This is a genomic window from Blautia sp. HA9023 (assembly GCF_056504095.1).
Map to the genome: position 1 here is coordinate 995,001 of NZ_JBWLUR010000006.1, position 57,671 is coordinate 1,052,671.

Annotated in this window: 53 protein-coding genes, 8 tRNA genes, 1 rRNA gene, 2 pseudogenes and 1 riboswitch (1 of these 65 only partly in view); of the genes and pseudogenes, 60 read left to right on the top strand and 4 right to left on the bottom strand. The window is 44.7% G+C overall.

All coding sequences use genetic code 11. From position 1 onward, the window contains the following. Window positions 1-69 precede the first annotated feature (69 nt). The 13 genes from AC04Q6_RS08620 to AC04Q6_RS08680 all read left to right on the top strand — a co-directional run bounded on the left by AC04Q6_RS08620 (window position 70) and on the right by AC04Q6_RS08680 (window position 8,778). A 23S ribosomal RNA gene (locus AC04Q6_RS08620) occupies window positions 70-2,957 on the top strand. A gap of 84 nt (window positions 2,958-3,041) precedes the next feature. Then, window positions 3,042-3,115, top strand: a tRNA-Asp gene (locus tag AC04Q6_RS08625). Window positions 3,116-3,144: 29 nt separating this feature from the next. Next, window positions 3,145-3,217 (top strand) — tRNA-Val (locus tag AC04Q6_RS08630). A gap of 8 nt (window positions 3,218-3,225) precedes the next feature. Continuing rightward, window positions 3,226-3,307, top strand: a tRNA-Tyr gene (locus AC04Q6_RS08635). Between the two features lie 7 nt (window positions 3,308-3,314). Continuing rightward, window positions 3,315-3,387, top strand: a tRNA-Thr gene (locus AC04Q6_RS08640). Between the two features lie 15 nt (window positions 3,388-3,402). Then, window positions 3,403-3,476: transfer RNA gene (locus AC04Q6_RS08645), tRNA-Met, on the top strand. 5 nt (window positions 3,477-3,481) lie between these two features. Continuing rightward, window positions 3,482-3,554: transfer RNA gene (locus tag AC04Q6_RS08650), tRNA-Phe, on the top strand. Between the two features lie 84 nt (window positions 3,555-3,638). Beyond that, window positions 3,639-3,711, top strand: a tRNA-Lys gene (locus tag AC04Q6_RS08655). Between the two features lie 228 nt (window positions 3,712-3,939). Continuing rightward, on the top strand, window positions 3,940-4,755 hold the full coding sequence (locus tag AC04Q6_RS08660) for a methyltetrahydrofolate cobalamin methyltransferase (protein WP_118063306.1): 816 nt from the start codon (window positions 3,940-3,942) through the stop codon (window positions 4,753-4,755). A 147-nt stretch (window positions 4,756-4,902) separates the two neighbouring features. Continuing rightward, the gene (locus AC04Q6_RS08665) at window positions 4,903-5,535 is read left to right on the top strand and encodes a corrinoid protein (RefSeq protein ID WP_021976028.1); all 633 of its coding nucleotides are present in this window, start codon (window positions 4,903-4,905) and stop codon (window positions 5,533-5,535) included. A gap of 174 nt (window positions 5,536-5,709) precedes the next feature. After that, entirely contained in the window at window positions 5,710-7,461 is a 1,752-nt protein-coding gene (locus AC04Q6_RS08670; protein WP_242997126.1) for an ASKHA domain-containing protein, read from the top strand. Window positions 7,462-7,510: 49 nt separating this feature from the next. Beyond that, complete coding sequence (locus AC04Q6_RS08675; RefSeq protein WP_119248340.1) at window positions 7,511-8,047, top strand: DUF2284 domain-containing protein; 537 nt, start codon at window positions 7,511-7,513, stop codon at window positions 8,045-8,047. 224 nt (window positions 8,048-8,271) lie between these two features. Further along, complete coding sequence (locus tag AC04Q6_RS08680) at window positions 8,272-8,778, top strand: hypothetical protein (RefSeq protein WP_148707925.1); 507 nt, start codon at window positions 8,272-8,274, stop codon at window positions 8,776-8,778. A gap of 16 nt (window positions 8,779-8,794) precedes the next feature. Here the strand turns inward: AC04Q6_RS08680 and AC04Q6_RS08685 are convergent, their stop codons facing one another. Then, on the bottom strand, window positions 8,795-9,982 hold the full coding sequence (locus AC04Q6_RS08685) for a metallophosphoesterase (RefSeq protein ID WP_119248338.1): 1,188 nt from the start codon (window positions 9,980-9,982) through the stop codon (window positions 8,795-8,797). 340 nt (window positions 9,983-10,322) lie between these two features. Between AC04Q6_RS08685 and AC04Q6_RS08690 the strand changes: the two genes are divergently transcribed. The 18 genes and pseudogenes from AC04Q6_RS08690 to AC04Q6_RS08775 all read left to right on the top strand — a co-directional run bounded on the left by AC04Q6_RS08690 (window position 10,323) and on the right by AC04Q6_RS08775 (window position 26,157). Next, complete coding sequence (locus tag AC04Q6_RS08690) at window positions 10,323-11,153, top strand: SpoIID/LytB domain-containing protein (protein WP_119248337.1); 831 nt, start codon at window positions 10,323-10,325, stop codon at window positions 11,151-11,153. A 217-nt stretch (window positions 11,154-11,370) separates the two neighbouring features. Further along, window positions 11,371-12,357: a M23 family metallopeptidase gene (locus AC04Q6_RS08695; RefSeq protein ID WP_021978138.1), complete on the top strand. Its 987-nt coding sequence runs from the start codon at window positions 11,371-11,373 to the stop codon at window positions 12,355-12,357. Between the two features lie 335 nt (window positions 12,358-12,692). Continuing rightward, the gene (locus tag AC04Q6_RS08700) at window positions 12,693-13,673 is read left to right on the top strand and encodes a LacI family DNA-binding transcriptional regulator (protein WP_118071738.1); all 981 of its coding nucleotides are present in this window, start codon (window positions 12,693-12,695) and stop codon (window positions 13,671-13,673) included. Window positions 13,674-14,232: 559 nt separating this feature from the next. Continuing rightward, window positions 14,233-16,167, top strand: a complete 1,935-nt coding sequence (locus AC04Q6_RS08705; protein ID WP_119248335.1) for a PTS sucrose transporter subunit IIABC — start codon at window positions 14,233-14,235, stop codon at window positions 16,165-16,167. Beyond that, window positions 16,168-17,595, top strand: a complete 1,428-nt coding sequence (locus AC04Q6_RS08710; protein ID WP_119248334.1) for a glycoside hydrolase family 32 protein — start codon at window positions 16,168-16,170, stop codon at window positions 17,593-17,595. 216 nt (window positions 17,596-17,811) lie between these two features. Continuing rightward, entirely contained in the window at window positions 17,812-18,417 is a 606-nt protein-coding gene (locus AC04Q6_RS08715) for a recombinase family protein (RefSeq protein ID WP_476389641.1), read from the top strand. A gap of 266 nt (window positions 18,418-18,683) precedes the next feature. Then, entirely contained in the window at window positions 18,684-19,124 is a 441-nt protein-coding gene (locus AC04Q6_RS08720; RefSeq protein WP_118071742.1) for a hypothetical protein, read from the top strand. A gap of 19 nt (window positions 19,125-19,143) precedes the next feature. After that, window positions 19,144-19,431: a hypothetical protein gene (locus AC04Q6_RS08725; protein WP_119248210.1), complete on the top strand. Its 288-nt coding sequence runs from the start codon at window positions 19,144-19,146 to the stop codon at window positions 19,429-19,431. A gap of 147 nt (window positions 19,432-19,578) precedes the next feature. Beyond that, window positions 19,579-19,791 (top strand): hypothetical protein, encoded by a 213-nt coding sequence (locus tag AC04Q6_RS08730; protein ID WP_118071744.1) that lies wholly within the window; start codon window positions 19,579-19,581, stop codon window positions 19,789-19,791. A 173-nt stretch (window positions 19,792-19,964) separates the two neighbouring features. Continuing rightward, complete coding sequence (locus tag AC04Q6_RS08735) at window positions 19,965-20,105, top strand: hypothetical protein (RefSeq protein ID WP_178087524.1); 141 nt, start codon at window positions 19,965-19,967, stop codon at window positions 20,103-20,105. 204 nt (window positions 20,106-20,309) lie between these two features. Then, window positions 20,310-20,552 (top strand): GIY-YIG nuclease family protein, encoded by a 243-nt coding sequence (locus tag AC04Q6_RS08740; RefSeq protein ID WP_118071745.1) that lies wholly within the window; start codon window positions 20,310-20,312, stop codon window positions 20,550-20,552. A 261-nt stretch (window positions 20,553-20,813) separates the two neighbouring features. Further along, the gene (locus AC04Q6_RS08745; protein ID WP_119248209.1) at window positions 20,814-21,701 is read left to right on the top strand and encodes an RpnC/YadD family protein; all 888 of its coding nucleotides are present in this window, start codon (window positions 20,814-20,816) and stop codon (window positions 21,699-21,701) included. Window positions 21,702-21,950: 249 nt separating this feature from the next. Next, window positions 21,951-22,040, top strand: a pseudogene (locus AC04Q6_RS08750) (IS200/IS605 family transposase); the annotation flags it as partial. An 11-nt stretch (window positions 22,041-22,051) separates the two neighbouring features. Continuing rightward, complete coding sequence (gene tnpB / locus AC04Q6_RS08755) at window positions 22,052-23,173, top strand: IS200/IS605 family element RNA-guided endonuclease TnpB (RefSeq protein WP_330384703.1); 1,122 nt, start codon at window positions 22,052-22,054, stop codon at window positions 23,171-23,173. Window positions 23,174-23,358: 185 nt separating this feature from the next. Further along, the gene (locus AC04Q6_RS08760; protein WP_476389642.1) at window positions 23,359-24,336 is read left to right on the top strand and encodes a fibronectin type III domain-containing protein; all 978 of its coding nucleotides are present in this window, start codon (window positions 23,359-23,361) and stop codon (window positions 24,334-24,336) included. A 29-nt stretch (window positions 24,337-24,365) separates the two neighbouring features. Further along, entirely contained in the window at window positions 24,366-25,001 is a 636-nt protein-coding gene (locus AC04Q6_RS08765; RefSeq protein ID WP_119248206.1) for a hypothetical protein, read from the top strand. Between the two features lie 256 nt (window positions 25,002-25,257). Then, the gene (locus tag AC04Q6_RS08770) at window positions 25,258-25,590 is read left to right on the top strand and encodes a zinc-ribbon domain-containing protein (protein WP_118063334.1); all 333 of its coding nucleotides are present in this window, start codon (window positions 25,258-25,260) and stop codon (window positions 25,588-25,590) included. A 210-nt stretch (window positions 25,591-25,800) separates the two neighbouring features. Then, window positions 25,801-26,157 carry a hypothetical protein gene (locus AC04Q6_RS08775; protein WP_118071749.1) on the top strand — a complete coding sequence of 119 codons (357 nt, stop codon included), beginning with the start codon at window positions 25,801-25,803 and terminating at the stop codon, window positions 26,155-26,157. Between the two features lie 60 nt (window positions 26,158-26,217). Here AC04Q6_RS08775 and trhA read toward each other — a convergent pair whose 3' ends face one another. After that, window positions 26,218-26,883, bottom strand: a complete 666-nt coding sequence (gene trhA, locus AC04Q6_RS08780; RefSeq protein ID WP_021975969.1) for a PAQR family membrane homeostasis protein TrhA — start codon at window positions 26,881-26,883, stop codon at window positions 26,218-26,220. A gap of 354 nt (window positions 26,884-27,237) precedes the next feature. On the opposite strand from trhA, the pseudogene ppk1 reads away from it, so the two are divergent. The 7 genes and pseudogenes from ppk1 (at window position 27,238) to AC04Q6_RS08815 (ending at window position 32,492) form a co-directional block, all read left to right on the top strand. Further along, window positions 27,238-29,302, top strand: a pseudogene (gene ppk1, locus AC04Q6_RS08785) (polyphosphate kinase 1). 105 nt (window positions 29,303-29,407) lie between these two features. Beyond that, window positions 29,408-29,851 (top strand): type 2 periplasmic-binding domain-containing protein, encoded by a 444-nt coding sequence (locus tag AC04Q6_RS08790; protein WP_147343516.1) that lies wholly within the window; start codon window positions 29,408-29,410, stop codon window positions 29,849-29,851. Window positions 29,852-29,874: 23 nt separating this feature from the next. Beyond that, entirely contained in the window at window positions 29,875-30,147 is a 273-nt protein-coding gene (locus tag AC04Q6_RS08795) for a hypothetical protein (RefSeq protein ID WP_118071751.1), read from the top strand. 16 nt (window positions 30,148-30,163) lie between these two features. Beyond that, a complete protein-coding gene (locus AC04Q6_RS08800) occupies window positions 30,164-30,571 on the top strand; it encodes a hypothetical protein (RefSeq protein ID WP_118071752.1) in 408 nt (135 codons plus the stop codon). Continuing rightward, window positions 30,538-31,308, top strand: coding sequence for a GGDEF domain-containing protein (locus AC04Q6_RS08805; RefSeq protein ID WP_119248204.1), 771 nt, complete (start codon window positions 30,538-30,540; stop codon window positions 31,306-31,308). Before AC04Q6_RS08800 ends, AC04Q6_RS08805 begins: the two co-directional genes overlap by 34 nt. Before the next feature lie 14 nt (window positions 31,309-31,322). Then, on the top strand, window positions 31,323-31,820 hold the full coding sequence (locus AC04Q6_RS08810; RefSeq protein WP_278278434.1) for an EAL domain-containing protein: 498 nt from the start codon (window positions 31,323-31,325) through the stop codon (window positions 31,818-31,820). A 123-nt stretch (window positions 31,821-31,943) separates the two neighbouring features. Next, window positions 31,944-32,492: a stage V sporulation T C-terminal domain-containing protein gene (locus tag AC04Q6_RS08815; protein WP_021975964.1), complete on the top strand. Its 549-nt coding sequence runs from the start codon at window positions 31,944-31,946 to the stop codon at window positions 32,490-32,492. A 33-nt stretch (window positions 32,493-32,525) separates the two neighbouring features. Here AC04Q6_RS08815 and AC04Q6_RS08820 read toward each other — a convergent pair whose 3' ends face one another. Both AC04Q6_RS08820 and AC04Q6_RS08825 read right to left on the bottom strand, forming a co-directional pair. Then, on the bottom strand, window positions 32,526-33,089 hold the full coding sequence (locus tag AC04Q6_RS08820) for a M15 family metallopeptidase (protein ID WP_021975963.1): 564 nt from the start codon (window positions 33,087-33,089) through the stop codon (window positions 32,526-32,528). A gap of 71 nt (window positions 33,090-33,160) precedes the next feature. Beyond that, window positions 33,161-34,621, bottom strand: a complete 1,461-nt coding sequence (locus AC04Q6_RS08825) for a nicotinate phosphoribosyltransferase (RefSeq protein ID WP_118071755.1) — start codon at window positions 34,619-34,621, stop codon at window positions 33,161-33,163. Window positions 34,622-34,878: 257 nt separating this feature from the next. On the opposite strand from AC04Q6_RS08825, the gene AC04Q6_RS08830 reads away from it, so the two are divergent. From AC04Q6_RS08830 to lysS, 22 genes are all read left to right on the top strand, one after another. Then, window positions 34,879-35,415: a V4R domain-containing protein gene (locus AC04Q6_RS08830; RefSeq protein ID WP_242997075.1), complete on the top strand. Its 537-nt coding sequence runs from the start codon at window positions 34,879-34,881 to the stop codon at window positions 35,413-35,415. Between the two features lie 20 nt (window positions 35,416-35,435). Beyond that, the gene (locus AC04Q6_RS08835; RefSeq protein ID WP_119248202.1) at window positions 35,436-36,686 is read left to right on the top strand and encodes a sensor domain-containing diguanylate cyclase; all 1,251 of its coding nucleotides are present in this window, start codon (window positions 35,436-35,438) and stop codon (window positions 36,684-36,686) included. 183 nt (window positions 36,687-36,869) lie between these two features. Continuing rightward, a tRNA-Gln gene (locus AC04Q6_RS08840) sits at window positions 36,870-36,941 on the top strand. Between the two features lie 120 nt (window positions 36,942-37,061). Then, window positions 37,062-37,769 carry an acyl-[acyl-carrier-protein] thioesterase gene (locus AC04Q6_RS08845; protein WP_021975959.1) on the top strand — a complete coding sequence of 236 codons (708 nt, stop codon included), beginning with the start codon at window positions 37,062-37,064 and terminating at the stop codon, window positions 37,767-37,769. A 75-nt stretch (window positions 37,770-37,844) separates the two neighbouring features. Further along, the gene (locus AC04Q6_RS08850; protein WP_021975958.1) at window positions 37,845-38,540 is read left to right on the top strand and encodes an L-ribulose-5-phosphate 4-epimerase; all 696 of its coding nucleotides are present in this window, start codon (window positions 37,845-37,847) and stop codon (window positions 38,538-38,540) included. A gap of 296 nt (window positions 38,541-38,836) precedes the next feature. Further along, entirely contained in the window at window positions 38,837-39,085 is a 249-nt protein-coding gene (locus tag AC04Q6_RS08855) for a helix-turn-helix domain-containing protein (protein WP_021975957.1), read from the top strand. Window positions 39,086-39,213: 128 nt separating this feature from the next. Then, window positions 39,214-39,384, top strand: a riboswitch (Lysine riboswitch). Window positions 39,385-39,515: 131 nt separating this feature from the next. After that, the gene (locus AC04Q6_RS08860) at window positions 39,516-41,102 is read left to right on the top strand and encodes a Na+/H+ antiporter NhaC family protein (RefSeq protein ID WP_418721285.1); all 1,587 of its coding nucleotides are present in this window, start codon (window positions 39,516-39,518) and stop codon (window positions 41,100-41,102) included. A gap of 192 nt (window positions 41,103-41,294) precedes the next feature. Then, window positions 41,295-42,137, top strand: coding sequence for a CvfB family protein (locus tag AC04Q6_RS08865; RefSeq protein ID WP_118063352.1), 843 nt, complete (start codon window positions 41,295-41,297; stop codon window positions 42,135-42,137). A gap of 105 nt (window positions 42,138-42,242) precedes the next feature. Continuing rightward, window positions 42,243-45,710: a DNA polymerase III subunit alpha gene (locus tag AC04Q6_RS08870; RefSeq protein ID WP_021975954.1), complete on the top strand. Its 3,468-nt coding sequence runs from the start codon at window positions 42,243-42,245 to the stop codon at window positions 45,708-45,710. 68 nt (window positions 45,711-45,778) lie between these two features. Beyond that, window positions 45,779-46,768 carry a 6-phosphofructokinase gene (gene pfkA / locus AC04Q6_RS08875; protein WP_021975953.1) on the top strand — a complete coding sequence of 330 codons (990 nt, stop codon included), beginning with the start codon at window positions 45,779-45,781 and terminating at the stop codon, window positions 46,766-46,768. An 11-nt stretch (window positions 46,769-46,779) separates the two neighbouring features. Then, window positions 46,780-48,168 (top strand): TrkH family potassium uptake protein, encoded by a 1,389-nt coding sequence (locus AC04Q6_RS08880; RefSeq protein ID WP_330384701.1) that lies wholly within the window; start codon window positions 46,780-46,782, stop codon window positions 48,166-48,168. A 13-nt stretch (window positions 48,169-48,181) separates the two neighbouring features. Beyond that, window positions 48,182-48,841 carry a potassium channel family protein gene (locus AC04Q6_RS08885; protein ID WP_021975951.1) on the top strand — a complete coding sequence of 220 codons (660 nt, stop codon included), beginning with the start codon at window positions 48,182-48,184 and terminating at the stop codon, window positions 48,839-48,841. Between the two features lie 51 nt (window positions 48,842-48,892). Further along, window positions 48,893-49,669, top strand: coding sequence for a TrmH family RNA methyltransferase (locus AC04Q6_RS08890; protein ID WP_021975950.1), 777 nt, complete (start codon window positions 48,893-48,895; stop codon window positions 49,667-49,669). Between the two features lie 15 nt (window positions 49,670-49,684). Then, window positions 49,685-50,125: an NfeD family protein gene (locus tag AC04Q6_RS08895; RefSeq protein WP_021975949.1), complete on the top strand. Its 441-nt coding sequence runs from the start codon at window positions 49,685-49,687 to the stop codon at window positions 50,123-50,125. Window positions 50,126-50,129: 4 nt separating this feature from the next. Then, the gene (locus AC04Q6_RS08900) at window positions 50,130-51,071 is read left to right on the top strand and encodes an SPFH domain-containing protein (RefSeq protein ID WP_021975948.1); all 942 of its coding nucleotides are present in this window, start codon (window positions 50,130-50,132) and stop codon (window positions 51,069-51,071) included. 26 nt (window positions 51,072-51,097) lie between these two features. Then, window positions 51,098-52,096, top strand: a complete 999-nt coding sequence (argF, locus tag AC04Q6_RS08905) for an ornithine carbamoyltransferase (protein ID WP_021975947.1) — start codon at window positions 51,098-51,100, stop codon at window positions 52,094-52,096. Beyond that, window positions 52,096-52,902 (top strand): biotin--[acetyl-CoA-carboxylase] ligase, encoded by an 807-nt coding sequence (locus tag AC04Q6_RS08910; RefSeq protein ID WP_021975946.1) that lies wholly within the window; start codon window positions 52,096-52,098, stop codon window positions 52,900-52,902. Before argF ends, AC04Q6_RS08910 begins: the two co-directional genes overlap by 1 nt. Before the next feature lie 91 nt (window positions 52,903-52,993). After that, window positions 52,994-53,362 (top strand): DUF6145 family protein, encoded by a 369-nt coding sequence (locus AC04Q6_RS08915; protein WP_021975945.1) that lies wholly within the window; start codon window positions 52,994-52,996, stop codon window positions 53,360-53,362. A gap of 9 nt (window positions 53,363-53,371) precedes the next feature. Further along, a complete protein-coding gene (gene dusB / locus AC04Q6_RS08920) occupies window positions 53,372-54,340 on the top strand; it encodes a tRNA dihydrouridine synthase DusB (RefSeq protein ID WP_118063435.1) in 969 nt (322 codons plus the stop codon). Between the two features lie 103 nt (window positions 54,341-54,443). After that, complete coding sequence (locus AC04Q6_RS08925; protein WP_021975943.1) at window positions 54,444-55,394, top strand: glycosyltransferase family 2 protein; 951 nt, start codon at window positions 54,444-54,446, stop codon at window positions 55,392-55,394. A 269-nt stretch (window positions 55,395-55,663) separates the two neighbouring features. After that, complete coding sequence (gene greA, locus AC04Q6_RS08930) at window positions 55,664-56,149, top strand: transcription elongation factor GreA (protein ID WP_021975942.1); 486 nt, start codon at window positions 55,664-55,666, stop codon at window positions 56,147-56,149. A gap of 324 nt (window positions 56,150-56,473) precedes the next feature. Then, window positions 56,474-57,671, top strand: partial view of a lysine--tRNA ligase gene (gene lysS, locus AC04Q6_RS08935; RefSeq protein ID WP_242997074.1) — the 5' portion only. 599 nt of this gene lie beyond the right edge of the window; only the first 1,198 of its 1,797 coding nucleotides appear in the window; the start codon lies at window positions 56,474-56,476; its stop codon lies beyond the right edge, outside the window.

Here is a 57,671-nt window from a genome sequence, read left to right on the forward strand (position 1 = left end):
AGATACGTGAGTATCTAAAGACAGAGAATCAAGAGACCGCATCACCTACGCTAGGGTGATGAAGCGAAAGGTCAAGCAATAAGGGCACAGGGCGGATGCCTTGGCACTAAGAGCCGATGAAAGACGTGATAAGCTGCGAAAAGCTTCGGGGAGGAGCAAATATCCCGTGATCCGGAGATGTCTGAATGGGGAAACCCGCATGAGAAGACCTCATGCATCCATACGCCAATCCATAACGTATGGAAGGGAACCCGGGGAACTGAAACATCTAAGTACCCGGAGGAAAAGAAAGAAACATCGATTCCGTAAGTAGCGGCGAGCGAACGCGGAGGAGCCTAAACCGGTGTGCGTGCATGCCGGGGTCATGGACTGCATTTAAGATTCAGTAAGGTTAACAGAACGGTTTTGGGAAAGCCGGCCAGAGAGGGTGAAAGCCCCGTACGTGAAAACCAAGCTGACTGAGCAGGATCCGGAGTACCACGAGACACGAGGAACCTTGTGGGAAGTAAGGGGGACCACCCCCTAAGGCTAAATACTACTTAGTGACCGATAGCGCATAGTACTGTGAAGGAAAGGTGAAAAGGACCCCGGGAGGGGAGTGAAAGAGAACCTGAAACCCTGTGTCTACAAGCTGTGGAAGTGCCATATGAGCACAACCGCGTACTTTTTGTAGAACGGTCCGGCGAGTTACGCTTACTGGCAAGGTTAAGTCCTCAAGGGATGGAGCCGAAGGGAAACCAAGTCTTAACAGGGCCAGAGTCAGTAGGAGTAGACCCGAAACCGGGTGATCTATCCATGTCCAGGTTGAAGCTGCCGTAAGAGGTAGTGGAGGACCGAACCCACATCCGTTGAAAAGGGTGGGGATGAGGTGTGGATAGGGGAGAAATTCCAATCGAACCCGGAGATAGCTGGTTCTCCTCGAAATAGCTTTAGGGCTAGCCTCGGTGTGAGTCTTGCGGAGGTAGAGCACTGAATTTCCTAGGGGGCGTCAAAGCCTACCGAAGAATATCAAACTCCGAATGCCGTGTAGATATCACCGGGAGTCAGACTGCACGAGATAAGTTGGGCGGTCAAAAGGGAAAGAGCCCAGACCTACAGTTAAGGTCCCAAAGTGCGCGTTAAGTGGAAAAGGATGTGGGATTTCGAAGACAACCAGGATGTTGGCTCAGAAGCAGCCATACATTCAAAGAGTGCGTAATAGCTCACTGGTCGAGAGGTCCTGCGCCGAAAATGTCCGGGGCTGAAACGCGCCACCGAAACTAAGGAATCCGTAAGGATTGGTAGAGGAGCATTGCATATGGGAAGAAGCAGTACCGTAAGGAGCTGTGGACTATATGGAAGAGAGAATGCCGGAATGAGTAGCGAGATAGAGGTGGGAATCCTCTAGGCCGAATATCCAAGGTTTCCAGGGTAAAGCTGATCTGCCCTGGGTGAGTCGGGACCTAAGGTGAGGGCGAGAGCCGTAGCCGATGGACAACAGGTTGATATTCCTGTACTGCAGTATAACAGAACTGTGGGGACACGTAAGGAGAGCGGGAGCCGGGAATGGAAAGCCCGGTACAAGCGAGGTACCAGTATGGTAGGAAAAACCGCCATGCAATGGGAAGACGTGATGTGGAGTGAAATATAGTAACGAAGCCCGTGAGCCATGCGTCAAGAAAAGCCGCTATTGTTTATATTGTACCCGTACCGTAAACCGACACAGGTGGATGAGGAGAGAATCCTAAGGCCGGCGGAAGAAGTATTGCCAAGGAACTCGGCAAAATGGCCCCGTAACTTAGGGAGAAGGGGTGCCTGCGAGAGCAGGCCGCAGAGAATAGGCTCAAGCAACTGTTTAGCAAAAACACAGGTCTATGCGAAACCGAAAGGTGAGGTATATGGGCTGACGCCTGCCCGGTGCTGGAAGGTTAAGAGGAGAGGTTAGACATACGTCGAAGCTTTGAATTTAAGCCCCAGTAAACGGCGGCCGTAACTATAACGGTCCTAAGGTAGCGAAATTCCTTGTCGGGTAAGTTCCGACCCGCACGAAAGGCGTAATGATTTGAGCGCTGTCTCGGCAATACATCCGGTGAAATTGAAGTGCCAGTGAAGATGCTGGCTACCCGCGCCAGGACGGAAAGACCCCATGGAGCTTTACTCCAGTTTGGCACTGGGGTCCGGTGTTGCATGTACAGGATAGGTGGGAGGCTGAGAGATAGTGACGTCAGTTGCTATGGAGCCGCTGTTGGGATACCACCCTTGTGATATTGGGCTTCTAACCAGCCGCCGTAATCCGGCGGTGGGACAATGCCAGGCGGGGAGTTTGACTGGGGCGGTCGCCTCCGAAAGGGTATCGGAGGCGCCCAAAGGTTCCCTCAGAATGGACGGAAACCATTCGAAGAGTGCAAAGGCAGAAGGGAGCTTGACTGCGACACCGACGGGTGGAGCAGGTACGAAAGTAGGGCTTAGTGATCCGGTGGTATTAAGTGGGAATGCCATCGCTCAACGGATAAAAGCTACCCTGGGGATAACAGGCTTATCACTCCCAAGAGTTCACATCGACGGAGTGGTTTGGCACCTCGATGTCGGCTCATCGCATCCTGGGGCTGTAGTAGGTCCCAAGGGTTGGGCTGTTCGCCCATTAAAGCGGTACGCGAGCTGGGTTCAGAACGTCGTGAGACAGTTCGGTCCCTATCCGGCGTGGGCGTAGGATATCTGAGAGGAGCTGTCCTTAGTACGAGAGGACCGGGATGGACGGACCGCTGGTGGACCGGTTGGCTTGCCAAAGCCATGGCCGGGTAGCCAAGTCCGGAAGGGATAAACGCTGAAGGCATCTAAGCGTGAAGCCCCCCTCAAGATGAGATATCCCATTCTTTAAGAAGTAAACCCCCTTGAAGACGACGAGGTAGATAGGGCAGAGGTGGAAGTGTGGTAACACATGGAGCTGACTGTTACTAATCGGGTGAGGGCTTGACCAAGAAACGCAGGTTAAGAATTGATTCAAGAAGTTTGATTAACCATCAACAAGCATGTATGTAGTTTTTAAGGTACAAACCTTAAATGGCCCAGTGGCTCAGTTGGTTAGAGCGCCGCCCTGTCACGGCGGAGGTCGAGAGTTCGAGTCTCTTCTGGGTCGTTACAGCTTAGCTGTAATGAATTAAATATGGGATCTTAGCTCAGCTGGGAGAGCATCTGCCTTACAAGCAGAGGGTCATAGGTTCGAGCCCTATAGGTCCCATAGATTATGGATGGATTCCCGAGTGGCCAAAGGGGGCAGACTGTAAATCTGTTGGCACCGCCTTCGAAGGTTCGAATCCTTCTCCATCCACTTAAATGCCGATGTGGCTCAATTGGCAGAGCAGCTGATTTGTAATCAGCAGGTTATCGGTTCGAGTCCGATCATCGGCTTTTAACATTTAATAACGCGGGGTGGAGCAGTCTGGAAGCTCGTCGGGCTCATAACCCGAAGGTCATAGGTTCAAATCCTGTCCCCGCTACTTATGCCCAGATAGCTCAGTTGGTAGAGCAGAGGACTGAAAATCCTCGTGTCGCTGGTTCGATTCCGGCTCTGGGCATGTTTTAATGCTAGGTTCTTCGAACGGTTGGTTCGAAAAAGCCTGGGCATGTTTTAATGCTAAACCAAGCATATAATTTAATATGGGGTATTAGCTCAGTCGGTAGAGCACTTGACTTTTAATCAAGTTGTCCGGGGTTCGAATCCCCGATGCCTCACTACTTTTTAAGAGCACTGTCAAAATGACAGTGCTTTTTTCGTATCAAAAATACATCACGGCTATCCTACACATTGTATGAAAAGAAGCGTGAAAACTCCACGCTATAGAGTATGTAGATTGTAAAAAGTATCTGCTACAATAAAGACAGTTAGAAAACTACAGCATGTTTCGGGGGATTCATGGACTGTACGTTTTGTCGGAAAGAAAACTTCAGGAGGTGTAGCAAATGATTATTATTGGCGAAAAGATCAATGGTTCGATTCCTTCCGTGGCAGAAGCAATCGCCAACAGAGACGCTGAATTTATCAAGGATCGTGCAAGAAAACAGGCAGAAGCGAATGCAACGTTTATTGACTGTTGTGCATCTGTTCCGGAAGAACAGGAAGTTGAAACTCTGAAATGGATGATCGACTGTATCCAGGAAGTAACAGATCTTCCGATTTCTGTAGACAGCCCCAGTGCAGATGTTCTGGCGCAGGCGTATAAATTCTGTAAAAGACCGGGACTTTTTAATTCTGTATCTGGTGAGGGAGATAAGATTGATAAGATCTTTCCAATTATGGCGCAGGAGGAAAATAAGGACTGGCAGGTTATTGCACTGTTAAGTGATGACAGTGGAATTCCGAAGAACGCAGCGGACAGACTTCGTGTATTCGATAAGATCATGGCAAAAGCCAAAGAGTACGGAATTTCTCCATCCAGGATCCACATTGATCCGCTGGTAGAGATGCTTTGTACATCTGAGAATGGAATTGAGACAAATATTGAAGTTATTTCTACTGTTCGTGAAAAATATCCTTCTATTCATATTACAGCAGCGATCAGCAATATTTCATTTAACCTTCCGGTTCGTAAGCTGATCAATCTTGGATTTGTGGTACTGGCTATGAACGCCGGACTGGACAGTGGAATCCTTGATCCTACAAACAGAGATATGCTTGGACTGATTTATGCGACAGAAGCTCTTCTTGGAGAAGATGACTACTGTATGGAATATATCGGGGCATACAGAGAAGGACTGATCGGACCTGTAAAAAAATAAAAAATGGGCTTAAGGCAAGTCTGGCCGATTGCGGAGTCTGTCAGAGAAGACTTAAGGAACATACAAAAAATACAGTCAGGTACGAAAACAGACTGTATTTGGAAAAAAGATAAATGAGTGCAAATTAATTTCAGGAGGTAAAATCTTATGAGTAAAATGGATGAAGTTTTTGATCTGGTAGTGAGAGGAAAATCCAAACTGATCGCAGCAGCAGTACAGGAAGCCCTGGATGAGGGAAATGCAGCACCAGATGTTCTTGATAATATGATCAAGGCAATGGGCGTTGTTGGTGAGAAATTCAAAAATAATGAGATCTTTGTTCCGGAGATGCTGGTAGCAGCGAGAGCTATGAAAAAAGGTGTAGATGTTCTGAAACCACATCTTGCAGGTGGAAGCGCTGGTGTAGCAGGAAAGATGATCATTGGAACTGTAGCAGGAGATCTTCATGATATTGGCAAAAACCTGGTTGCAATGATGATTGAAAGTGCCGGCTTTGAGGTAATTGATCTTGGTGTTGATGTTCCGGTAGAGAAATTTATTGAAGCAGTTCGTGAGAATCCGGATGTTAAAGTAGTAGGTGTTTCCGCACTTCTGACAACAACCATGCCGGCTATGAAAGAAACCGTTGAAGCACTTAATAAAGAAGATTTCCGTAAAGACATCAAGATCATGGTCGGTGGAGCTCCGATCACTCCGGAATTCGCAGAAGAGATCGGTGCAGATGCTTATACAGCAGATGCAGCTTCCGCAGCGCAGGTTGCAAAATCACTTGCTGCATAAAGTAAACAGGCAAAAAAGCGGGTATTTGCAATCCGCTTGCTTAAGGAGAAACTTGTTTGGGCAGGAATCTCCGGTATAATAGCAGATTAAGATCCGCAGAAACTAGAAAGATACGATAGTTTCTGCGGATTTTTTTCTAAGACTGTATTTGTAAGATGACAGGGGGTGGCAGATTTGAATACATACAGGGTGCTTTTTACAAAAGAAAAAACAGAAGTTACGGTAAAGGAAGGAACTACAGTACTGGAGGCAGAACGGATCGCAGGCTTATCCCCGGATGCACCATGCGGAGGAGCCGGAAAATGTGGAAAATGCATGGTAAAAATAAACGGAGCTGTGGAAAAAGCCTGTCAGACAAAGATAACTGCAGATACTGAAGTAGAAACCCTTGAAAAAGAGTCTGAACACAGAATCCTTGTAAAAGGAACAGAGAGAGCCGTGACGTTTTCTCCGGAACTGGAAATTCTGGATATTGAAATCCCGCCATGTACAGTGGGGGAAAACAGTTCAGACTGGACAAGGCTTTGCGAGGCGATAAACAGCCGCCGGAAGAAAGACATCATTTTTCAGCCAAAACTGGAAATACTGCCTGCAATCAGCCGACTGATAAAAGAAAAAAATGGAAAAGCAAGAGCGATTGTCAGCGGGAACCAGATCCTGGATCTGAAAGAACAGGACGGCAGACCGGTACTGATGGCAGCTTTTGATATTGGGACAACAACGGTGGCAGGATATCTTCTGGATGGAAAAACAGGAGAGCAGCTGGCAACAGCAAGTGCATTAAATACACAGACAGAATATGGCGCAGATGTGATCATGAGAGCAAATTATTCGCTGGAGCACGGTACAGAAGAACTTTCCACATGTATCCGGGAGCTTTTAAGAAAATTGATCGGTACACTTTGTGAAGCGGCGAAAAAATCTCCGGAGGATATTTATCAGGTCAGTGTTGTGGGAAATACCTGCATGCATCATCTTTTCCTGGGAATTGTACCGGATTCTCTGGTTCATGCACCGTATAATCCGGCCATCAGTCAGGGGCTGATGTTTCCGGCAGAAAAATTCCATCTTGGTATTCACCCGGGAGGACAGTTGGTAGCTTTACCTGTTATTGCAGGTTTTGTGGGGGCAGATACTGTAGCATGTCTTCTGGCTGTGAATCTTGAAGAAGAGAAAAAGATGACGCTGATGATCGACATTGGAACAAACGGAGAAATTGTTCTTGGAAATGAGAAACGCCGTATTGCATGTTCTACTGCGGCAGGGCCGGCTTTTGAGGGAGCTAAGATTGCCTGTGGAATGCGGGGCGCAGATGGAGCGATCGAACATGCACATCTGGTGGATGGAAAACTGGAATGTAAGGTAATCGGCGGAGGCAGACCAACGGGAATCTGCGGTTCCGGTCTGATCGATATCATAGCATGTCTTCTGGATGCGGGGGTGATCGATGAAAGCGGAAAGCTGCTGGAAAATCCGCGGGTGGTTCAGATCGATGAAAATACAAAGAAAGCATATCTTCTGGCTGATCCGTTGGAATCCGGGGATGGAAAACCGGTATATTTAAGCCAGAAAGATATTCGGGAAGTACAGCTGGCGAAAGGGGCCATTGCTGCAGGAATTGCTCTTCTGGCAGAACAGATGGGGATTACTCTGGAACAGGTGGAGCAGGTTTATATAGCAGGAGCTTTTGGAAATTATATGGACCCGGCGGGAGCATGCAGGATCGGAATGCTTCCTGGTATTCTTAAGGATCGGATCATTCCGGTTGGAAATGCAGCCGGTGAAGGTGCGAAGCTTGCACTTTTGAATAAAGAAGAACTGAAACGGGCAGAGCGACTTGCACGTCATACGGAATTTCTGGAGCTTGCGGCATTACCTGAATTTCAGGATCAGTTTGTAGATGAGCTGGAATTTCCTGAGATATAAAATCCACCAGAACTGAAACGGAATCGAAAAGCATGGGGAGGAAAACATTATGGAGCTGGAAGAATTAAAAAAAATCGGAAACAGCATAGGATTTTTTAAAGTAGAAGAACTGAATATAGATAAGATTAAACTTCTTCCGGAGGTGCGCCAGATGTGCAGCACGGATAAATGCCATATGTACGGACGCAACTGGAGTTGCCCGCCTGCCTGTGGAACACTGGAAGAATGTGCGGCAGATATTTCCGGTTATAAAAAAGGAATCATTGTGCAGACAAAAGGGAAACTGGAAGATGAATTTGACGGAGAAGGAATGATGGAGACGGAAGCGCTTCATAAAGAACACTTTATAAAGATGCATGACCGTCTGAAAAAAGAATTTCCAAAACTTCTTTCCCTTGGGGCCGGATGCTGTACCAGATGTGCGAAATGCAGCTACCCGGATGCACCCTGCCGATTTCCGGAGAAACGTTTTTCGTCGATGGAAGCATATGGAATGCTGGTAACACAGGTCTGTCAGGACAGCGGGATCGAATATTATTACGGACCTGGAACGATCACTTATACCAGCTGTTTTTTCCTGGAATAAAAATCTTTATGAGGAGAAAGTCCCAACCGGTCAGCAGTTCTGTCATATGCAGAAAAAATTTCCGGTTCTATTTCTGCGAAAGGCTTACATAGGCTTTTGGTAGCTGTATAGCTGTGGGAAACGCGCATTCCCGGTTCTGTACATTGCAGGAATCTGCGGTGGATGGAATGAAATCAGTGATCAGAAACCTGAGAACAAAGTCTTTTTTGGAAAGGCGGGATTTTATGGTATATGAAAGGCTGGGAATTAAAAAAGTATGGGATGGAAAGAAAGAATACTGTTCTGAGAAAAATCCGGAGAAAAAAGAAGGAAAATCAGGCAGATATACGGAAATATTGCAGATTTTTCATATGACGGTAATGATCCTGGGAATCTTTATGGAAAAAATCTCCCGTGTACAGGCTATGGGAGGAAAACGGGCAGGGATCTTTGCAGCGTATGCAGCAGCTGGCAAAGGAAGCTGGATATGCAGAAACAAAGTGCGTTATATCGTGAATAAGAACGGAAGCGGACATGCAGTGGCGGCAGTTGCAGGCGGAAATAATGGGATGGGAAGAAGGGCCGGAGAATCAGGATTTTACCCCAGACAGGCTAGATCTCCCGGAAAACGAACTGCAGGAAATAAATACCGGGACAGGCGGCTGCTTATAGACTTCCCGGAAATATCAACAGTCCCGGAGGTTCAAAAAAGAAATGGCTGTTATGCGTATCGGGGTTGCGAAAAGCAATAAACAGTAGATGGAGATTTTATAAAAAATGCACCGTGATCGAGCAGATCTCGCTATTTGTGGCAGTACGCATATTCGGGCCCCATATGCCTGCGCCGGAGGTAACAATGTTGTGCATGGTTCCTTTTTTCAGGTAACCGCAGGAATTTTCCCAGACCAGGCCGGTGATGATGTTCAGAGGGAACAGCTGGCCGTCATGAGTATGACCACAGAGATCAAGGTCTGCGCCTGCGGCTGCCACTTCATTCAACTGACCAGGCTGATGATCTATAAAAATAATGGGGAGTGTTTTGTCAAGGGAGGCTGTAAGCTGGTCAGGTTCCTTCCGTGTGTCGGACATTTTGCGGCAGCGGGACGGATCTTTGCGGCCTGTCAGATAGAACCGGTCATCAATGAGAAGCGTTTCATCATTGAGTAGCCGGATATTGGCGGATTTCAGAAAATCCCACATTCTGGGATCGTCATAATCTTCTTTCGCATTACGGAAAGTAAAACCGGCCAGAATCGGTTCGCTGAGATCATGGTTGCCCCAGCAGGCATAAACTCCGTATCTGGATTTCAGCGAACGAAGAATGGCCGCCGTTTTTTGGGGATCTTTGATCCCCTCATATTCGTTGTCAAAAATATCACCGGCAATGCAGATCAGATCCGGATCTTCGGCGTTGATCTTTTTTACAAGAAGTTCGGCATGTTTTTCCCCGATGCTGTATCCGAAATGAATATCTGCAAGCAGGACGATTTTCAGAGAATCCATTCCCTTCACCTGCTTGTCTACTTTCACATCATAAGTTTTTGTCTTAATATTCCACTGGTTTAAAATTCCATAGAGACTGATACCAATGATCAGAAGTGTACAGACTACGCCCGTGATCACGAAGGCTTTCCGGGAGTACAGCCAGGCCGGGTGAAGCGTGTGCTTCAGGATCAGTCTGCAGAGATCAGTAGTTACGATCACGATCAGGATGTAAAGAAACGTTCCCTGAAAATAATTGGCTGTATTTTTCAGGAAACGATGGATTTCAGGCGGCTTCCGGATAAGAAAACAGGTCAGAAGAGAAGTGGACAGAAAAATATAAACACCCACAAAACATACCCGGAACGCAAAGGTCTGGAAAAAATGAGTGCATGCACCCATCCACAGGATCATCCAGCGGACGATATAAATATTGATGAGGATATATAGTGGTGCGAGAAAGATGACAAGCATGATATGAGATACCTCCATAAAAAATTTCAGTTAAATATTTTATCCGCCTGATCAGAGAATTTAACCAAATCAAGTAAGTCCCCTGCGGGGTTGCGAAAAGCAATAAGCAGTGGGTGGGGACTTGCTTGTATCAGGAAGAGCGTAAGCTCCTCCTGATAAACTGCGGAGCAGTTATTTGGTGTAGAGCTACGTAGCGAAGCGGATTGCGAATATTCGCTTGAATGGATGGTGAGTAAGGTCTGATCACTGCAGATCCCCTTCGAATTGATATAGTATACAGCAAATAATAATTTTTTGCAAAAGAACATATATTAGGAAAAAGAACGCTTATGGTGTTTTTATGAAAAAATATGCGCTTCTTCGATATTGTCTGGTGTTTCTGGCAATTGTTCTTCCTTATTTTACGGCAGCGGCTTTTCACGGGACGGAGATGGTCCTGGCAGAGAGGAAGCCTGATATGGAAGAATATCTTCCCATCCTTGTTTTTTCACAGATTTCCCCGGATATGAAAAAAGAAACCATAAAAGCGCAGACTGTGATCGCACGGTCGAATATTCAGAGGCGGATCGGGGAGGGAAAAAATCTTGCGGAGATCCTCTGGGAAAACAGAAATACTGGAGAAGTCTGGAGATATTTTTTTACAGAAAAAAATCAAATCTATCAGCAGTCAGCGAGAGAGACGGGAGGGCAGGTACTGACATATGAGGGAAAAGTAAAGCTGACACCCTGGCATAAGATCAGCGGGGGGAAAACACGCAGCGGAGCGGAGGCTTTTCATGATGAGGCGTATACATATCTGAAATCAGCAGATAGCAGCGGGGATAAAAAATCTCCGGATTATATGAAAGTTGTGGAAATTCCGGCGGGTCAGTTTTCCGGAGAGCTGAAGATCAAAAAGCGGGATAGTGCCGGTTATGTGACGGAGCTTATGGTTGGGAAAACTCTGGTGGAAGGAGAAAGTTTTGCGGCGGGAATGGGGCTGGAATCGGCGAATTTCAGCTTGCAGAAAAAGAACGATACTTATTATCTGCGGGTGCGTGGCATCGGCCACGGTGTTGGTTTTTCTCAGTTCGGCGGAAATGAGATGGCGAAAAACGGAAGCAATGCGGAGGAGATCCTGAAAAAATATTTTCCGGATATGGAATTAAGAGTTGAGAATCCGGAGAATTAAAGGAAGTCGAGAGGATATTCCTGATTCGATTAAGCAGCAAAAGAAATGTATTATTATGAAAGAAAAATATTCAGAAAGTGAATAGACAGCCATATTCTGGACACTCTATAGATACAGAAATAGTGACTGGAAACGGTAGCAGAGTGAAATGAAGATATCCGCTTTACTGCTTTTTCCGTTGCTGAAAATGAACATATCAGACAGAGGTGGAAAGAATATGAAAAGTAAAATCGTGAGAGGCATTATCAACGGCGGAGTTTTGGCAGCAGTGGCTGCACTTGGAATTACCGTTTATCAGCTGGGGACAAAACCTATTGTAGAAAATTCCCAGGAGGAAAATTCTGTACAGATGGAAGAAGAACTTTCGGATGGGGAAAACGCAGAGGACGCGGCAGTTACCGGAAATGGCTGGGAAGATGTGGCGCAGGATGAGATGACCGATGGAGCAGCCGGAGATGAAACAGGTCTGTCAGGTGCTTCGGAAAATGGGGCAGATGCAGACGGTGTAACCGGAAGTATCCGTGAGACTGCAGGAAGCGGTGCAGCTGAAAATGAGGGAACAGCAGGAACAGACGGTAATACAATGGCAGATGTAAATAATGGGAGTGGTGCAGAGAATAAGAGTGTATCTGCGGCAGCAGGGGCAGAAAGTGCTGGCAATAGTACTGCTGGAATCGGAAATGCAGCAGATAACGCCAACGCCGGAAATGCAGCAAATAACGGAGCAGAGACTTCCTCCGCAGATACAGCCGAAACTTCCGCGGCCGGAATTGCGGCGCAGACCTTGAATTTTACAGAGGATTCCATTATGGAGTGGCCGGTGAGAGGAACGGTTCTTGTGGATTACAACATGAATGAAACCGTATATTATCCGACGTTGGATCAGTATCGGGTCAGCCCGGCTATTTCTCTGCAGGCAGTGGAAGATGCACCAGTGTATGCGGCGGCAGATGGTCAGGTGCTTTCCATTACACAGGATGCCTGCACAGGAACGACTGTGACCATGGAGCTTGGAAATGGCTATCAGGCGGTGTACGGACAGCTGAAGGATCTTACAGTGGCAGAAGGTGACACGGTAAAAGAAGGCGAAGTGATCGGAAATATCAGTGCACCGACCAAATATTATTCTGTGGAAGGCCCGAACCTTTATTTCGCAATGAGAAAAGACGGCACGCCGGTGGATCCGTTTGAGTATCTGGAGTGATGTGGCACGCCTGAGCAACAGGTAAACTGAAACGGCAGGAAGCTGAGACGGCAGAAAAACTGAAACAGCAGATATGATCGATCGGGAATGATCGCTGAAACGGATACAGTAGAATATCCTTTTTAGAGAAATTGGTTATAGCGGAAAACGTTGCAGATGAAAGTAAAACATGCGGGATGCGAGTCACTGGCATCCCGTATACAACAGAATAACTGCGAAACAATAGAAAAGCATCTTTTTTACCGGAAAGAAAACGTGTATAATCTATCTATAAATATCTGTAAAACGACGGAAAATGACAGACTTAACAGGACAGAAGAAGAGGTACATAGGTCATGAATATTAATGAAATAGCCAGACTTGCCGGAGTTTCCAGAGCTACGGTATCCAGATATCTGAACAACGGATATGTAAGCAGTGAAAAAAAAGAAGTCATCCGCAAGGTGATCCAGGAGACCGGATATCAGCCATCCTCCCAGGCACAGACATTGCGGACAAAAAAAACGAGTCTCATCGGTGTTATTCTTCCAAAGATCAATTCCGATACCATAAGCCGTGAGGTGGCGGGGATCAGTGACATTCTCACACGGAGAGGTTACCAGCTGATCCTCGCCAATACCAACAACGATGTGGAAGAAGAGCTGAAATATCTTTCTCTGTTTAAAGAACGCCAGGTGGACGGAGTGGTTTTTATTGCCACCATGTTTACCAGAAAGCATAAACAGATGCTGAAGGATTATAAGGTGCCGATCGTGCTTCTGGGACAGCATCTGGATGGATATCCCTGCATTTATCAGGATGATTATAAGGCAGCTTTTATGGTGACAGAGAAGCTTGCAAAGAAAGGAAAAAAGTTCGCTTACATTGGTGTCACAGATAAAGACGAGGCAGTTGGTGCACGCCGTAAAAAAGGTTTTATGGATGCGCTTCATAAGGGAAAGCTTGAGATCCTTCCGGAGAAGATGAAAACAGGAAGCTTCACCATGGATTCCGGCTATGAGATGGCGAAGGAACTTTTTGAGGAGGATCCATCCATTGATTCTCTGGTATGTGCCACAGATACCATGGCAGTTGGTGCCATGACTTATCTGAAGGAGATCGGACTTCGAATTCCCGATGATGTGCAGATCGCAGGGATCGGTGACGGTGTTCCGGGTAAGATCGTGGAACCGAAGCTTACCACGGTACATTTTTATTATAAGACCAGTGGAATGGAGGCGGCAGCCATGCTGGCGGATCTTATTGAGAACGATACCGGAATCAGCAAGGAAATCAAAATGGGATGTGAACTTGTGGAACGGGAATCTCACAGGTAGCAGAGAATATTCCCGCAGACAGAGGATAAAAATTATAAGTTATTGCGGAACAGGGGCAGATCTTTTGGGAGAAAAAGACCTGCTCTTTTTTGGCGGGTTTATGTGTTATGGCTGGGCAAGCACAGAAAAAGACCAGATTTTTTTGAGATGTCCTGACCGGCTTGTTTGTCTTGCGTATGTTCTTATGGAATATGTACAATTTTGACCGGAGAAATTTGTGAGATGTTGCGGATTTACAAATGAGAAGGCAGTGGTTATAATACAATCAAGATGTGAGAACGATTCCATATTAGAACACATAAAAAACATGAAAAACAAGCAAAGAAATGACTGAAAAACTTATAAATACCAAGGCATTAGGAAAAACAGACATTTTAAAGATAGAAATAAATATGGAATCAATCTCATAAAAGAAATAAAAGGATCAGAAATCATTAACTTCCGGAAAAACAGAAAGAACAGACACTGCTGATCCGAAGAAATCAGTTTTGCAAAAAAAGGGAAAGCAAAAAGAGTCTACTGCCCGCAGGAAGGACAGTAAAAGAAAAGGAGGACGGACATGGATTACAGAAAGACCGCACAGGAAATCTATGATCATGTAGGAAAGAAAGAAAATATCATTTCCGCAGCACACTGTGCAACAAGACTTCGTCTGGTCATTGCGGATAATGACAAGGCAGACAAGGAATATGTAGAGAACATCGACGGTGTGAAGGGTGTATTCTTCGCACAGGGACAGATGCAGATCATCCTGGGAACAGGAGTTGTAAACAAGGTTTACGATGAATTTATCCAGATCGCCGGAATATCAGAGAGTAGTAAGGATGAGCTTAAGAAGGTGGCAGCATCCAAGGCTAATCCGATACAGAGACTGATCAAGACACTGGGAGATATTTTTGTCCCGATCATCCCAGCTATCGTAGCCAGCGGATTCCTGATGGGAATCATGGAAGCTCTGAACTTCATGGTAAACAATGGCTTCCTGAATATCAATACCAGTGGTTCTATTTATGTGTTTGCCCAGCTTTTCAGTAATACGGCGTATACATTTCTGCCGATCCTGATCGCTTACAGCGGCGCGAAGGTATTCGGAGCCAATCCTTATCTGGGAGCGGTCATCGGTATGATCATGATCCATCCCAATCTGCAGAATGCCTGGACTGTGGCTACAGAAGGTGTGCAGGCAACACAGAAAGTATGGTTCGGACTTTATTCGATTGACATGGTTGGATATCAGGGACATGTAATCCCGGTTATCATTGCAGTATGGGTACTGGCACAGATCGAGAAGAGACTTCATAAAGTTGTACCAGCAATGTTCGACCTTTTTGTAACACCACTTGTCAGTGTTTTTGTAACTGGTTATCTTACTCTTTCCATTATCGGACCGATCTTTGTTGCCGTTGAGAACGGACTTCTGGATGGAATCCAGTGGCTGATTGCCCTGCCGTTTGGAATCGGAAGCTTTATCATGGGTGCTTTTTATGCGCCGACAGTTGTTGCAGGTGTTCATCACATGTACACCATCATTGACCTTGGACAGATCGCCAAATTCGGCGTTACCTACTGGCTGCCACTTGCATCCGCAGCCAACGTTGCACAGGGTGGTGCAGCTCTTGCTGTAGGCCTGAAATCAAAGAACCAGAAGATCAAATCCATGGCTGTTCCGTCTGCTTTAAGTGCATGCATGGGAATCACAGAGCCGGCGATCTTCGGCGTAAACCTCCGTTTCGGAAAGCCGTTTATCATGGGCTGCCTCGGCGGTGCATGCGGAGCGCTTTTTGCCTCCATTACAAATCTTGGTGCTACAGGAACAGGTGTTACCGGTATCTTCGGAATCCTGCTGTGCCTGAATAACCCGGTTGCTTATATCATAATGTTTGCCATCGCGTTCGGTGTGGCTTTTGTGCTCACCTGGATGATCGGATATAAGGACGAGGTACAGGAAACAGCTGAAAAAAATATCGAAACAGAGAAAAAAGCAGATGCTCCGGCAGAAATTGCCCAGGAGAAGCCAGCAGAGGAGAAAACATCTGAGACCGGCGCACAGACCCTCTACAGCCCGCTTGAGGGAACCGCGATCCCGCTTTCAGAAGTAAAAGATGCGACTTTTGCATCAGAAGTCCTTGGAAAAGGCATGGCAGTGATTCCGTCCAAAGGTGAGGTAAAAGCACCTTGCGACGCTACCGTTTCTACAATTTTTGACACAAAACACGCAATCGGTCTTGCAACAGAAAGCGGCCTGGAACTGCTGATCCACATCGGCGTTGACACCGTTGAGCTTGGCGGAAAATTCTACACCGCACATGTAAAAGACGGCGACGAAGTGAAAAAAGGCCAGACGCTGATCACATTTGATATGGATGCCATCAAGGCAGCAGGTTACGATGTGACCACACCGCTGATCGTAACCAATACTGATGATTATGAAGAAGTAAAAATGCTTGCAGAAGGAACCGTAAATAACAGTTCTGAAGTACTGGAGGTAAAATAAATGAGTTCTCTGACAAAGGTGCTTGCGGAGGAAGTTCGAAAAATCGAGGAAACGGCAGCAGTGGGAAGGGCAATGCAGACAAACCGTCTGACCCATCACCTGATGCCGCCCACCGGATGGCTCAACGATCCAAACGGATTATGCTGGTATAAAGGAAGATATCACGTGTTTTTCCAGTATTCTCCATTTGAGTCCAACGGTGGACTGAAATTCTGGGGACATTATTCCAGCGAAGATATGATCAGCTGGAGATATGAAGGTGTTCCGCTTCTGCCGGACAGCATTTATGACTGTCATGGTGTTTACTCAGGCTCCGCCATTGCGGAAAAAGACAAGCTCCATCTTTTCTACACAGGAAACATCAAGATGGATGGAGATTATGATTATATCAATAACGGAAGGCAGTCCAGCACTCTCCATGTGGAGAGTGAGGACGGCGTTCATTTTGGAACAAAAGAAGTAGCCGTTTCCTGGGAGGATTATCCGAAGAATTACACATGCCACATCCGTGACCCGAAGGTCTGGAAAGATGGAGAGGAGTATCGCATGATCCTTGGCGGCCGTCAGAAAAGCGACCAGGGTGCCGTACTTTTTTATAAATCCGAAGACCTGAAAAACTGGAAATTCGACCATGAGCTGACCACAGAGAATGCTTTCGGATACATGTGGGAATGCCCGGATTATTTTACCCTTGAGGGACAGGAAGTACTTTCTGTATCTCCACAGGGACTGACAAGGGAAGAGTTCCGTTTCCAGAACATCTATCAGTCCGGATACTTTATCCTGAAGGACGGAAAGCCGGAGGAAAAAGATTTCCGGGAATGGGATCACGGTTTTGATTTCTATGCACCCCAGACATTCCAGGATGGAAAAGACAGACGGATCATCATCGGCTGGATGGGAATGCCGGATGCAGATGAAGAGTATGTGAATCCTACTGCAGAGAGCGAAGGCTGGCAGCATTGTCTGACGGTTCCAAGGGAAGTTACGTATAAGAACGGAATGCTTTATCAGTATCCGGTGAAAGAACTGAACGGGCTGAGAGAGAATGGGACTTCCATCAGCGGTTCCAGCGTGGAGCTTCCGGTGAACGGACCATTTGATCTGGATATTCAGGTAAAAGGTGACCAGGGCAAGGTAAGTCTTGGGGAAAATCTTTTCCTGGAGTATCAGGGCGGAGATGTGATCTTAACTCTCTCCGAAACAGCCGGTGCCGGACGTAAAGTACGTAAAGCACATGTTCCATCCGGTAAAGTCGAAAGTCTCAGGATCCTTGCGGATACTACAGCTGTGGAGATCTATGTAAATGGCGGAGAAGTGGTTTTTTCCACCAGATATTATCCGGAAACGCAGGCGCAGGCTGTGAAAGTGGAAGCAGCGGATGTTGATGGAAAGATTTATGGACTGAAGAATTATGTGATGGAGTAGAGGAGTTTTTTGTCTGTTGGTAAGTGGTAACATTTTGTGGCTATTCTAAGATAAAAAAATTTATAAACTAGGTACAGAAACCTTACTGATTTTCAGAAGTAGAGAGCTGAATGTCAGTAAGGTTTTTATTTATGTTACAGAATATATATAAGTGGAGTGGAAGAGATGTTATAAATAAGATAGATTGTTGAGTAAATCAAAAAGGAGAGATACAAAATGATAGTCAAATATGGATATGTTCGAGTAAGTACAAAGGATCAAAATGAAAATAGGCAATTGGAAGCAATGAAACAATTAGAAATATTAAAAAAAAATATTTATGTAGAAAAAATATCGGGGAAAGATTTTGATCGACCAATATATCAGAAACTTGTGAAAAAATTAAGACCAGATGATTTGCTTTATATAAAAAGCATTGATAGATTGGGACGAAACTATGAGGAAATTTTAGAGCAATGGCGCATTCTTACAAAAGAAAAGAAAGTAGATATTGTTGTTCTAGATATGCCATTATTGGATACAAGAAGAGGGAAAGATCTCATAGGAACTTTTTTGAGTGATATTGTTTTGCAGGTATTGTCTTTTGTAGCTGAGAATGAAAGAAGTAATATTAAACAACGTCAGGCAGAAGGAATTGCGATTGCGAAAGCTAGGGGAGTACGCTTTGGACGTCCACCGAAACCGTTACCTTCTAATTTTTATAAGATATATCAGAAATGGAAAGAGGGAAAAATAACCGGTATAGTAGCTGCGGATGCTTGTGGTATGCCAGTTTCCACATTTCTGTATAAGGCAAGGGCATATGAAAAGGTTGAAAAATAAAAAAGAGGAGAAATTACAAAAAGGTGTACTTTTTTGTAATTTCTTCTCTTTTTTTTATAATATCATATTACAAATATTATATAGCATAACATCAAAGAATTCAATATATAAAAATAAAAAAGAATAAAAATCTGACAAAATTCCACACGCTTTTTACAAAATCATTGATTTAAAAAAGTACACTTTTTAACCAATAGCAAAGAGGATTGCCAATATTCGTCTGACTTATTGATTAAAAGGGAGGATAAGAAAGAGAGGAATATGGAATGGCTTATAATTTGAAATATAACACAGGAATGATCGAAAATCCAATTTCATTTAGAGATACTAATGGATTAAATGTAGAAAATATTGTTTCTTTAATGTCACAAAAGGCAGAAGAACTGGGAGTTCCTGCAAGAATCACAACAAGTACAGTTAAAGAGGGTGGATTGTTTGGAAGTACATACCCTTGTGTTGTTATTAATCATCCCAACCCTCCGCAGCAATATTTTACAGATGTGTATATTATTAATGGAAATACAGTAAATTTTTATTTTTTTGGTGAATCAAAAGCTAATACAGCAACAAATAAAGCAAATGCAAGAAAAAATACATTAACCGGTATGATTATGAATTCTATTGCAGGGTCAAATGAGATGGCATATCAGCAGGAGATGTTCTGGCACAGACAAATTTATGAGATTTTTGAGTCTCTTATACAGTAATATTTAGGAGAGATAGAAAATGACAATAGAAGAAGCAAAACAAATGACAACTCAAGGCGACATAAGAGCAATGTGTAGCTTAGGGGATTTTTATATTAAGCAAAATACGGGAGAAGGTATAAGAGAAGCTTCTAAATGGTATGAATTAGCTGCTAGAAAGAATGTAATTTATGCAATCCATATAACAGTATTATCGAAAAAAATTCTTGCGTATTCAGATTTGCAGGTGGTAGCTGGATCTGAGGAATCAGTTGATTTTATAAAAAAAATTGGGAAGAAGTTTATGATTGGGCATCGCATGAGATAGAAATGCTCGATGATAACGTTCCTGGTTCCGAAAAAATAGACATAAAACAAGCATTAGAAAATTATAATGATGCAATATATTATAGAAAAAGTTTTTTGTTGAGAGATTTATTTGTCTAACAGAAATAAATGAAAGGGGAGAATAATCATGGGATATTTTAGACCTTCACAGTATACGATAGAAAATGCATTGAGAGAAGTGGCAAGATATGATGGTGTTTACATAGGAGATAATTATGTGACAAAAGATCACGGTTCATATATAGAGATTAATATTGAAACGGACAATGCTAAAGGACATGTTAGCTATGATTTGTATTTTAATGAATCAGGGGAGTTAACAGACTGGAAAAAACATTAGTAATTTTATATTCATGAAATTAAAATGGAGGAAAACAAAATGGAAACTGTAAAATGCCCAAATTGTGGCAAAGAAATTGTTATCATTTACGAGAAAAAGCAGTATGAATGTCCTCATTGTGGACAACGATGGGGTAAAAAGTAAATAAAAAACAATAAGGAGGATATAAAACTATGAAAAAAAGAACATTCAAAAGAATTGTATACGGAGGAAAAATTAGATTTAGAATTTGTCCAAGATGTCAGGGAACGGGTACGTTTCTTTCAGGAGAAACCTGTTATTATTGTCATGGAACTGGAACCGTAGCTGATTAAGCGAATTCCATATTCACAGAAATAAGAAATAAACGTATAATAAAGCAGGTGGGAAAATCCGCAGCCGGAATCCCAGCCTGCTTTATTTTTTGATGTAAGTGAAATACATGAACTGTGCCGGCTGCTTGAGTATAGAAGGACGGCTGCTGAAGAAATGTTGGTGGCTGTCTTTACATAGAATATTTCACAAAAGAGGAGACCAGAATGAATTATACATATATCGTTCAGTGTGCAGACGGCACGCTTTACACTGGGTGGACAAACTGCCTTGCCAGGCGGATGAAAGCTCATAATGAGGGCAAGGCAGGCGCTAAATACACCAGGGCCAAGAGACCGGTGAAGCTGGTGTATTACGAAGGGTTTGCCACAAAAGAAGAGGCAATGAGCCGGGAATACCGGATCAAGCAGCTGACCAAGGAGAAGAAACTGGAGTTGATGAAGTTTTGAATGGCACTAAATATTTTGCTGTTTTAATTGCGGATTTTGTCGAAATGTTTTAATTGCGTTTTCGCCCATATTGTGCTAATGTAAAGAAAAAGCATTTCATTTCTATTGATCTGTGCGGAACACTTCCGTATCTGTAATTCACCGGCCATTCGGCTTTTACAAAGAAATCTCAATGCTTAAATTACATGATCACGCAGGGAGATTTCCGGAAGCTGTTTTTACTGTAGGATTCTCCCGACTGCCCAAGAAGGAGGATACTACATGGAAGAAAGTAACATCGATGTATTAAATGCAAACCGGATGTATAAATCCCGGATCTTTGCAATGTTGTTCAGCGACAGGAATGAATTGCTGAAACTTTATAACGCAATTAACGGAACCAGTTATGATGACCCGGATCTTCTCCAGGTGAATACGCTGGAGAACGCTGTGTACATGTCCATGCAGAATGACGTTTCATTTATCATTGATATGCGGCTGAACCTGTATGAACATCAGTCAACTTACAGTCCGAATCTGCCAGTCCGGTATCTGCTGTATGTGGCGGATGTGTATTCGGATTATACGAAAGATATGAATCTTTATGGAACGAAAGCTGTGAAACTGCCGACACCGAGGTTTGTGATCTTCTACAACGGCCAGGCAGAACAGCCGGACCGGAAAGAATTGAAATTGTCGGAGCTCTTTTCAATTCCGGATGCAGACCCGTCTCTGGAACTGAAGGCAGTCATGTTAAATATCAATAAAGGTCATAACCGGAAACTGATGGAAACCTGCCGGACCCTCCAGGACTATGCGGAATATACCTTCCGTGTAAGAGAATACGCAGCGGAAATGCCACTGGATCTTGCAGTAGAGCAGGCGATCACAGAATGTATCAGCGAGGGAATCCTGGCAGATTTTTTGAGAAAAAACCGAGCGGAGGCGAAGAAAGTGAGCATATATGAGTATGATGAAGAACGGCATATGAGACAGACCCGTGAGGAAGGTATGGAAGAAGGATATGCCAATGGGTTTAGTCAGGGAATTGAACAGGGAATTACGCAGACGGTAATTAATTTACTGAAGTCGGGGCTTTTAACAGACATTCAGATCAGGGAGATAACAGGACTTGATCAGAAGCAGTTGGATGAACTGAAGAAAAAATGAAATAAAAATGTTGTAAAATTCATCAGTTAATAATGGTGAAAGAAGCACATGCTTATTTTACAATTTATTTTGTGAAGAAGTATGTGCTTTTTTGTTTCAAAAAGCAGTGTACACAGAAGTTATTTATCCTCTTACAGCAAGAAGACTCCGACCTCTAAGGTGGGAGATGAATTGCGTCCGTTACCAGCTTGATAGAGTACCTTAATCATAGTATAATATCTTTAGTCGAATAATAAAAATTAAAATACAATAAATTTAGATAATAACGCACATTTAGTGTTCTTACTATACTATCATCTTGTGATTGTGGTCAAGTATCGCAGAGGGGGTTTCGAGGAAAAGGAAGTGGCATGGTGGCAAACAGAGCATATAAATTCAGAATATATCCCAATGATGAGCAGAAGATTTTGTTTGCTAAGAGTTTCGGTTGTGTCAGAATGGTATACAATCATTGGCTTGATAGAAAGATTCGGCAGTATGAGGAGAACAAGACCAATGTAGCATATACCATTTGTGCAAAAGAAATGGCTACAATGAAGAAAACGGAAGAATACGGATTTTTAAAGGAAGTAGATAGTATCGCATTACAACAATCGCTCCGGCACCTTGATACGGCATTTCAGAACTTTTTCAAACAGCCGAAAACAGGTTTTCCAAGGTTCAAATCAAAAAAACGGAGTAAAAACAGCTATTCCACGGTCTGCATCAATGGGAACATAACGATATCTAACGGATATTTGAAATTGCCTAAGATTGGACAAGTCCACTTAAAACAGCACAGGATTATTCCAGAGGAATACAGCCTGAAATCTGTAACAGTAAGTCAGACACCAAGCGGAAAATACTATGCAAGTATTCTTTTTGAGTATGAAAATCAAGTACAGGAAAAGGAGATGCAAAATTTTTTAGGTTTGGATTTTTCCATGCACGAATTGTATCGTGACAGTAACGGTAAGGAGCCTGCCTATCCAAGGTATTACAGGAATGCGGAGAAAAAATTAGCGAGAGAACAACGCAGGCTTTCCAAAATGCAGAAAGGTTCAAGTAATCGTAATAAGCAGAGGATTAAGGCGGCAAAACTCCATGAAAAGGTTTCCAATCAACGAAAAGACTTCCTGCATAAGCAGTCAAGGCAGATAGCCAATGCTTATGATTGTGTATGTATAGAAGACTTGGATATGAAAGCAATGTCACGGTCGCTGAATTTTGGAAAATCTGTTTCAGATAACGGCTGGGGAATGTTCACAACATTTTTGAAATACAAATTGGAGGAACAGGGTAAGAAGCTTGTGAAGGTGGATAGATTTTTTGCAAGCAGTCAGACCTGTTGTGTTTGTGGTTACAAAAATGCAAAAACGAAAAATCTTGCCCTGAGAGAGTGGGATTGCCCGCAGTGCAGAACCCATCATGATAGAGATGTAAATGCGGCGATAAATATCAGAAATGAGGGAATGCGTTTGGTAATTGCATGACATTAACATAACACAACCGTGGGACACACGGGGATAGCTCGCTTATGCTTAGCACAGAAGTGCTATCGAACGAGAACCAAACTTGCCGAGGTTGGAAAGCCCCCACCTCTATAGGTGGGGGGAGGATATCACCAAAAACAAGCTATGCATATGATGGAAAAGCAAAAACACCAGTAGTTACAGTTATGGATGATGATTATCTGCTTCAGGAAAACGAAGATTATACGATTACATACTCGGATAATATCAAGGTTGGAACAGCGACAGTAATGATAACCGGAATAGGTAGATATACTGGAACAGTCAGCGCTTCGTTTACAATTCAGCAGGTAAAGAAGAATAATGTGATTAAAGTATCCAATATTACGAAGACCGTTTCTGCGAAAGAACAGAAAGTAAAGATTCAGGCAACTGTAAATGACAAAGCGAAGCTGACATATTCATCAAATAATAAATCTGTAAAAGTAAACAGCAGTGGAGAAATTACAATTGCGAAGAATTTTACAGGTACAGCGGTTATTACAATAACGGCAGCAGAGACAGCCAGATACAAAAAAACATCCTGTCAGATTACAGTTACAGTCAGACCAACAGGTACAAGCCTTTCAGGAGTGACTAACACGGGAAGTGGAAAAGCCAATGTTGCATGGACGAGAAACAAATCAGTAACAGGATATAGAATACAGTATTCTACTGATAGTAAGTTTAAAAAGAATGCCACAACGGTTAATATCAGTAAGAACCAGACGACAAAAACAACATTGTCAAAGCTGAAAGAAGGAAACACATATTATGTCCGCATTGCAACTTATAAAAATGCAGGAAGTAAAATTTATTCTTCATGGAGCAAAGCAAAAAAAGTTACAATCCGTCCAACAGGAACAAGTCTTTCAGGTGTAACAAATGCAGGAAATGGAAAAGTTAAAGTTACATGGCTGAGAAATAAATCAGCAACAGGGTACAGAATACAGTATTCTACTGACAGTAAGTTTAAAAAGAATGTTACAACAGTTAATATCAGTAAGAACCAGACAACAAAAGTGACATTATCAAAACTGAAAAAAGGAAAGACATACTATGTTCGGATCGCAACTTATAAGAATGTCAGAAACAAAGTTTACTCTTCATGGAGCAAAGTGAAAAAAATTACGATCAAAAAATAATAGGTAAACAGAGGTAGGAGGAAAAGGATATGAAAAAAAGAATATTAACACTGGCACTTACAGTTATTCTTGTGTTGAATTTTGCGGGTGTTGCAAATGCCGCCGAAAATCAGGCGAAATTTAATTTCACTGGTACAGGGTTTCAGCTGATATTAAATATACTTTCAAATTATTATATAGAAAGTGGTACTTCAGTGGAGTGGAAAGAGTCCTCGGAGAAAACTGAAAGTGAATACTGGAATGAAGGTGGAAGTATCCAAACTGCTACGAATGATTCACTGATGGATATAAATCTTTTCCTTGATTCTGAAAAAAATGTTACAACTATTCAGACGGGATTTGTTCTTGATGAAAATGGACTGGCAAATTCTGAGGGGATTCAGGAGAAGCTTGTAGAAACAGCGAAATTATTAATTTTGACAATTGAGACAAAGAAAAACAGCTCCCAGGATGATACTGCAAAAGTAGTTCAGAGTATGGTAGATGAATATACTAATATGCAGACAGATCTGTATAATTCAGCAACAAATCCAACAGAAAATGGAAATGAAGGAGAACGACTGATTGATGAAACAGATTATCAGATCATAGAAAAATATAAATGGAGTACAGAAGGGGAGACAAAGCTCTTTGTAGATATTGTCTTTGTTCCGAAAGCAGTATGATGAATGGCAACGATTAATGCATAACAACGATTAACGCATATCAGCTTAGACTTCATGTTGACCTCGTCCGAGGCAACCGGTCTGGGCTGATATGCGTTTAATACCTTTTATTTACTATATTTTATATGGTTTTGCTTCAGGCATTGTGATAACATGGAGAAAAGAGAATTGTTTTGCGAAATTATATTTTTGATAGAAGAAATATAGTTTTCTGAGAAAAAATCAGGTAATATACGAACTTAAGGGGAGGCAGCGTATGAAATGTCCAGGTTGTAATAGTACCATTCCGGAAGGTGCCAGTTTTTGTCCGGAGTGTGGACAGAAAATAGAGATGGATTTTCCACACAATACAGGCCGGACTTACTGGAGACAGCCACAGAAACCGGAAACGGAGAATACTTCTGACAAAAAAGCAAAGAAGGCTTCCGAAAAAAACGCAATGGTTACGGCAATAGCCATAGCAGCGCTGGTTATATTTATCGGATGTGCCATAGCTGTTACATTAAATAACCGACAGAACAGTAATAAAGTTTCCACGTCTGAACCTGTCAGCATGGCAGAAAAAAACATTTCATATATACAGGGCTGAGTCTGAGAGAGAGGAACGGAGAAAAAGAGAAATGGAAATAAATCTGATCAGCTTCAGATTATCCTTACCATTATTACAGCAGTACTTGTGTGCGGACTATCTGTACTGCGACTGAGAATAAGTACAGCATTGAATATTTTTATGGGTTCGTTCGTTATTTTGTTTTTGCTCTTTTGTATGTTTTTGCAGGGAAGAGTACAGTCAGGAATAATGCTGATAATTACGCTGATCTTAGCAATGGGACTGGCAGTCCTGGGATATCTGCTGGTGGAATATGCAGTATATAATGGAGTGTATATAAAAGGACAATACCTTGCTGCATTTCTGTATATCTGGAAATATATGGCTGCCTGGGCTGTACTGTATCTGGAATATGAGATCCTGGGAATCAGGAACCGTTTGTCAATGGTTCTTATCGCCGGATTCTTTTCCAGATATCTTGTACGGATGATCGTTACTGGAAAACCGGAGATCATGATGTTTACCGGTGATATTATATTCTGGTTTGTATCTTTTGTTCTGTATGTGATCGTCTGGTGGAATGAAGACGAAATAAGTACAAATTGAAAAATCCGATCCACAACGCAAGTGGATCGGATTTTTTGTGCCGTATGGAAATATGTGCGATCAGTGGATCCCCATCCCCGCAACAAAGAAATACATCACAACAAAGTGGCATACACTTCCCAGCATAACAAAGATATGGAATACTTCATGGGAACCAAAGTTTTTATGTTTCGCATTGAAGATCGGAAGCTTCAGTGCGTAGATCACACCGCCGATAGTGTAAATAATACCGCCTGCCAGAAGCCATCCGAAACCTGCCCGCGGCAGATTGTGGAAGATCGGCACGAAAGCCAGGACACACAGCCAGCCCATTCCAATATAGATTACGGAGGAAAGCCATTTCGGGCAGTTGATCCAGCAGCCTTTGAGGATCATGCCGATGATGGCAACAGTCCATACCAGTGCACAGAGGATGTAACCGGTGCGGCCGTGGAGGACGATCAGGCATACCGGTGTATAGCTGCCTGCGATCATCACGAAGATCATCATGTGATCCATTTTTTTCAGGCGGCGGTTCACCTTGGCGGTGGAATTTACAGAATGGTAAAGAGTGCTTGCCAGATAAAGCAGGATCATGGTGAGGATAAAAACACTCACTGCAAAAACGTGAAGGATATCTGCGCTTCTGGCAGCTTTCACGATCAGCGGAGTAGCTCCGGCCACTGCAAGGAGCATGGCGATTCCATGAGTAATGGCACTTCCAGGGTCTTTTAATTTAAGTTTCATATAAAAAACACCTCCTGTATGATATTCCGCAGGAATCTGTTGTACGGATGCGGAATAGCAGTCAAATAACAATGTAGAAATTGATAAAATAACATGTAGTATTAAAAACTATATAATAAGTATACAAATACTATACCACTATTATTCGAAAATGCAAGCCTTTTTTTCGCTGAAAATTTAATCGGGATTTTACAAAGTCTTGCACTGAAATAAATATTGGATAGCTATACTGGTAGCATTGCAGGCAAATTCCAGGCAGATCAGGGGAAAAGCAGATATCGCGGAACAAATGCCGGCGTTACAATAACAGAGCCTGCCGAAAAAGAAAAATATACGGTGGCACAGGAGGAGAAAATGGCAGATACAATATACATGAACAGGGAATTATCCTGGCTGAAATTTAATGAGAGAGTACTTGAGGAAGCTGAGAATCCGGAAAATCCGCTGTGTGAACGTCTCACATTTGCTTCGATCTATCAGAGCAACCTGGATGAATTTTATATGGTACGTGTGGGATCTCTTGTGGATCAGATGCTTCTGGCAAAAGATATCCGTGAAAACAAAACCAATATGACACCAAAGGAACAGCTGGATGCAATCCTTGCAAGAACCAAAAAGCTGAACCGGAAAAGAGAATGTGGTCTATGAAGAGATCATGGAAAGCCTGGAAGAATATGGCGTACATATGCTGAATTTCCATAAGATCGAAAAAGAAGACCGCAATTATCTGGAACGTTATTTTGAGGCAGAAGTGGCTCCGGTTATTTCTCCGTCTATCGTCGGAAAAAGGCAGCCGTTTCCATTTCTCCGAAATAAAGAAATCTATGCAGTAGTAGTTCTGGAAACAAAAAAAGGAAAGGAAAAACTGGGTATCATTCCGTGCAGCAGTGCAGGCATCCAGCGCCTCATCCCGGTTCCCGGAAAAACAGGCACTTACATGCTGTCTGAGGAACTGATCCTTCACTTTGTTTCAAAAATCTTCAAAGGCTATCACATCAAGGCAAAATCTCTGCTCCGTATTACCAGAAATGCAGATATTGACGCAGACGCTCTTTACGATGAAGATCTGGATTACCGTGAATTTATGGTAGAGCTGATCAAGGCAAGGAAGAAACTGGCACCGATCCGTCTGGAACTGTCAAGAGAAATGGACGGAGATGTTGTTGAAACACTTTGCGAGTATCTGGAAGTGGACAAGAATTTTGTATTCCGTGGAGATATCCCGCTGGATCTTTCTTTTGTATTCCAGATCCAGGACGGCCTGAGAAAAAGAACAGAGCTTTTTTATGAAAAAAGGATTCCTCAGAAATCACCAATGTTTAACAGCCATGAACCGATCCTTGACCAGATCGCGAAAAAAGACCGTTTTCTTTCCTATCCATATGAGAGTATCAAACCGTTTCTTACAATGCTTCATGAAGCAGCCAATGATGAGGATGTCGTTTCCATCAAGATGACTCTTTACCGTGTAGCGAAACAGAGTAAGGTTGTGGAAGCTCTGATCGAAGCGGCAGAAAATGGAAAAGAAGTGTTCGTTCTGGTGGAGCTGAAGGCACGTTTTGATGAGGAAAACAATATTGGATGGTCCAGACTTCTGGAAGATGCGGGCTGTCATGTGATCTATGGTCTGGATGGTTACAAAGTACATTCCAAACTTTGCCAGATCATGAAGAAAAAAGACGGAAATGTGGAATATTATACACAGATCGGAACTGGAAACTACAACGAAAAAACAGCCCGTCTGTATACAGACCTTTCTCTGATGACTGCTGATCCGAAGATCGGAACAGAAGCAGCAAGAGTATTTCAGGCACTGGCAATGGGAGAAACGGTTGAAGATATGGACCATCTTCTTGTGGCACCAAAATGTCTCCAGAACAAAGTACTTGCCATGATCGATGAAGAGATCGAACATGCCAAAGTTGGAGAACAGGCATATATCGGGCTGAAAATGAATTCTCTGACAGACAAGCGTATTATGAACAAACTGGTGGAAGCATCCTGCGCGGGAGTACACATTGATATGGTTGTCCGCGGTATCTGCTGTCTGATCCCGGGAGTAAAAGGTCAGACAGAAAACATCCACATTATCAGTATTGTAGGACGTTTTCTGGAGCATTCCCGTATTTACATTTTCGGAACACAGGAGAGGGCAAAGATCTATATTTCATCTGCGGACTTTATGACAAGAAATACTCTTCGCCGTGTGGAAGTTGCAGCTCCTATCGAAGACCCGGATATCCGGATGCAGATCCAGGAAATGTTCGTGACAATGCTCAGTGATAACCGCAAAGCGAGGACCATGAACAATAAGGAAAATTATAAGATCGAACCATCCGATAATGCTCCATTGAACTCCCAGGAAGTATTTCTGGAGCAGGCATATGACAACGCAGCTCCTGTTGTTATGGAGAAATAAGAAAACAGAATATAAAAAGCGGGGTTTTTCTTTGATAATATGTCTGTACTGTGATAAGATAAAAACAGTGTTCCTGCAAATGAGTGCAGGCGGAAGGGAGAATTTATGGCACACAGGAAAGTAGTGCTTTGTCTGTTAGGCGCGACTCTGGCAGCATCCCTGTTCAGTGGATGTTCCGGAAAAAAGTCGGACCCTGTTACAGTTACAGTATGGACATATTATAATGGCGATCAGCTGGATACTTTTAAAGACTTGACAGAGAAATTTAATGACACAGTTGGAAAGAAAGACGGCATCACCGTAGAAACCAAGAGTCTTGGAACCGCAGAAGATCTGGAACAAAATGTCCTTGCTGCAGCGGATGGTGAGGTAGGGGCGTCCGAAGTACCGAATATTTTTTCGGCTTACTCAGATACAGCCTATACCATGGATCAGAAGGACATGCTCGTAGACCTTTCCGGTTATCTTACAGATAAAGAAAAAAGTGAATATGTAGAAGAATATCTGAAAGAGGGAGATTTCTCGGACGACGGAAGTAAAATGTTCTGACGTCCAATCAGGAGCTGTCAGCTTTGCAGGAATATGTCAATGAGGAGGCACAGAACCTTATTGATTCCGGACAGATCCGAATTGAAGATATCGGAAATAATAAAGAATCTTATCTGCCGCTGATGGAAAATATCTGCAGCAAAATGATCAATGCTCTGCGCCGAAGGTCCGTTACAGGAATTTATGTAGCGTTTAACACAGAAGACCTGGATAAAAGAAGCCAGAATGATTTTATTCCGACTCTGTATATCCGTGATCTGGATCCGGATTCCCTGCCACCGGAAAACCACAGATAAAGGCTGGAAGTCTCTGATGTCCGTTTCGGCGGAAAGCACTGAAAAATTTATATATCCGGTTTTTCAGAAAGCGTTTAAAGATCAGGGCAGTCTGCGTGCGGCAGATTATGGACACTGGACTACGGAGAACTACACTCTGGATGGAGATGATCGGTCCGCGATCGCTTATTCAATTCCACTGATCCTGGATGATGGAACTGTTTATGGTGTTCTTGGCGTGGAAATGCTCACCGAGTATCTGAATATTCAGATGCCCTATGAAGAATTGCAGAATCAAAGCGCCGGTACCTACATGCTGGCATATACGAAGTCTTCATTGAAAGATGAGGAAATCGTTCTTGAAAATATCTGCGGTGTCAGCAGCAAAAGTTCATCTATGGAACAGTGGAGATGGGACAGCTGTTTTCCTTCTCCGGACATGTGATCAAAGTACTGTCAATGACGATTCTGCTGACTTTACTGGTGGGTATTTTAAGCAGTCTGATCGTCAGCCTCAGTCTTGCCCGTCCGGTAAAGAAACTTTCTGATGAGGTAGAAGAGGCACAGAAGAATAACAGCACTTCGCTCCGCTTTTCCGACACGGGAATCCGGGAACTTGACCAGTTTGCCGGAGCAATTACGCAGATGAACCAGGACATGCTTACCATATCTACGAAATTCTTAAGGATCATGGAAATGGCAAGTGTAGAACTTGGAGGTTTTGAAGTTCGATCGGAGAATGAAAGCGTTTATGTAACAGATAACTTTTTTTCTATGCTGGGCAAAAAGGAACTGTCGGAAAAATCAATGACAGGAAAAGATTTTATGGAATTTTTGGATTCCTATAATAAAAGCTGCCATCACACGGTTAGAGGAGATGGTTCCAGAGTTTACAGTGTGATCCATAATAGCGGAGAAATACGATATGTCCGCATGGAGATCAAGACAGAACCGGATCGGCAGATCGGCCTTGTGGAGGATGTTACAAAAGTTACCAGGGAGCGTATGAATATTGAACATGAAAGGGATTATGATACGCTTACAGGACTTTACAACAGGCGGGCATTCCAGAGAGAAAGTGAAAAACTGTTCCGTGAGCATCCGGAGAAACTAAAACATGCGGCATTTGTAATTTCTGCGCGGCAGAAGGATATTGCAGACTTCGGGCAAATGGAAAAGTAAGAGGTGATGAGCTTCTGTTTGTAAATTCCATTGCAAGTGAGTACATGACAGATGAGGAATGCAGAGAATTCAGGCAGAGATATTTGGATATCCGGTCTCAGCTGGTTCTTGAGATCACAGAACAGGAACTTCTCAGCAAAGAAGCTCTTGAAAGAAAAACGTCAAAAGGATTTCTGGGTGCGGTTGCTCTGGATGATTATGGAAGCGGATACAACAGTGAAAAAAGTCTTCTGGCACTTTCACCGAAGTATATTAAGGTGGATATGGTGATCATCCGTGATATTGATACGGATATAGATAAACAGCAGATCGTAGCAAACATTGTGAAGTATGCACATCAGCGTGGAATGTATATTGTTGCGGAAGGCGTGGAGACAGCGGAAGAGCTTAAAAAAGTTCTTGAGCTGGAGGTAGATCTGCTTCAGGGATATTATCTTTCACGGCCGGCAGCAACGCCTGGAGCGATTAATCCGGATGCTTTGAAGATCATTGAAGAAAACAGGAAAAGATAAAAAAGAAAGTCGGGAAGAGCAGGTTTTCCCGGCTTTTTTTATACATATTTCTCCCAGTTTTTCACATAATAACCATACGGATAAAAGATAAACAGATAAAAGATACAGGAGGAATATTAGAAGATGAAAGCAACGGGAATTGTTCGTCGGATCGATGACCTGGGCAGGGTGGTGATCCCGAAAGAGATACGTAAAACGCTGCGGATCAAAGAGGGGACACCGATGGAGATCTATACAGACCGGGAAGGACAGATCATTCTGAAAAAATATTCGCCCATCGGAGAGTTGAATACTTTTGCCCGGGAATATGTGGAGGCACTGGTGCAGACTACCGGGCTGGCGGCATGTATTACAGATCGTGATCTGGTGGTGGCGGCAGCAGGAAGCGGAAGCCGGGAACTGGAAGGAAAAGAGATCAGCCGGGAACTGGACATGGTTATATCCGGGCGGGAAGGAAAGATGATCGATGGAAAAAGTCGGGATAATATATCGGTCATTTCCGGAGATATGGATTCTTACTGCGGAAAAATGATACAGCCGATCCTGTGTGCCAGTGATGCCATCGGTTCCGTGATCCTTCTTGGAAAAAATGAGAAAACGATCCTGGGGGATAAGGAACGGGTTCTTGTCCGCACAGCGGCCAGTTTTCTGGGACGGCAGATGGAGCAGTAAAGCAAGTCTGCTGTGCAGATGTAATGTTGCTGTTCAGGGTGGCGGCGAACATCTCGCGGGAAAGTTGTGGTATTCTTCCAGAGTCAGGTTGGTGATGGTAAGCCAGGAGGCCAGCGGTTTTGTCACATAGCGGATATGCCAGGGCTCATAGGGGACGCCAGTGATCTCCTCCCGGTTTTTCGGATACCGGAGAATAAAACCGTAGAGCGGAGCGTTCTTTTTCAGCCACCTGCCTTCACCGGTTTCGGAAAACTTTTCGGAGAGTTCCATATGGATGGAAGGACAGGAAACGTCCAGAGCAAGTCCGCTCTGATGCTCACTTGTTCCTGGCTTTGCCACAAAAGGGCTTCCTGTAAAAAGTTCCTGTTGCCGCCTGAAAGAGCGGTATCCGGAAACTGCCCACAGATTCAGGCCACATCGGTGGCAGGCGTGAAAAAGCTGGGAGGCGGCTCTGGCGGCCTGACATTCCAGCAGTCGTTTCGGATCGCCGGGGGCAGCTTCAAATGGCAGACCGATATCAATGAGATGCTCCGGTACAAAGGTTTCCGGCAGAGGATGCTCCCGGTTGATCAGACGGATGTAAAAATCTCTGTGCATAAAAAACCCCCTTTCCTTATCCATAAGCTTATGAAAAGGAAAGGGGGTTTATGATTGGAGATTTTTTTCTTTTACAGAGTTTTTTCGCTCATTTCTTCCAACAGAGCTTTTTTCATGTCATAAAGCGGCTGGGAAAGATCTACATATACTTTCTGAGGATTTACAAAACGTCTGGACTCATCCCACAGTGTGTTCTGTTCCTGCCTGCAGTAGTCACGAAGCTCCATGACGGATGGAGATTTGTAAATGCTCTTGCCGTTTTTGATCACTGGAACAAGAAGCTCTCGAAGTTCGTAGGTTCCGCCCAGGACTTTGGTCTTTTTCCATGTGTCAACCGGGTCGAAGATAACCATGGTTTCTTCCGGATCAAATTTCTCATCTGCCAGGCAGATCAGGTCTGCTTTGATCTTTCCGGTCTTCTTGCTGTAGATACGGTATACCGTCTTGTTGCCCGGGTTGGTAACTTTCTCTGTGTTTTCGGAAAGTTTGATCTTCGGCTGGAAGGTATCACTGTCAGCGTCTTTTACAGCGGCAAGTTTGTAAACGCCGCCGAATGCCGGGTTGTCATCGGCTGTGATCAGCTTGGTTCCAACACCCCAGGAATTGATCTTGGCATCCTGGGCTTTCAGGCTCTCGATAAGATATTCATCAAGATCGCTGGATGCAGAGATGGTAGCATCGTCAAAACCGGCAGCAGCCAGCATCTTGTAGGCTTTTTTGGAAAGGTATGCAAGGTCACCGCTGTCGATACGGATTCCGTAATTCTTCAGCTGGATGCCTTCCTCACGCATCTCTTCGAATACACGGATTGCGTTGGGAACACCGGATTTCAGGACATCGTAGGTGTCAACTAGAAGAGTGCAGGAATTCGGGTAAAGTTTCGCATAAGTCTTAAATGCGGTGTACTCGTCCGGGAAGCTCATGATCCAGGAATGTGCATGAGTTCCAAGAACCGGAACGTCAAACATCTGGCCGGTCAGCACGTTGGAAGTACCTGCACATCCGCCGATCACTGCAGCTCTGGCACCGAAGATTCCGGCATCCGGACCCTGGGCACGGCGAAGACCGAATTCCATGATCGGATCACCCTTGGCTGCGTGGCATACACGTGCTGCCTTGGTGGCGATCAGGCTCTGATGGTTCATGATGTTCAGGATTGCGGTTTCTACAAGCTGAGCCTCCATGATCGGTGCGATAACTTTGACCATTGGTTCTCTCGGGAAGATTACGGTTCCTTCCGGGATCGCGTAGATATCACCGGTGAATTTGAAGTTGCTCAGGTACTCAAGGAAATCTTCCTCAAAGATGCCAAGGCTTCTCAGATAGGTGATGTCTTCTTCTGCGAAACGGAGATTTTCGATGTATTCGATCATCTGCTCCAGTCCGGCACAGATAGCAAAACCGCCGCCACATGGATTGTTGCGGTAGAACATATCAAAGATAACGGTCTGGTTGGTCGGGTTTTTGAAATATCCCTGCATCATGGTAAGCTCATAGAGGTCCGTGAGCAGAGTAAGGTTATTTGCTCGCATAAAGTTCTCCTTTAAGTGCCTCCGGATATTGTGACCGGAGGAAAATACACGGTAGTTTCCGTTCTTTTTTTATAAGGCTTATTATAACACAAAGGAGGGGATTGTAAAATTTTTTTTACAGAAGGGTCAGATTTTTTGATGTGCATAAAAATGGATAATTTTCATACTTTTTTTATTAGAAAAAGGTTACATAAAATTGACACCGGAAAATGAATGGATTATTATAAATGTATAAAAAATTTGAGCAGGAGACGGCAATGGGTGATAATATTTTTCTGAAGGAAATGAAAGAAATCCAGTTTGAGGATTATTTTAAATATGATGCCAAATGCAGAGGAAATCTGGGAGATGAGCTTCCGGTAATGGTATATCGGATGCTGGAGTATTCCCTGAAAGACGAACTGAAGAACCGGTTTGGAAAAGAGGTTCAGATTGATGTATTTCGAAGTGCAGGCCGTAAAGCAGGAGAATATTTTGCAAAAAATATGCTGAATCTGGATGTGCCGCTGGATCAGTTTGTCAATGAACTTCAGAAAAAAATGCAGGAGCTGAAAATCGGGGTTCTCCGTATTGAGGATGTAAATGAAGAAACCGGAAAAATTATCCTGACCGTTGCGGAAGATGCAGACTGTTCAGGGCTTCCTGTTCTCGGGGAAACCGTATGTAATTATGATGAAGGTTTTATAGCAGGAATCCTTTCTCTGTACTCCGGAAAGCCGTACACGGCGGTAGAAGTTGACTGCTGGGCAACGGGAGACAGAGTTTGCCGTTTTCATGCAGATGTACAGGAATGATCGGAATAGAGGTTTGATAAATGGAAGACAGAAACTGCGAACTGTTATTTGAATATCTGAGATCAATTTTATACGATTCTGAAGTGAAAACTCTGGAGATAGACAGCCTGGATGAGCCTTTTCGAAAACTTGGAATGGGTTTGCAGTATCTGGAAACGGCAGTAAAGGAAATGAAACAATGTTCTGCCGCATTATCCAAAGGAGACCTTTCCAGCTTTAAGCCCGCCAGAGAGAATTTTCTGTGTGAAAATCTCAAAAATATCCATGCGAACCTGAATCATCTGACCTGGCAGGCCAAGCAGGTAGCCAAGGGAGATTATTCTCAGACCGTTTCTTATCTGGGAGAATTCTCGGAGGCTTTTAATACCATGACGGAGCAGCTTCGGGAAAGAGAAAAGTCCCTGAAGCTTATTGCCGAGCAGGAGAAGAAACATGCAGAGATGGCGGAGAGCTACAGCCAGCTTCTGATGGAACTGATCGCGAGAAGTGAAAAGGAGATCCTGGTGATTAGTCTGGACGGAAAGAGCCTTCTGTACAGCAACCGGAGAACGGAAGAAGAAGTACAGAACTGGGATGTTTATAAACAGTGGATCAGCCAGATCGGGCAGAAGAAGCAGCAGGAGGACAGACGGAAAGAACGTTACGAATGGAAGTGGGAGGCAGAAGATTCCACCCACAGATTCTATGCCATTACTACCGGTAAGATGAAATGGCAGGGTGAATGGGCTTATGTGAATATTGTTCAGGAAGTTACAGAGACGAGAGTTAAGGAAGAACAGCTGAAAGCAGAAGCATACCAGGATATGCTTACCAGGATCGGAAACCGTTTTTATCTGAAAGAAAAGGCAGAAGAGATTCTGCAAACAGGGGAGCAGATTTCGGTCTGCTACTGTGACCTGGATCATCTGAAATATATTAATGATACGTTTGGCCATCAGGAAGGGGATGCATATATCCGGTTTTTTGTCAGGATCGTAAATGAAAATATCCGTGAAGAAGATATTTTTGCCCGGATTGGTGGAGATGAATTTTGCATTCTGATGCGGGATTGTGCAGGCGATGATGCAAGGAAGCGCCTGTCAGATATTCAGAAACAGTTTGTCCTGAGAGAAAAAAAGAATTATGCCCGCAGCTTCAGCTGTGGAATTGTAGGAGTTCCCCGGAATCATGATAAGGTAGACCTGGATACATTGCTTCATGAGGCTGACGAAGTGATGTATAATCAGAAGAGGGAACATAAAAAAGAATATCAGAGTGAACTTGGAATATAAATATTTGTTTTACTGTATAACTGAAAAATGCCGGGAAGCCGCATAAAATAAGGCTTCCCGGCACTTTGAAAAAGTTTTTTAGAAAAAAATAAAAAAATTTGAAAAAAGGGGTTGCAATTTTAAAAAAGCTGTTATATAATATCATTCGTCGCAAGCGATAAGGCAAGCGAAACAAAAACACATAGGGCTATCGCCAAACGGTAAGGCAACGGACTCTGACTCCGTCAGTTCAAGGTTCGAATCCTTGTAGCCCTGCTTCTTGAGCACCTCGATGAGAGGTGCTTTTTTGTTCTATGAAATAAGAGAAAAAACAAGTGTGTTTCTTTAGAACAAGTGATACAATAAATTTGCAGACAGTATAACAGGAGGCACATTATGAGCTACAGTTTTGAAAGTCGCGTAAGATTCAGCGAGATCGGAGAGAAGGGCTGCCTGACGCTGCCGGGAGTTCTGGATTATTTTCAGGACTGCTGTACCTTTGAATCTGAACAGACAGGTCTCGGAATGGAAGTATTAAAGGCACAGAAAAGAGCCTGGGTACTTTCCGCATGGCAGGTAATTGTGAAGAGATATCCAAAGCTTGGTGAAAATATAAAAGTAACAACAATTCCTTATGGATTCCGGGGCTTTATCGGAATGCGTAATTTTATTCTTGAGACAGCGGATGGCGAGAGACTGGCCTGGGCGAATTCTTACTGGTCCTTTATCAACACAGAGACAGGACTTCCGGAAAAGCTGACACCGGCGGACACCGATCCTTATGATCTGGGAGAGAAGATGGAAATGGATTATGCACCGAGAAAGATCGCGCTTCCGAAAGAGCGGAAACCGAAGGAATCTTTTGCCGTACAGAAACATCATCTGGATACGAACCACCACGTAAACAACTGCCAGTATATCCGAATGGCAGCTGATTTTCTGCCGGAGGATTTTGCGGTCCATCAGCTTCGTGTGGAGTACAAGAGACAGGCTGTCCTTGGAAATGTAATGATTCCGGAAGTATATATGGAAGCAAATAAGGCAACGGTAGTTCTCAATGCGGAAGATCAGGAACCCTACGCTGTGGTGGAATTTACAAAGTAATCAGAGCTGTTTTAAACAGCATGGATATATTACGAAGTGGATTGTAAAGACACTTTATAAAAGGGAGGAAACGCAATGCTGGAAAAATTAAAAGAAGAAGTTTACAGAGCAAACATGGATCTGCCGAAATATGGCCTGGTTACGTTTACCTGGGGAAACGTCAGCGGTATCGACAGAGAGAAGGGACTTTTTGTCATCAAACCAAGTGGTGTGGATTATGATAAACTGACGCCGGAAGATATGGTTGTAGTCGATCTTGAAGGAAATAAAGTCGAGGGCAAATACAATCCGTCTTCTGATACTGCCACACATGTGGTGCTTTACAATGCGTTTCCGAAGATTGGAGGTATTGTGCATACTCATTCATCCTGGGCTACAAGCTGGGCACAGGCAGGAAGATCCATTCCATGTTATGGAACAACACATGCGGATTATATTTACGGAGAGGTTCCATGCGTGCGTAACCTGACAAAAGATGAGATCGAGGAAGCCTATGAGAAAAATACCGGTATTCTCATTGCCGACTATTTCAAAGATAAAGATTACGAAGCAGTTCCGGCAGTCCTCTGCAAAAACCACGGACCGTTTACCTGGGGAAAAGATGCACATGAGGCTGTTCACAACGCAGTTGTCCTGGAAGAAGTTGCCAAGATGGCTTCCCGCTGCGAGCTGATCAATCCGGATGTAAAACCGGCGCCGCAGGAGCTTCAGGATAAACATTACTACAGAAAACATGGCGCAAATGCCTACTATGGACAGGGAAATAAATAAGAAAAAAAAGAAGCAGAAGAATGTCACATGGAAAAGTGTGGCATTCTTTTTTTGTGGAATATAAATTGTGGAGAGGTGCCGTTTACGGGCGGGCAGTAATTCAGAATGGAATAACTGTTTTACTGATACAATAGTGTCCTGTAAAAGATACTATCCAGGGTAAAACAATGAAGAAATGTTCATTTTTTGTCGAAAAAAACCAGATTTGCTGACCTTTAACACAGGTGCCACCAAAATATGTGCTAATGTCAAGAAAAATGCAGAACATTAACACATTTTGGAAAACAGGTGGCAGGATGAAAATTTACACTTATCAGGGAAGAAAGAACGTTTCCGGAGAAAAAATACGTCAGATGAGAAATATAAAACGGATGTCACAGTCAGATCTGGCGGCAAAAATGCAGGTGGAAGGTGTGATGCTGGAACGTGACAGTATCAGCAGGATCGAAGGCGGAGAACGTTTTGTGGCAGATTATGAACTGAGAGTGTTTGCAAAAGTGCTGGGTGTGGATGTGAAGTGGCTACTGAACGAAGAGTGCTCCTGAGATCAGCAGCATGATAATTGGTATGACTGATATTTATACAGCAAACTACTTGATATTTATGTCGGAAACTGCTACAGTATAAAGAAAAAAGGCGACCGGGAAACCTTGCGGGGGTAAACGGTCACGGATAAAGAGATAGAGGCGCGGATTTTATCAGTATTTATGGACGAGAGGCCCTGGCAGGTTGTCCATAAAGAAAGGAAAATCTGCCGAAGTGCTCTGAAAGGCCAGATGACAGGGTACTGGGATAACGCAGAATATGCGTTGTACTGTCACGGATGTGGAGCGCTATCGTAAGTTGAATAAAGAAGATTATTTAACCGGAGGTGTTCTTAAGAAGGGACAGCCTCCGTTTTTTTGTCCCCGAAAAGGGAGGAGAAAAATGAGTAAAAAAGCAGGAACAGCATTGTCTGTTATGGCAATGGTATTCATGGGCGCACTGGCAAGTCCCCTGACTGTGCTGGCTGCGGATGCGGAGGAGACTTATCAGCCTGCTCTGTATGCAACAATCTGGGCACTGCTTCCACCTCTTGTAGCGATCATCCTTGCGCTGATCACAAAAGAAGTATACAGTTCTCTGTTTGTGGGAATTGTAGTAGGAGCACTGCTTTATTCCGGATTCAAATTCGAAGGAACAGTAACACAGATTTTTGAGGGAGGAATCATCAAGGTTCTTTCTGACAGCTATAACGTAGGTATCCTGATCTTCCTGGTAATCCTGGGATCTGTGGTATGTATGATGAACAAGGCCGGCGGCTCCGCCGCATTCGGACGATGGGCCAGCAAAAAGATCCACACGCGTGTGGGCGCGGAACTTGCAGCGATCATCCTTGGAGTCCTGATCTTCATTGACGATTATTTTAACTGCCTGACAGTAGGAAGCGTTATGCGTCCGGTAACAGACAGACATCATGTATCCAGAGCGAAATTTGCATACCTGATCGATGCGACAGCCGCTCCGGTATGTATCATCGCACCGATCTCATCCTGGGCTGCTGCAGTCAGCGGATTCGTAGAGGGACAGGATGGACTTGCGATTTTTGTAAGAACCATCCCGTATAACTTTTACGCGATCCTTACTATTGTAATGATGGTTGGCATGGTACTGATGAAAACCGAGTTTGGTGCCATGAGAACACATGAGATCAATGCGCTGAACGGAGATCTTTATACAACATCTGCAAGACCGTATGAGAATGCAACGGATGATGAGACACCGAATCCGAGAGGAAAGGTGATCGATCTTGTGATCCCGATCGTTGTGCTTGTTATCTGCTGTGTCATCAGTATGATCTACACAGGAGGATTTTTCAGTGGAACAGATTTTGTTACCGCATTTTCACAGAGTGATGCCTCTACAGGCCTTGCAATGGGAAGTGCTTTTGGTCTGGTGTTTGCCATTATTTTCTATATGATCCGCCGTGTGATCAATTTCAGAGATTGTATGGGATGCATCCCGGAAGGCTTCAAGGCTATGGTACCGGCGATCATGATCCTGACCTTTGCATGGACACTGAAGGCTATGACAGACTCACTTGGTGCAGCAGTATTCGTAGAAGAAGCAATGCGTTCTGTTGCCGGTGGTATTGAAGTTATCCTTCCGGCCATTATTTTCCTGGTTGGATGCGGACTTGCATTTGCTACAGGTACTTCCTGGGGAACCTTTGGTATCCTGATCCCGATCGTTGTTGCGGTATTTGAGAAATCCAGTCCTGAGATGATGATCATTTCCATGTCCGCCTGCATGGCAGGTGCAGTTTGCGGAGACCACTGCTCACCGATCTCTGATACAACGATCATGGCTTCCGCAGGAGCACAGTGTGATCATGTGACTCACGTTTCCACACAGCTTCCGTATGCGATCCTGGCTGCGGCAGTATCCTTTGTAACTTATATTGTTGCAGGCTTTGTAAAAACAGCATGGATCGCTCTTCCGGTGGGAATCGTGCTGATGCTGATTGTACTTTTTGTCATCAAGATGAAAAACCCGATGCCGATTGAGAAACCGACAGAATAAATTAATAAAAAAACAGATGGACCGGATGCGGATCACAGATATCCGCATAACCGACCGATAAAAGGCAGTGACGGAAAGAAATTTCCAAAGCTGCCTTTTTTGTGCTTTCTATAATAATTCTCTTATGTTATAATGCAGGACAGACAGCAAACAGTAAATGAACATATATATTTTTTAGGAACAGGAGTAAGAATGATAGAATTAGGTAAAAAACAGAAATTACTGGTTGTAAAAACCGTAGATTTCGGAATATATCTTGGAGAGGACCGAAACGCACCTCAGAACGAGCGTGTGCTTCTTCCGTCCAAACAGGTGCCGGAAGGAACCAAAGTAGGTGATGAGATCGAGGTATTCATCTACAAAGATTCCCAGGACAGACTGATCGCTACTACTCGTGAGCCGATGCTCCAGGTAGGACAGACAGCAGTCCTCAAGGTTAAACAGGTCACCAGGATCGGAGCTTTTCTTGACTGGGGACTGGAGAAGGATCTTCTTCTTCCGTATCATGAGCAGACTAACAGAGTCCGTGAAGGTGAGGAATGTCTGGTAGCTCTTTATGTAGATAAGAGCAGCAGACTCTGTGCAACTATGAAAGTGTACCATTATCTTTCCACCAGAACTCCTTATGTACCGGGAGATATGGTGAAGGGCCGTGTCTATGAGATCAGCGGAAACTTCGGTGTATTTGTTGCGGTAGATGATAAATATTCCGCACTGATCCCTGCAAGAGAGGCAACCGGCAAGTACAGACCGGGAACCGTTCTTGACCTTCGTGTCACAGAGGTAAAAGAGGATGGAAAGATGAATGTCAGTGACCGTCAGAAAGCTTACATCCAGATCAATGAGGATGCAGAGAGCGTACTCAGCGTAATCGAGGAATTTGCAGGCGTGCTGCCGTTTGATGACCATGCTTCACCGGAAGTCATCAAGAGAGAGTTTGGCCTCAGCAAGAACGCATTCAAGCGTGCAGTGGGGCATCTGATGAAAGAAGGAAAAGTAGAGATCCGTGACAGAAGGATCTACATTAAAAAATAACAAGGTGTTGACCGGCTCCGGATCAGACACGCTCCGGCACGTTCAGAGAAAAGTGCAGAGCGGGGAGGATCCGGAGCCCTGTTTTTACAATAAGGAGAGAAAAATTTGGAGTTTACACATTTACATGTCCATACAGAATACAGTCTTCTGGATGGCTCCAATAAGATCAAAGAATATGTGGCCAGAGTAAAAGAACTGGGTATGGACAGCGCGGCGATCACCGATCATGGTGTTATGTACGGTGTGATCGATTTTTACAGGGCTGCCAGAGAAGCCGGGATCAATCCCATCCTGGGATGCGAGGTTTATGTGGCTCCGGGTTCCCGTTTTGACCGGGAAGTGGGAAGTGGCGATGACCGTTATTACCATCTGGTTCTGCTGGCCGAGAATAATCAGGGATACAGCAATCTGATGAAGATCGTATCCAAGGCATTTGTGGAAGGCTTTTATTACAAGCCACGTGTGGATCTGGAACTTCTGGAAAAATATCACGAGGGGATTATTGCCTTAAGTGCCTGCCTGGCAGGAGAGGTCGCAAGGTATCTTGCCCGTGGAATGTATGAGGATGCAAAAATCGCAGCCCTGCGTTATCAGGATATTTTTGGAAAAGGAAATTTCTTCCTGGAGCTTCAGGATCATGGAATTCCGGAGCAGCAGACGGTAAACCAGCAGCTTCTCCGCATGCACAGAGAGACAGGAATCGACCTGGTTGCTACCAATGACGTGCATTATACCATGGCTGAGGATGCGGAGCCCCATGACGTGCTCCTCTGTCTGCAGACCCAGAAAAAACTCAGCGATGAGAACAGAATGCGCTATGAGGGCGGCCAGTATTATGTGAAATCTCCAGAAGAGATGGCGAGACTTTTTCCATATGCTCTGGAAGCTCTGGAAAATACCCACAAGATCGCGCTGCGCTGCCACGTGGAGATCGAATTCGGCGTGACCAAGCTGCCGAAATATGATGTGCCCGACGGACTGACCTCCTGGGAGTATCTGAACAAGCTTTGCCATGAAGGGCTGGAACAGCGTTATCATCCGGTAACCGATGCGCTGAAAAAACGCCTGGATTATGAGCTGTCCACCATCAAAAACATGGGATATGTAGATTACTTCCTCATTGTGTGGGACTTCATCAAATATGCCAGAGACAATGATATCATGGTCGGCCCTGGACGAGGTTCTGCCGCAGGAAGTCTGGTTGCTTATACCCTTGGAATCACCCAGCTGGACCCGATCCGGTATGATCTTCTCTTTGAGCGTTTCCTGAATCCGGAACGAGTATCCATGCCGGATATTGATGTGGACTTCTGCTTTGAACGAAGACAGGAAGTTATCGATTATGTACGGCGGAAATATGGCGATGACTGCGTGGTTCAGATCGTTACCTTCGGTACTTTGGCAGCCCGCGGTGTGATCCGTGATGTAGGCCGTGTTCTGGACATGCCTTATGCCCAGGTAGACACCATCGCCAAGATGGTTCCACAGGAGCCAAATATCACCATTGATAAGGCACTGGGAATGAATCCGGAGTTCCGGAAAGCCTATGAGGAACAGGAAGATATCCACCGCCTGATCGACCTTGCCAAGCGTCTGGAGGGTCTGCCAAGACATACTTCCATGCATGCAGCAGGTGTTGTGATCAGCCAGAAAGACGTATCGGAATACGTACCTCTTTCCAGAGCCCAGGACGGTTCCATTGTCACGCAGTTTACCATGACAACACTGGAAGAGCTGGGACTTCTGAAAATGGATTTCCTGGGGTTACGTACCCTGACCGTTATCCAGAACGCGGTAAAAATGATAGAACAGAGTACCGGCGTTTTCCTGGATATGCAGAAAATTGATTACAACGACAAAAAAGTACTGGATTCTCTCGGAACAGGACGTACTGACGGCGTGTTCCAGCTCGAGAGTGCCGGAATGAAAAACTTCATGAAGGAACTGAAGCCTCAGAGCCTTGAGGATGTCATCGCGGGAATTTCCCTTTACCGTCCGGGTCCCATGGATTTCATTCCGCAGTACATCCGCGGAAAAAACCGTCCGGATACCATCCGTTATGACTGCCCGCAGATGGAGCCCATCCTGAAGCCGACCTATGGCTGTATCGTATACCAGGAGCAGGTTATGCAGATCGTCCGTGATCTTGCAGGCTATACTCTTGGACGAAGCGACCTGGTGCGCCGTGCCATGTCCAAGAAGAAAGCTTCTGTTATGGCAAAAGAGCGCCAGAATTTCGTTTACGGAAATGTGGAAGAGGGGGTTCCGGGCTGTATCGCCAACGGCATTTCCGAGGAGATCGCAAACAAGATCTACGATGAGATGACAGACTTTGCGAAGTATGCTTTCAATAAGTCTCACGCTGCCGCTTATGCGGTGGTTTCCTATCAGACCGCATATCTGAAATACTACTATCCGGTAGAATTCATGGCTGCGCTGATGACGTCCGTTGTGGAAATGCCAAACAAGGTAGCGGAGTATATTTCCGTATGCCGTCAGATGGGAATCCAGATCCTTCCGCCGGATATCAATCATGGCATGTATGGTTTTTCTGTTGACAACGGTGCCATCCGCTATGCACTTTCTGCTATCAAGAGTATCGGCCGCCCGGTTATTGAGGGGATTGTGCGGGAACGAGAGGAGCACGGGGAATATACTTCCCTGAAAACTTTTGTGGAGCGAAATATTGATCAGATCAACAAACGTGTTGTGGAAAATCTGATCAAGGCCGGAGCACTGGACTGTCTGGAAGGAAACCGGAAACAGAAGATGACCATATATACGCAGATCATCGACAGTATCAACCAGGACAAAAAGCACACCATGGCCGGACAGTTGAGCCTTTTTGATATTGCTTCTGAGGAAGATAAAAAGGAATTTGAGATCCGTATGCCGCAGGTTGAGGAATATCCGAAAGAGATCATCCTGACCTTCGAAAAAGAAGTTCTTGGCATTTATCTCAGCGGCCATCCACTGGAGCGCTACCGGAATATGATGGAAAAAATGATCTCTGCAAAAACGTCGGATTTCCAGCCGGATGATGAAACCGGAATTCCGGAAGTCTACGATAACCAGAAAGTGATCGTAGGCGGAATGATTACGGATAAAACCATAAAATATACAAAGAATAATAAGGTAATGGCGTTCCTTACCGTAGAAGATCTGGTAGGCACCGTGGAAGTTGTGGTATTTCCGCGTGATTACGAAAAATGCCAGATGTTCCTGAACGAAGATGCCAGACTTTTCATCCAGGGAAGAGTATCTGCGGAAGACGACAAAGCCAGCAAACTGATCCTGGAAAAAGTCCGTACCTTCGATGATATGCCAAAAGAACTGTGGATCCAGTTCGAAAGCCGGGAAGACTACGCAAAAGCCGAGACCGGTCTGGTAGATGATCTGATGTCATCCAGAGGAAACAGCAGTGTGGTTATTTATCTCAAAGATGTCAAGGCAATGAAGAAACTTCCGCCTGCCTATCAGGTCCATATCGAGGATTCCTGGCTGAAACACATGTGTGAAAAATATGGAAGTTCCAATGTTAAAATTGTGGACAGAGTATTGAAAAACTTATAAAAATGCTATAAACTATATCCGAATATGTGTATTACAATAGGTTGTTTCATAAGATGGAGGATAACAATATGGCAGAGAACAAAATCAAAACGATCGGCGTTTTGACCAGTGGCGGTGACGCACCTGGAATGAATGCTGCAATCCGTGCTGTTGTCAGAAGAGGATTAAGCAGCGGACTGAACGTAAAGGGAATCTATAAAGGATACAGCGGTCTCTTAAATGAAGAGATCAGAGACATGACAGCAAGAGATGTTTCCGATACGATTGAGCGAGGCGGAACAATTCTTTATACTGCCAGATGTGCAGAGATGAGAACAGAGGAAGGACAGCAGCAGGCTGCAGAGATCTGCAGAAAGCATGGAATCGACGGCCTTGTTGTTATCGGTGGAGACGGTTCCTTCGCAGGTGCTCAGAAACTTGCGAACCTTGGAATCAATACCATTGGCCTGCCGGGAACCATTGACCTTGATATCGCATGTACCGAGTACACCATCGGTTTCGATACAGCTGTAAACACAGCGATGGAAGCCATCGATAAGGTACGTGATACATCCACATCCCATGAGAGATGCAGTATCATCGAGGTTATGGGACGTAACGCCGGATACCTTGCAGTATGGTGCGGTATCGCAAACGGTGCTGAGGATATCCTGATCCCGGAGAAATATGATTACGACGAGCAGAAGCTTATTGACAATATCGTAGAGAGCCGTAAGAAAGGCAAGAAACACCATATCATCGTAAATGCTGAGGGTATCGGCCATTCAGAGGCTATGGCAAAACGTATCGAGGCTGCAACAGGCATCGAGACACGTGCAACTATCCTTGGTCACATGCAGCGTGGTGGAAGCCCTACATGTAAGGACCGTGTATATGCGTCCATGATGGGTGCTCTTGCAGTAGACCTTCTTGTTGCCGGTAAACGCAGCCGTGTTGTTGGATATCGCCACGGTGAGTTCGTTGATTTTGACATCAATGAGGCTCTTGCAATGCAGAAGAATGTAGATTCCTACATGTGGGAGGTTTGCAATTCTCTTTCTCACAACTACAATAAATAAAAAATATGAACTTGAAAAAAGTTTCAGACGGATTGCATAAACTGAATACGTCACAAATAATTGCCCTTGGCTTTGCGGGGGTGATTTTTGTAGGCGGATTTATTTTGTGGCTGCCGTTCTGCAGTGCACCCGGGCAGGCTGTTACCTTCCCGGATGCTGTTTTTACAGCGGCAACCAGCGTATGTGTGACGGGACTTTCCACAGTTGTTATGGCAGTCCAGTGGAGCCCCATTGGAAAAGCGGTTATCCTGTGCCTGATACAGATCGGCGGGATCGGACTGATCGCACTGGCGAATATGATATTCATCAGCCTCCGGCGGAAAATTTCCCTGAAAAACCGGCGGATCATCAAGGAATCCTATAACCTGGATGAAATGGGTGGAGTCGTGGCTGTAGTCCGCAGTGTGGTGAAATGCGTGTTTCTTGCAGAAGGAATCGGTGCGGTCCTGTATGCGTTTTGCTTTGTACCGGAATTTGGAATAAAAAAAGGTCTGGTGCATGCCATATTTCTGGCGGTATCTGCATTCTGCAACGCAGGGATCGATCTTTTCGGGGAAACAAGCCTTTCGGTATATGTGAGCAATCCGCTGGTCAATATCACTACGATTGGCCTGATCATTGTGTCAGGTCTTGGATTTATCGTCTGGTGGGATCTGTGGGATAAATTCCGCAAGGTTCTGAGAAAAGAGCTCTCCCCATCCAGAGTTTTTCGTGTACTGCGGCTTCAGAGCAAGCTGGTCCTTACGATGACCGGGATCCTGGTATTTTCAGGAGCATTTCTGGTATTTATCTTTGAATCCGGAAACCCTTCCACGCTAAAGGGGGCACCACTGGGAACAAAGCTCATGGCATCCTTTTTCCAGTCAGTGACAACACGTACGGCGGGATTTTATACCATGGATCAGTCGCTTTTGTCCACACCTACCGTGATCATTTCCCTACTGTGGATGTTTATCGGAGGATCACCCATGGGCACTGCCGGTGGTGTGAAGACTACTACCATTGCGGTTCTGATCCTTTCTATTGCAGCATATCTTCAGGGAAAAAAGGATGTAGAGGTATACGGCCGCAGGATCCGTGAGAGCTATCTCCGTTCTGCCATGGTTGTTGCAGGAACCAGTGTGTTGATCCTTTTTACCATGACGGTGCTTTTGTCCGCAGTAATGCCGGGAGTGGATCTGGCAGATGTTTTATATGAGATCACTTCTGCGGGGGCTACAGTAGGACTTTCCAGAGGGTTGACACCTCAGTTGAATGTGGCAGGCAAATGGATTGTGATCCTTACCATGTATCTGGGACGTATCGGACCACTGACACTGGGAACTGCAGTTGTGGTGCGTGTGCGTAACAGGCCGGGAAGCACGACTCATCTCGGGGAAGAAGATATCATGATCGGTTAAACAGGAGAATAAAATGAAAAATAAATCTTTTGCTGTGATCGGGCTTGGACAGTTTGGAATGACTCTGGCGGTGACGCTGGCAGAGTCCGACTGTGATGTCCTTGCCATTGACGACAAAGAAGAAAATATCGAAGAGATTTCCGAAAAAGTAACCTACGCGGTGAAAGCAGATGTCCGTGAACCTGGAATCCTGAAAGCACTGGGAGTTCAGAATGTGGATGTGGCCATTATCGCAGTTGCCGAAAATCTGGAAGCCAGCATTTCCGCAACCATGCAGGCCAAGGATCTGGGAGTTCCCTTTGTAGTTGCAAAAAGCATGAATTCTCTTCATGGACGTATTCTTGACAAAATCGGTGCAGATAAAATCATTTATCCGGAACAGGCCATGGGACTCCGTGTTGCCAGAAATCTCCTGTCCGGCGGATATCTGGATGTATTTGAACTTTCGGCGGAATTCAGTATGGCGGAGTTTTCCATTCCGGAGTCATGGGTTGGAAAAAGCCTGATAGATCTGAATGTACGTGAGCGTTTTCACATCAATATCATTGGTATTAAACAGGGCGAAAATGTCACAGTAGATCTGAAACCGTCCGAGCCGCTTCCGGACCGCTGTTCCATAATCGCCATTGGAAAAAATAAGGATCTTAATGCGGAACCGGCGTTTATGAAGTGATTTTTCGAAGATTCCGTAAACAGGATAAGTGCAAGGAGTAAGATAAAAAGTATGATAACCAGCGTATCAAATGCAAAAATAAAAAATGTCATGCAACTGAACCAGAAGGCAAAAGCCAGAAGAGAACAGGGACTTTTTGTGGCAGAAGGCCGGAAGATGTTCCTGGAAGCACCGGAAAACTGGGTTTTTCAGGTGTTTGTCTCTGAGACTTTTTCCCAGGATGGGGAACTGATGGCTCAGGTAGAGAAATATCCTTATGAGATCGTGAAAGATTCCGTATTCCGTCAGATGTGTGATACCAAGACTCCCCAGGGAATCCTTACCGTTCTGAAACTGCCTTCCTGGAGCGAGGAAGAAGTACTGGCAGGAGAAAATCCTCTGGTCATGGTCCTTGAAGATCTTCAGGATCCGGGAAATGCGGGAACCATTCTTAGGACCGGTGAGGGTGCCGGCGTGAGTGGCGTTTTTCTTACAAAAACCTGTGTGGATATCACAAATCCCAAGGTGATCCGTTCTACCATGGGCTCCATTTACAGAATGCCTTTTCTATATGTGGAAGATGTGGTATCATTAGAAAAGAAGCTGAAAGAAAAAGGAATCCGCAGTTTTGCAGCTCATCTGAAAGGTGAGAATTCCTACGATCATGAATCCTATAAAGGTGGTACCGCATTTTTTATCGGAAACGAGGGAAAAGGTCTTACAGACCAGGCTGCGGACGCAGCAGACTGCCTGATACGCATCCCGATGTGCGGAAAAGTAGAATCGCTGAATGCTGCTATGGCATCGGGGATTTTGATGTATGAAGCTGCAAGACAGAGAAGAGAATAAGAGAGGAGGGGTTTTATGACACCTTTGGCTTGGCTTGGAATACTGGCAATTTTACTGGTAATTGAAGCGATCACGGTAGGACTTACCACTGTCTGGTTTGCAGGCGGTGCTCTTGTGGCGTGCATTGTCTCGTGGCTCGGCGGGGGAATTGTTGTACAGCTCCTTTTATTTTTCGGAGTTTCCGTGGTGCTTCTGATCTTTACCAGACCTCTGGCGGTTCGCTACATGAACAAGGGCGTGGAGAAGACCAATGCAGAGAGCCTTCTGGGAAAAAGGGCCGTAGTGATACAGCCAATCAACAACCTGGCTCAGACCGGGCAGGTGCGGATCAATGATATCGAATGGACGGCACGTTCAGCCGACGAATCGGTTGAAATACCGGCCGGTGCAGTAGTTGAGATCAAAGAGATCCGCGGAGTGAAGCTGATCGTAAAAGAAGATAATAAGGAGGGCTAAAATTATGGGTGGAGTTATTGTTTTGCTTGTAGTCATCGTTCTTGTATTGTGGGTACTTGCATCCTGCATCCGCATTGTGCCGCAGGCTTATGCTGTGGTACTGGAACGTCTTGGCGCTTACAAAGCTACCTGGAGCACAGGTATTCATTTCAAGGTTCCGTTCATTGAGCGTGTTGCAAGAAGAGTAAACTTAAAAGAGCAGGTTGTGGATTTTCCACCGCAGCCGGTGATCACGAAAGATAACGTAACCATGCAGATCGATACCGTTGTATTTTTCCAGATCACAGATCCGAAGCTTTATGCATATGGCGTTGAGAATCCGATCATGGCTATCGAGAATCTTTCTGCTACAACACTTCGTAATATCATCGGTGATATGGAACTGGATGAGACACTGACATCCCGTGAAGTCATCAACACCAGGATGAGAGCTTCCCTTGATGAAGCTACAGATCCATGGGGAATCAAGGTGAACCGTGTAGAGCTTAAGAACATCATTCCTCCGGCAGCCATCCAGGATGCCATGGAGAAACAGATGAAAGCCGAGCGTGAGAGACGAGAAGCCATCCTGAAAGCAGAAGGAGAGAAACGTTCTACCATCCTTGTCGCAGAAGGTAAAAAACAGTCCGCGATCCTTGACGCGGAGGCTGAGAAACAGGCAGCGATCCTTCATGCGGAAGCACAGAAAGAGCGTATGATCAAAGAAGCAGAAGGACAGGCACAGGCAGTTCTTAAAGTACAGCAGGCAACTGCGGAGGGACTTCGCATGATCAAAGATGCAGGAGCAGACGAGTCCGTTCTTACCCTGAAGAGCCTGGAAGCACTCACAAAAGTTGCCGACGGCAAAGCAACGAAGATCATTATTCCGTCCGAGATACAGGGCATTGCAGGGCTGGCAACATCCCTGAAGGAAATCATGACAGATAAACCGGCAGAGCAGAAATAAATCTGCAGCCGTGAGGAGGATATATTATGAATCTTAAAGGAAGAAATTTCCTGACACTGAAAGACTTCACACCGGAAGAGATCACTTACATGATCGATCTTGCAGCGGACCTGAAAGCAAAGAAAAAAGCCGGAGAGCTTCATGAGTATTACAGAGGCAAGAACATTGCCCTGATCTTTGAAAAAACAAGTACAAGAACACGCTGTTCCTTCGAAGTAGCTGCTCATGATCTGGGAATGGGTTCCACTTATCTTGATCCGACAGGTTCCCAGATCGGAAAGAAAGAGAGCATCGCAGATACAGCAAGAGTTCTTGGAAGAATGTATGAAGGAATTGAGTACCGCGGATTTGGCCAGGATATTGTTGAGGAGCTTGCAAAACATGCAGGTGTTCCGGTATGGAATGGTCTGACAAACGAGTATCATCCGACACAGATGCTTGCAGATATGCTGACAGTACGTGAGCATTTCGGCAAACTGAAAGGCCTGAAACTTGTATACATGGGTGATGCCCGTTACAACATGGGTAACTCCCTCATGGTTGTATGCTCCAAACTTGGTCTCGATTTCGTAGCCTGCACCAATAAAAAATATTTCCCGAATGATGAACTGGTAGCACAGTGCCAGCAGTGGGCAAAAGAGGCAGGTTCCACCATCACTCTCACAGAGGATGTAGAGGCAGGAACCAAAGATGCAGACATTATCTACACAGATGTATGGGTATCCATGGGCGAGCCTGACGAAGTATGGACAGAGCGTATCCATGACCTGACACCATACAAAGTTACGAAACATGTAATGGAGAACGCCGGTGAGAAGGCAATCTTCCTTCACTGCCTGCCAGCATTCCATGATCTTAAGACAAAGATCGGAAAAGAGATGGGCGAGCGTTTCAACCTTACAGACATGGAGGTTACAGACGAGGTATTCGAGTCTCCGCAGTCCAAGGTATTTGACGAAGCAGAGAACCGTATGCATACCATCAAGGCTGTGATCGTTGCTACATTAGGAGAGCCGGAGAAATAATGGCAGAGTTATTTAATGAAGAAATAATTTCACAGGCAACACATACAAAATGGGCGGGCAAAACCGTCCATTTTGCAAGAGAAATTGATTCCACCAACCTCTGGGGCAAACGTGCCTGGAAGGAAGAAGGAGCGGGACATGGTGAGCTTTTTGTGGCAGAGTATCAGTCCGCAGGCCGTGGACGTTTTACAAGACGGTGGAGTGCACCGCCAGACAGTGCCATCACCATGAGCATTCTTCTCTGCCCGGAATTTTCTCCTCAGAAAGCGCCGATGATGACACTTGTTATGGGACTTTCTGTTGCACAGGCAGTTGCGGATCTTGGTCTTGATGTAGGAATCAAATGGCCTAATGACGTGGTAGTTTCCCGCAAAAAAATCTGTGGGATCCTTACCGAGATGACCATGAAACAGGATAAGATCGGCTGTGCGGTCATTGGCGTCGGGATCAATGTAAATATGGACAGTTTTCCGGAAGAAATGGCGGACAAAGCTACCTCCCTGTATCTGGAAAGCGGACATCTTTTTGACCGGGCAGAGGTAACCGGACTTGTGATGAAGCATTTTGAGGAAAATTATGAGAAGTTTGTGGAGACAGAAGACTTAAGCGGCCTGAAACCGGATTATGAGAAACTTCTGGCCAATCTGAACCAGCCGGTACGTGTGCTGGATCAGAACGATCCGTACGAGGGAATCGCAAGAGGAATCAACGCCGGCGGGGAACTTCTGGTGGAACGTGCAGACGGCACCATTGAAGAAGTAAATTCTGGAGAAGTTTCTGTGCGAGGACTGTACAGCTATGTGTAAAAATAGAGAAATACAGATCGGATAAAATTTCCGGCAGTAGTTTTTCGGCAATGTTTTATGATGAATTTATGTTATAAATAAAGGAGTATTTATGTATCAGGATAACATTGTGCTCTGCGGAGCAAGCTCATATGAGCAGAAATATTATTTTAACCAGGATTTTGCGTCCCTTCCGGAAGCAGTAAAGCAGGAACTGCAGATCATGTGCGTGCTTTTCACAGAGGATGTAGGCGGGATCCTGACACTGGAATTTGACGAGGACGGAAGCCTGCAGTTTAAGACAGAAGCACTGGAGGCAGATGCCCGTTTTGATGAGATCGGAAGTGCGCTGAAGATCAAGGAACTCCAGCGTGACAAAAGAGAGCTTCTGGAATCTCTGGAAATGTACTACAAAGTATTTTTCCTGGGAGATATCCCGGACGAGGAACTTAAGAAAAAAGCAGATACAGTTGAGGACTGATCCATGAAGATGCAGTGGAAGATCGGAAATGTGGAGATCCCGAATCCCTTTGTGCTTGCGCCGATGGCCGGGGTTACAGATCTGGCATTTCGAAGACTTTGCAAGGAGCAGGGAGCAGGACTGATCTGTATGGAGATGGTCAGCGCCAAGGCAATTTCTTTTCACAATAAGAATACAGAGGCACTGATGGAGATCGATCCAGGGGAGCATCCGGTATCCATGCAGCTTTTTGGCAGTGAGCCGGATCTGATGGCAGAGGTGGCAAAAAGTATCGAGGAGCGTCCTTTTGACATTCTCGATATCAATATGGGATGCCCTGTCCCCAAGGTGGTAAACAACGGGGAAGGCTCCGCACTTCTGAAAAATCCTAAACTGATCGAAGAGATCGTACGCAGTGTTTCCGGCGCCATTTCCAAGCCGGTGACTGTGAAAGTGCGTATCGGTTTTGATGATAAAACACCGGTGGATGTGGTGGAAATCGCCAGACGTGTGGAAGATGCCGGGGCAGCAGCCATTGCTGTACATGGAAGAACCCGCCAGCAGTATTATTCCGGACAGGCAGACTGGGATGCCATCCGCAGGGTGAAGGAAGCGGTGACGATTCCCGTGATCGGAAACGGAGATATCATTTCACCGGAAACCGCAGCAGCCATGTTTAAAGAAACCGGCTGTGATGCGGTGATGATCGGCCGTGCAGTACGTGGAAACCCGTGGATCTTCCGGGAGCTGAACCACTATTTTCTTACCGGAGAAAAACTTCCGAAACCAACCGTGGAGGAAGTTTGTGAAATGATCCTGCGTCATGCCAGAAACCAGATCGAAATCAAAGGTGAATATATCGGAATCCGTGAAATGCGGAAACATGTAGCCTGGTATACGGCAGGCATGCGGCACAGTGCCGGAATCCGGAGAGAATCCAACAATATTGCAAGTTATGAAGAACTGAAAAAACTTACAGATATGCTTCTTGAACGATAAAGAGGAAGAAACCGCCAGGGCTATTGACAAGGAACAGAACGCGTGCTACAGTCAGTGGGTCGGTCAGAAAACATAAGAGCTTTACAGGAGAAAAAAAGTACAGATGCCAGATAAAATAGCAGTTTTGATACCTTGCTATAACGAAAGTAAGACTGTAGCCAAGGTTATCCGTGATATGCGAAAAGCACTTCCGGAGTCTGTGATTTACGTATATGATAACAATTCCACAGATGGTACAGACGAGATTGCGAGGAAAGAAGGGGCTGTTGTCCGTTATGAATATCAGCAGGGAAAGGGCAACGTAATCCGCAGTATGTTTCGTGATATTGATGCACAGTGCTATCTGATGGTTGACGGGGACGACACCTATCCGGCGGAATTTGCGGCACAGATGTGTGAGAAAGTTCTGAAAAACGGAACAGACATGGTTGTCGGAGATCGCCTGTCCTCTACATATTTTACAGAGAACAAACGTCCTTTCCATAATTTCGGAAACAGCATTGTCCGTGGTTCTATCAACCGCCTTTTCAAAAGTGATATCAAGGACATTATGACCGGATACCGGGCAATGAGTTACCGCTTTGTAAAAACATTTCCGGTCCTTTCCAGAAATTTTGAGATTGAGACAGAAATGACGATTCATGCCATTGACAAGAACATGCAGGTAGAGAATGTGATCATTGAATACCGCGACCGTCCGGAGGGAAGCGAATCCAAACTGAATACCTACGCAGATGGATTTAAAGTGCTGAAGACGATCATGAGAATGTTTAAAAATTATAAGCCGTTGGAATTCTTTTCTATTATAGCAGCGGTGCTGTTTGTAGTCGGGATGGCATTTTTTATTCCGGTACTGATCCACTTTCTGGAAGTGGGAACTGTGAACAAACTGCCTACACTGATCGTAAGTGGATTTGTGATCATGACAGCGATTATCTGCTGGTTTTCCGGAATTATCCTGTCTACACTGGTCAATCAGCACAAGCAGGATTTTGAGTTCCAGACACAGATGGTAACCAACCGGTATAAAGACCTTTTCCCGGAAGAAAAATAAGAAACAGAAATAAGAAAAAATGCTGCGAAAAAACCGTGTGGAAATTTAAATTTTCCTGCGGTTTTTTCTACATTTTCAGGGCCCTTTTTTCGACGTGGAATGCTTGACAATACAGGGGCTTTTCGGTATAATACAGGAATTGTGAATATCCTGAGGTTTTTACGCCCTTTTTTAGGAAAAAGAGCTCTTGGGAATGGTAGCAACAGAAATATCCGAAGCTGTATTTTTTCAGAAAAAAACAGCGCGGTTTTGAAAGGAAGTAAGGCAAAATGGAAGAAGCAAAGAAGAACTTACTCACATACGCAGGACTTAGAAAACTGGAAGACGAGCTGCACGATCTGAAAGTTGTTAAGAGAAAAGAAGTTGCAGGAAAGATTAAAGAGGCCAGAGAGCAGGGAGACCTTTCTGAGAACGCTGAGTACGATGCAGCAAAAGACGAGCAGAGAGATATCGAGGCACGTATCGAGGAGATCGAGAAGATCCTCAAGAATGCCGAGGTTGTAGTAGAGGACGAAGTTGATCTTGACAGAATCAGCGTAGGCTGCAAGGTTAAGGTTCATGATTATGAGTTTGATGAAGACATGGAGCTGAAGATTGTAGGTTCCACAGAGGCTAACAGCCTTGAGGGTAAGATCTCCAACGAGTCTCCGGTAGGTAAGGCGCTGATCGGCGCTCACACCAACGATATCGTTGAGGTTGAAATGCCGTCCGGAATCATGAAATACAAAGTTCTTGAGATCCAGAGAAACGTATAAAACAGGTAACGGAGCGGATCGCACATATCCGCTGAACGATAGATAGATTAAGGAGGCCAACAAGTGGCAGAGCAGAAGAAGCAGGATGTAAACCAGCTGCTTAAGGTACGTCGTGACAAACTGGCAGACCTTCAGGCAAACGGCAGGGACCCGTTTCAGATCACAAAATTTGATCAGACACATCATTCCCTTGAGGTAAAGAAGCTTTATGAAGCACATGAGGCAGAGCTTCTCAAAGACCGCAAGGAGCTTGACGTAACAGGTCTTGATGAAGAGCAGGCAAAAGAGGCTCAGAAGAAGGATTATGAAGAAAGAAGAAGCATCATGGACGCAAGCCCGATCCACGTAGCGATCGCAGGACGTATGATGTTCAAACGTGTAATGGGAAAAGCTTCTTTCTGCAATATCCAGGACTTACAGGGTAATATTCAGGTTTATGTGGCGAGAGACGCCATTGGAACCGATTCCTATGCAGATTTCAAGAAATCTGATATCGGTGATATTTTTGGTCTGGAAGGATTTGCTTTCAGAACAAGAACAGGTGAGATCTCCATTCATGCAGAGAAGATGACTCTTCTTTCCAAGAGTTTACAGATCCTTCCTGAGAAATTCCACGGGCTGACAGATACAGATACCCGTTATCGTCAGAGATATGTGGATCTTATCATGAACCAGGACAGCAAGAATGTATTCATCAAACGTTCCCAGATCATCAAAGAGATCCGTAACTTCCTTGCAGGACGTGACTTCATGGAAGTTGAGACACCAATGCTGGTTTCCAATGCAGGTGGTGCCGCAGCAAGACCGTTTGAGACACATTATAATGCGCTGAACGAAGATGTTAAGCTTCGTATTTCCCTGGAGCTTTATCTTAAGAGACTGATCGTCGGCGGACTTGAGAGAGTTTACGAGATCGGCCGTGTATTCCGTAACGAGGGTGTTGACACCCGTCACAATCCGGAGTTCACTCTGATGGAGCTTTATCAGGCATATACTGATTATGAAGGAATGATGGAACTGACAGAGTCCATGTTCCGTTACCTTGCAGAGAAAGTCTGCGGTTCCACAAAGATTTCCTACAATGGTATTGAGATCGATCTTGGTAAGCCGTTCGCACGTCTGACCATGAACGATGCCATCAAGAAATATACAGGAATCGATTTTGACGAAGTAGCAGATGATGAGGCAGCAAAGAAACTTGCTGACGAGCATCATATCGAGTATGAGGACCGTCATAAGAAAGGTGATATCATCAACCTCTTCTTCGAGGAGTACTGTGAGAAAGAGCTGATCCAGCCGACATTCATCATGGATCATCCGATCGAGATTTCTCCTCTGACCAAGAAGAAACCTTCTGATCCGAACAAGGTAGAGCGTTTCGAGCTCTTTATCAATACATGGGAAATGTGTAATGCATATTCCGAGCTGAACGACCCGATCGACCAGAGAGAGCGTTTCAAAGCACAGGATGCTCTTGCAGACGCAGGTGATGAGGAAGCCAACCACACAGACGAAGATTTCC

Excerpts from the sequence above, each read along its gene's own strand:
- AC04Q6_RS08660 (WP_118063306.1), top strand. The coding sequence starts at position 3,940 with ATGATTATTATTGGCGAAAAGATCAATGGTTCGATTCCTTCCGTGGCA.
- AC04Q6_RS08665 (WP_021976028.1), top strand. The coding sequence starts at position 4,903 with ATGAGTAAAATGGATGAAGTTTTTGATCTGGTAGTGAGAGGAAAATCC.
- AC04Q6_RS08675 (WP_119248340.1), top strand. The coding sequence starts at position 7,511 with ATGGAGCTGGAAGAATTAAAAAAAATCGGAAACAGCATAGGATTTTTT.
- AC04Q6_RS08680 (WP_148707925.1), top strand. The coding sequence starts at position 8,272 with ATGGTATATGAAAGGCTGGGAATTAAAAAAGTATGGGATGGAAAGAAA.
- AC04Q6_RS08685 (WP_119248338.1), bottom strand. The coding sequence starts at position 9,982 with ATGCTTGTCATCTTTCTCGCACCACTATATATCCTCATCAATATTTAT.
- AC04Q6_RS08690 (WP_119248337.1), top strand. The coding sequence starts at position 10,323 with ATGAAAAAATATGCGCTTCTTCGATATTGTCTGGTGTTTCTGGCAATT.
- AC04Q6_RS08695 (WP_021978138.1), top strand. The coding sequence starts at position 11,371 with ATGAAAAGTAAAATCGTGAGAGGCATTATCAACGGCGGAGTTTTGGCA.
- AC04Q6_RS08700 (WP_118071738.1), top strand. The coding sequence starts at position 12,693 with ATGAATATTAATGAAATAGCCAGACTTGCCGGAGTTTCCAGAGCTACG.
- AC04Q6_RS08705 (WP_119248335.1), top strand. The coding sequence starts at position 14,233 with ATGGATTACAGAAAGACCGCACAGGAAATCTATGATCATGTAGGAAAG.
- AC04Q6_RS08710 (WP_119248334.1), top strand. The coding sequence starts at position 16,168 with ATGAGTTCTCTGACAAAGGTGCTTGCGGAGGAAGTTCGAAAAATCGAG.
- AC04Q6_RS08715 (WP_476389641.1), top strand. The coding sequence starts at position 17,812 with ATGATAGTCAAATATGGATATGTTCGAGTAAGTACAAAGGATCAAAAT.
- AC04Q6_RS08720 (WP_118071742.1), top strand. The coding sequence starts at position 18,684 with ATGGCTTATAATTTGAAATATAACACAGGAATGATCGAAAATCCAATT.
- AC04Q6_RS08725 (WP_119248210.1), top strand. The coding sequence starts at position 19,144 with ATGACAATAGAAGAAGCAAAACAAATGACAACTCAAGGCGACATAAGA.
- AC04Q6_RS08730 (WP_118071744.1), top strand. The coding sequence starts at position 19,579 with ATGGGATATTTTAGACCTTCACAGTATACGATAGAAAATGCATTGAGA.
- AC04Q6_RS08735 (WP_178087524.1), top strand. The coding sequence starts at position 19,965 with ATGAAAAAAAGAACATTCAAAAGAATTGTATACGGAGGAAAAATTAGA.
- AC04Q6_RS08740 (WP_118071745.1), top strand. The coding sequence starts at position 20,310 with ATGAATTATACATATATCGTTCAGTGTGCAGACGGCACGCTTTACACT.
- AC04Q6_RS08745 (WP_119248209.1), top strand. The coding sequence starts at position 20,814 with ATGGAAGAAAGTAACATCGATGTATTAAATGCAAACCGGATGTATAAA.
- tnpB (WP_330384703.1), top strand. The coding sequence starts at position 22,052 with ATGGTGGCAAACAGAGCATATAAATTCAGAATATATCCCAATGATGAG.
- AC04Q6_RS08760 (WP_476389642.1), top strand. The coding sequence starts at position 23,359 with ATGGATGATGATTATCTGCTTCAGGAAAACGAAGATTATACGATTACA.
- AC04Q6_RS08765 (WP_119248206.1), top strand. The coding sequence starts at position 24,366 with ATGAAAAAAAGAATATTAACACTGGCACTTACAGTTATTCTTGTGTTG.
- AC04Q6_RS08770 (WP_118063334.1), top strand. The coding sequence starts at position 25,258 with ATGAAATGTCCAGGTTGTAATAGTACCATTCCGGAAGGTGCCAGTTTT.
- AC04Q6_RS08775 (WP_118071749.1), top strand. The coding sequence starts at position 25,801 with ATGCTGATAATTACGCTGATCTTAGCAATGGGACTGGCAGTCCTGGGA.
- trhA (WP_021975969.1), bottom strand. The coding sequence starts at position 26,883 with ATGAAACTTAAATTAAAAGACCCTGGAAGTGCCATTACTCATGGAATC.
- AC04Q6_RS08790 (WP_147343516.1), top strand. The coding sequence starts at position 29,408 with ATGGCACACAGGAAAGTAGTGCTTTGTCTGTTAGGCGCGACTCTGGCA.
- AC04Q6_RS08800 (WP_118071752.1), top strand. The coding sequence starts at position 30,164 with ATGTCCGTTTCGGCGGAAAGCACTGAAAAATTTATATATCCGGTTTTT.
- AC04Q6_RS08805 (WP_119248204.1), top strand. The coding sequence starts at position 30,538 with ATGGGACAGCTGTTTTCCTTCTCCGGACATGTGATCAAAGTACTGTCA.
- AC04Q6_RS08815 (WP_021975964.1), top strand. The coding sequence starts at position 31,944 with ATGAAAGCAACGGGAATTGTTCGTCGGATCGATGACCTGGGCAGGGTG.
- AC04Q6_RS08820 (WP_021975963.1), bottom strand. The coding sequence starts at position 33,089 with ATGCACAGAGATTTTTACATCCGTCTGATCAACCGGGAGCATCCTCTG.
- AC04Q6_RS08825 (WP_118071755.1), bottom strand. The coding sequence starts at position 34,621 with ATGCGAGCAAATAACCTTACTCTGCTCACGGACCTCTATGAGCTTACC.
- AC04Q6_RS08830 (WP_242997075.1), top strand. The coding sequence starts at position 34,879 with ATGGGTGATAATATTTTTCTGAAGGAAATGAAAGAAATCCAGTTTGAG.
- AC04Q6_RS08835 (WP_119248202.1), top strand. The coding sequence starts at position 35,436 with ATGGAAGACAGAAACTGCGAACTGTTATTTGAATATCTGAGATCAATT.
- AC04Q6_RS08845 (WP_021975959.1), top strand. The coding sequence starts at position 37,062 with ATGAGCTACAGTTTTGAAAGTCGCGTAAGATTCAGCGAGATCGGAGAG.
- AC04Q6_RS08850 (WP_021975958.1), top strand. The coding sequence starts at position 37,845 with ATGCTGGAAAAATTAAAAGAAGAAGTTTACAGAGCAAACATGGATCTG.
- AC04Q6_RS08855 (WP_021975957.1), top strand. The coding sequence starts at position 38,837 with ATGAAAATTTACACTTATCAGGGAAGAAAGAACGTTTCCGGAGAAAAA.
- AC04Q6_RS08860 (WP_418721285.1), top strand. The coding sequence starts at position 39,516 with ATGGGCGCACTGGCAAGTCCCCTGACTGTGCTGGCTGCGGATGCGGAG.
- AC04Q6_RS08865 (WP_118063352.1), top strand. The coding sequence starts at position 41,295 with ATGATAGAATTAGGTAAAAAACAGAAATTACTGGTTGTAAAAACCGTA.
- pfkA (WP_021975953.1), top strand. The coding sequence starts at position 45,779 with ATGGCAGAGAACAAAATCAAAACGATCGGCGTTTTGACCAGTGGCGGT.
- AC04Q6_RS08885 (WP_021975951.1), top strand. The coding sequence starts at position 48,182 with ATGAAAAATAAATCTTTTGCTGTGATCGGGCTTGGACAGTTTGGAATG.
- AC04Q6_RS08890 (WP_021975950.1), top strand. The coding sequence starts at position 48,893 with ATGATAACCAGCGTATCAAATGCAAAAATAAAAAATGTCATGCAACTG.
- AC04Q6_RS08895 (WP_021975949.1), top strand. The coding sequence starts at position 49,685 with ATGACACCTTTGGCTTGGCTTGGAATACTGGCAATTTTACTGGTAATT.
- AC04Q6_RS08900 (WP_021975948.1), top strand. The coding sequence starts at position 50,130 with ATGGGTGGAGTTATTGTTTTGCTTGTAGTCATCGTTCTTGTATTGTGG.
- argF (WP_021975947.1), top strand. The coding sequence starts at position 51,098 with ATGAATCTTAAAGGAAGAAATTTCCTGACACTGAAAGACTTCACACCG.
- AC04Q6_RS08910 (WP_021975946.1), top strand. The coding sequence starts at position 52,096 with ATGGCAGAGTTATTTAATGAAGAAATAATTTCACAGGCAACACATACA.
- AC04Q6_RS08915 (WP_021975945.1), top strand. The coding sequence starts at position 52,994 with ATGTATCAGGATAACATTGTGCTCTGCGGAGCAAGCTCATATGAGCAG.
- dusB (WP_118063435.1), top strand. The coding sequence starts at position 53,372 with ATGCAGTGGAAGATCGGAAATGTGGAGATCCCGAATCCCTTTGTGCTT.
- AC04Q6_RS08925 (WP_021975943.1), top strand. The coding sequence starts at position 54,444 with ATGCCAGATAAAATAGCAGTTTTGATACCTTGCTATAACGAAAGTAAG.
- greA (WP_021975942.1), top strand. The coding sequence starts at position 55,664 with ATGGAAGAAGCAAAGAAGAACTTACTCACATACGCAGGACTTAGAAAA.